At 67.6% G+C, this 56,695-nt stretch carries 48 protein-coding genes, 1 tRNA gene and 1 pseudogene (1 of these 50 cut by a window edge); 18 read left to right on the top strand and 32 right to left on the bottom strand.

The window, feature by feature from the left end; translation table 11 throughout:
• The 3 genes from tagH to ACOJTB_RS02895 form a co-directional block, all read left to right on the top strand.
• Window positions 1–1,614, top strand: the 3' portion of a protein-coding gene (gene tagH, locus ACOJTB_RS02905) for a type VI secretion system-associated FHA domain protein TagH (protein WP_420101014.1). 33 nt of this gene lie to the left of the window's left edge; 1,614 of the gene's 1,647 nt are visible here — the last part of the coding sequence; the start codon falls outside the window, past its left edge; the stop codon is at window positions 1,612–1,614.
• 95 nt (window positions 1,615–1,709) lie between these two features.
• Complete coding sequence (locus ACOJTB_RS02900) at window positions 1,710–3,185, top strand: M23 family metallopeptidase (RefSeq protein ID WP_420101013.1); 1,476 nt, start codon at window positions 1,710–1,712, stop codon at window positions 3,183–3,185.
• Window positions 3,172–4,527 (top strand): tetratricopeptide repeat protein, encoded by a 1,356-nt coding sequence (locus ACOJTB_RS02895; RefSeq protein WP_420101012.1) that lies wholly within the window; start codon window positions 3,172–3,174, stop codon window positions 4,525–4,527. The genes ACOJTB_RS02900 and ACOJTB_RS02895 overlap by 14 nt, the downstream gene beginning before the upstream one ends.
• A 24-nt stretch (window positions 4,528–4,551) precedes the next feature.
• Here the strand turns inward: ACOJTB_RS02895 and ACOJTB_RS02890 are convergent, their stop codons facing one another.
• The 6 genes from ACOJTB_RS02890 to tssK form a co-directional block, all read right to left on the bottom strand.
• Window positions 4,552–6,282: a serine/threonine-protein kinase gene (locus tag ACOJTB_RS02890; RefSeq protein ID WP_420101011.1), complete on the bottom strand. Its 1,731-nt coding sequence runs from the start codon at window positions 6,280–6,282 to the stop codon at window positions 4,552–4,554.
• A gap of 229 nt (window positions 6,283–6,511) precedes the next feature.
• Complete coding sequence (locus ACOJTB_RS02885) at window positions 6,512–7,288, bottom strand: PP2C family protein-serine/threonine phosphatase (protein WP_420101010.1); 777 nt, start codon at window positions 7,286–7,288, stop codon at window positions 6,512–6,514.
• A gap of 10 nt (window positions 7,289–7,298) precedes the next feature.
• Window positions 7,299–7,991 carry a type VI secretion system-associated protein TagF gene (gene tagF, locus ACOJTB_RS02880; protein ID WP_420101009.1) on the bottom strand — a complete coding sequence of 231 codons (693 nt, stop codon included), beginning with the start codon at window positions 7,989–7,991 and terminating at the stop codon, window positions 7,299–7,301.
• A gap of 151 nt (window positions 7,992–8,142) precedes the next feature.
• The gene (tssM, locus tag ACOJTB_RS02875; RefSeq protein ID WP_420101008.1) at window positions 8,143–11,763 is read right to left on the bottom strand and encodes a type VI secretion system membrane subunit TssM; all 3,621 of its coding nucleotides are present in this window, start codon (window positions 11,761–11,763) and stop codon (window positions 8,143–8,145) included.
• A gap of 22 nt (window positions 11,764–11,785) precedes the next feature.
• Window positions 11,786–13,336: a type VI secretion system protein TssL, long form gene (gene tssL / locus ACOJTB_RS02870; RefSeq protein ID WP_420101007.1), complete on the bottom strand. Its 1,551-nt coding sequence runs from the start codon at window positions 13,334–13,336 to the stop codon at window positions 11,786–11,788.
• Window positions 13,333–14,670 carry a type VI secretion system baseplate subunit TssK gene (gene tssK / locus ACOJTB_RS02865; protein ID WP_420101006.1) on the bottom strand — a complete coding sequence of 446 codons (1,338 nt, stop codon included), beginning with the start codon at window positions 14,668–14,670 and terminating at the stop codon, window positions 13,333–13,335. Before tssK ends, tssL begins: the two co-directional genes overlap by 4 nt.
• 437 nt (window positions 14,671–15,107) lie before the next feature.
• On the opposite strand from tssK, the gene ACOJTB_RS02860 reads away from it, so the two are divergent.
• Both ACOJTB_RS02860 and ACOJTB_RS02855 read left to right on the top strand, forming a co-directional pair.
• Window positions 15,108–15,668 (top strand): invasion associated locus B family protein, encoded by a 561-nt coding sequence (locus ACOJTB_RS02860; RefSeq protein WP_420101005.1) that lies wholly within the window; start codon window positions 15,108–15,110, stop codon window positions 15,666–15,668.
• Window positions 15,669–15,849: 181 nt separating this feature from the next.
• On the top strand, window positions 15,850–16,398 hold the full coding sequence (locus ACOJTB_RS02855) for an HdeA/HdeB family chaperone (RefSeq protein ID WP_420101004.1): 549 nt from the start codon (window positions 15,850–15,852) through the stop codon (window positions 16,396–16,398).
• A gap of 81 nt (window positions 16,399–16,479) precedes the next feature.
• On the opposite strand, the gene ACOJTB_RS02850 is transcribed toward ACOJTB_RS02855, so the two are convergent.
• Window positions 16,480–18,816, bottom strand: a complete 2,337-nt coding sequence (locus tag ACOJTB_RS02850) for a tetratricopeptide repeat protein (protein WP_420101003.1) — start codon at window positions 18,814–18,816, stop codon at window positions 16,480–16,482.
• A gap of 136 nt (window positions 18,817–18,952) precedes the next feature.
• Between ACOJTB_RS02850 and ACOJTB_RS02845 the strand changes: the two genes are divergently transcribed.
• The 5 genes from ACOJTB_RS02845 to ACOJTB_RS02825 all read left to right on the top strand — a co-directional run bounded on the left by ACOJTB_RS02845 (window position 18,953) and on the right by ACOJTB_RS02825 (window position 23,290).
• On the top strand, window positions 18,953–19,333 hold the full coding sequence (locus ACOJTB_RS02845) for a hypothetical protein (RefSeq protein ID WP_420101002.1): 381 nt from the start codon (window positions 18,953–18,955) through the stop codon (window positions 19,331–19,333).
• 29 nt (window positions 19,334–19,362) lie between these two features.
• Window positions 19,363–20,163 carry a hypothetical protein gene (locus tag ACOJTB_RS02840; protein WP_420101001.1) on the top strand — a complete coding sequence of 267 codons (801 nt, stop codon included), beginning with the start codon at window positions 19,363–19,365 and terminating at the stop codon, window positions 20,161–20,163.
• 23 nt (window positions 20,164–20,186) lie between these two features.
• A complete protein-coding gene (locus ACOJTB_RS02835) occupies window positions 20,187–21,611 on the top strand; it encodes an arylsulfatase B (RefSeq protein ID WP_420101000.1) in 1,425 nt (474 codons plus the stop codon).
• 142 nt (window positions 21,612–21,753) lie between these two features.
• Window positions 21,754–22,779: an AraC family transcriptional regulator ligand-binding domain-containing protein gene (locus ACOJTB_RS02830; protein ID WP_420100999.1), complete on the top strand. Its 1,026-nt coding sequence runs from the start codon at window positions 21,754–21,756 to the stop codon at window positions 22,777–22,779.
• Window positions 22,780–22,816: 37 nt separating this feature from the next.
• Window positions 22,817–23,290 (top strand): response regulator, encoded by a 474-nt coding sequence (locus ACOJTB_RS02825; protein ID WP_420100998.1) that lies wholly within the window; start codon window positions 22,817–22,819, stop codon window positions 23,288–23,290.
• Here the strand turns inward: ACOJTB_RS02825 and ACOJTB_RS02820 are convergent.
• From ACOJTB_RS02820 to ppk2, 3 genes are all read right to left on the bottom strand, one after another.
• Window positions 23,270–24,391, bottom strand: a complete 1,122-nt coding sequence (locus ACOJTB_RS02820; RefSeq protein ID WP_420100997.1) for a sensor histidine kinase — start codon at window positions 24,389–24,391, stop codon at window positions 23,270–23,272. The two genes, ACOJTB_RS02825 and ACOJTB_RS02820, sit on opposite strands and share 21 nt — an antisense overlap.
• 249 nt (window positions 24,392–24,640) lie before the next feature.
• Entirely contained in the window at window positions 24,641–24,940 is a 300-nt protein-coding gene (locus ACOJTB_RS02815) for a DUF982 domain-containing protein (RefSeq protein ID WP_420100996.1), read from the bottom strand.
• Between the two features lie 112 nt (window positions 24,941–25,052).
• Complete coding sequence (gene ppk2, locus ACOJTB_RS02810) at window positions 25,053–25,949, bottom strand: polyphosphate kinase 2 (protein WP_420100995.1); 897 nt, start codon at window positions 25,947–25,949, stop codon at window positions 25,053–25,055.
• 231 nt (window positions 25,950–26,180) lie between these two features.
• On the opposite strand from ppk2, the gene ACOJTB_RS02805 reads away from it, so the two are divergent.
• Window positions 26,181–28,538 carry a xanthine dehydrogenase family protein molybdopterin-binding subunit gene (locus tag ACOJTB_RS02805; RefSeq protein ID WP_420100994.1) on the top strand — a complete coding sequence of 786 codons (2,358 nt, stop codon included), beginning with the start codon at window positions 26,181–26,183 and terminating at the stop codon, window positions 28,536–28,538.
• On the opposite strand, the gene ACOJTB_RS02800 is transcribed toward ACOJTB_RS02805, so the two are convergent.
• The 4 genes from ACOJTB_RS02800 to ACOJTB_RS02785 form a co-directional block, all read right to left on the bottom strand.
• Window positions 28,539–29,825, bottom strand: a complete 1,287-nt coding sequence (locus tag ACOJTB_RS02800; RefSeq protein ID WP_420100993.1) for an NAD(P)/FAD-dependent oxidoreductase — start codon at window positions 29,823–29,825, stop codon at window positions 28,539–28,541.
• Window positions 29,826–29,827: 2 nt separating this feature from the next.
• A complete protein-coding gene (locus tag ACOJTB_RS02795; RefSeq protein WP_420100992.1) occupies window positions 29,828–30,142 on the bottom strand; it encodes a DUF2934 domain-containing protein in 315 nt (104 codons plus the stop codon).
• Between the two features lie 43 nt (window positions 30,143–30,185).
• The gene (locus tag ACOJTB_RS02790) at window positions 30,186–31,064 is read right to left on the bottom strand and encodes a manganese catalase family protein (RefSeq protein ID WP_420100991.1); all 879 of its coding nucleotides are present in this window, start codon (window positions 31,062–31,064) and stop codon (window positions 30,186–30,188) included.
• A 147-nt stretch (window positions 31,065–31,211) separates the two neighbouring features.
• The gene (locus ACOJTB_RS02785) at window positions 31,212–32,117 is read right to left on the bottom strand and encodes a LysR substrate-binding domain-containing protein (RefSeq protein ID WP_420100990.1); all 906 of its coding nucleotides are present in this window, start codon (window positions 32,115–32,117) and stop codon (window positions 31,212–31,214) included.
• A gap of 100 nt (window positions 32,118–32,217) precedes the next feature.
• Between ACOJTB_RS02785 and ACOJTB_RS02780 the strand changes: the two genes are divergently transcribed.
• Complete coding sequence (locus ACOJTB_RS02780) at window positions 32,218–33,231, top strand: YeiH family protein (RefSeq protein WP_420100989.1); 1,014 nt, start codon at window positions 32,218–32,220, stop codon at window positions 33,229–33,231.
• 11 nt (window positions 33,232–33,242) lie between these two features.
• On the opposite strand, the gene ACOJTB_RS02775 is transcribed toward ACOJTB_RS02780, so the two are convergent.
• Window positions 33,243–33,692, bottom strand: a complete 450-nt coding sequence (locus ACOJTB_RS02775) for a helix-turn-helix domain-containing protein (protein ID WP_420100988.1) — start codon at window positions 33,690–33,692, stop codon at window positions 33,243–33,245.
• Window positions 33,693–33,761: 69 nt separating this feature from the next.
• On the opposite strand from ACOJTB_RS02775, the gene ACOJTB_RS02770 reads away from it, so the two are divergent.
• Window positions 33,762–34,994, top strand: coding sequence for an MFS transporter (locus ACOJTB_RS02770; protein ID WP_420100987.1), 1,233 nt, complete (start codon window positions 33,762–33,764; stop codon window positions 34,992–34,994).
• 80 nt (window positions 34,995–35,074) lie between these two features.
• Here the strand turns inward: ACOJTB_RS02770 and ACOJTB_RS02765 are convergent, their stop codons facing one another.
• The 4 genes from ACOJTB_RS02765 to ACOJTB_RS02750 form a co-directional block, all read right to left on the bottom strand.
• Window positions 35,075–36,319 carry a L,D-transpeptidase family protein gene (locus ACOJTB_RS02765; RefSeq protein ID WP_420100986.1) on the bottom strand — a complete coding sequence of 415 codons (1,245 nt, stop codon included), beginning with the start codon at window positions 36,317–36,319 and terminating at the stop codon, window positions 35,075–35,077.
• Window positions 36,320–36,588: 269 nt separating this feature from the next.
• A complete protein-coding gene (gene ldtR, locus ACOJTB_RS02760) occupies window positions 36,589–37,101 on the bottom strand; it encodes a transcriptional regulator LdtR (protein WP_420100985.1) in 513 nt (170 codons plus the stop codon).
• A gap of 282 nt (window positions 37,102–37,383) precedes the next feature.
• Complete coding sequence (locus ACOJTB_RS02755) at window positions 37,384–37,839, bottom strand: DUF6163 family protein (protein ID WP_420100984.1); 456 nt, start codon at window positions 37,837–37,839, stop codon at window positions 37,384–37,386.
• Window positions 37,836–38,891, bottom strand: coding sequence for an enoyl-CoA hydratase/isomerase family protein (locus ACOJTB_RS02750; protein WP_420100983.1), 1,056 nt, complete (start codon window positions 38,889–38,891; stop codon window positions 37,836–37,838). The genes ACOJTB_RS02755 and ACOJTB_RS02750 overlap by 4 nt, the downstream gene beginning before the upstream one ends.
• 215 nt (window positions 38,892–39,106) lie before the next feature.
• On the opposite strand from ACOJTB_RS02750, the gene hemB reads away from it, so the two are divergent.
• Window positions 39,107–40,162 carry a porphobilinogen synthase gene (gene hemB, locus ACOJTB_RS02745; RefSeq protein ID WP_420100982.1) on the top strand — a complete coding sequence of 352 codons (1,056 nt, stop codon included), beginning with the start codon at window positions 39,107–39,109 and terminating at the stop codon, window positions 40,160–40,162.
• A 9-nt stretch (window positions 40,163–40,171) separates the two neighbouring features.
• Here hemB and ACOJTB_RS02740 read toward each other — a convergent pair whose 3' ends face one another.
• From ACOJTB_RS02740 to ACOJTB_RS02730, 3 genes are read right to left on the bottom strand one after another with little or no spacing between them, the layout of a single operon-like run.
• The gene (locus tag ACOJTB_RS02740; protein ID WP_420100981.1) at window positions 40,172–41,515 is read right to left on the bottom strand and encodes an amidase; all 1,344 of its coding nucleotides are present in this window, start codon (window positions 41,513–41,515) and stop codon (window positions 40,172–40,174) included.
• A 50-nt stretch (window positions 41,516–41,565) separates the two neighbouring features.
• The gene (locus ACOJTB_RS02735) at window positions 41,566–44,700 is read right to left on the bottom strand and encodes an efflux RND transporter permease subunit (protein ID WP_420101051.1); all 3,135 of its coding nucleotides are present in this window, start codon (window positions 44,698–44,700) and stop codon (window positions 41,566–41,568) included.
• A gap of 7 nt (window positions 44,701–44,707) precedes the next feature.
• The gene (locus ACOJTB_RS02730; protein ID WP_420100980.1) at window positions 44,708–45,925 is read right to left on the bottom strand and encodes an efflux RND transporter periplasmic adaptor subunit; all 1,218 of its coding nucleotides are present in this window, start codon (window positions 45,923–45,925) and stop codon (window positions 44,708–44,710) included.
• Between the two features lie 77 nt (window positions 45,926–46,002).
• On the opposite strand from ACOJTB_RS02730, the gene ACOJTB_RS02725 reads away from it, so the two are divergent.
• Entirely contained in the window at window positions 46,003–46,656 is a 654-nt protein-coding gene (locus ACOJTB_RS02725; protein ID WP_420100979.1) for a TetR/AcrR family transcriptional regulator, read from the top strand.
• 87 nt (window positions 46,657–46,743) lie between these two features.
• Here the strand turns inward: ACOJTB_RS02725 and ACOJTB_RS02720 are convergent.
• The 6 genes from ACOJTB_RS02720 to ACOJTB_RS02695 form a co-directional block, all read right to left on the bottom strand.
• A tRNA-Phe gene (locus ACOJTB_RS02720) sits at window positions 46,744–46,819 on the bottom strand.
• 129 nt (window positions 46,820–46,948) lie between these two features.
• Complete coding sequence (locus ACOJTB_RS02715) at window positions 46,949–47,215, bottom strand: hypothetical protein (protein WP_420100978.1); 267 nt, start codon at window positions 47,213–47,215, stop codon at window positions 46,949–46,951.
• Between the two features lie 65 nt (window positions 47,216–47,280).
• Window positions 47,281–47,544, bottom strand: a complete 264-nt coding sequence (locus tag ACOJTB_RS02710; protein ID WP_420100977.1) for a DksA/TraR family C4-type zinc finger protein — start codon at window positions 47,542–47,544, stop codon at window positions 47,281–47,283.
• Window positions 47,545–47,615: 71 nt separating this feature from the next.
• Window positions 47,616–47,828 (bottom strand): DNA gyrase inhibitor YacG, encoded by a 213-nt coding sequence (gene yacG, locus ACOJTB_RS02705; protein ID WP_420100976.1) that lies wholly within the window; start codon window positions 47,826–47,828, stop codon window positions 47,616–47,618.
• Window positions 47,821–48,642 carry an SDR family NAD(P)-dependent oxidoreductase gene (locus ACOJTB_RS02700; RefSeq protein ID WP_420100975.1) on the bottom strand — a complete coding sequence of 274 codons (822 nt, stop codon included), beginning with the start codon at window positions 48,640–48,642 and terminating at the stop codon, window positions 47,821–47,823. Before ACOJTB_RS02700 ends, yacG begins: the two co-directional genes overlap by 8 nt.
• A 107-nt stretch (window positions 48,643–48,749) precedes the next feature.
• A complete protein-coding gene (locus tag ACOJTB_RS02695; RefSeq protein ID WP_420101050.1) occupies window positions 48,750–49,358 on the bottom strand; it encodes a Maf-like protein in 609 nt (202 codons plus the stop codon).
• A 300-nt stretch (window positions 49,359–49,658) separates the two neighbouring features.
• Between ACOJTB_RS02695 and ACOJTB_RS02690 the strand changes: the two genes are divergently transcribed.
• Window positions 49,659–50,042, top strand: a complete 384-nt coding sequence (locus tag ACOJTB_RS02690; RefSeq protein ID WP_420100974.1) for a hypothetical protein — start codon at window positions 49,659–49,661, stop codon at window positions 50,040–50,042.
• Between the two features lie 9 nt (window positions 50,043–50,051).
• Here the strand turns inward: ACOJTB_RS02690 and ACOJTB_RS02685 are convergent, their stop codons facing one another.
• A complete protein-coding gene (locus ACOJTB_RS02685) occupies window positions 50,052–50,882 on the bottom strand; it encodes a CDP-alcohol phosphatidyltransferase family protein (RefSeq protein ID WP_420100973.1) in 831 nt (276 codons plus the stop codon).
• A gap of 60 nt (window positions 50,883–50,942) precedes the next feature.
• A pseudogene (locus ACOJTB_RS02680) lies at window positions 50,943–51,665 on the bottom strand (phosphatidylserine decarboxylase); the annotation flags it as partial.
• A gap of 197 nt (window positions 51,666–51,862) precedes the next feature.
• Here ACOJTB_RS02680 and ACOJTB_RS02675 point away from each other — a divergent pair.
• Window positions 51,863–53,209 (top strand): cytochrome P450, encoded by a 1,347-nt coding sequence (locus ACOJTB_RS02675; protein WP_420101049.1) that lies wholly within the window; start codon window positions 51,863–51,865, stop codon window positions 53,207–53,209.
• Here the strand turns inward: ACOJTB_RS02675 and ACOJTB_RS02670 are convergent, their stop codons facing one another.
• Together ACOJTB_RS02670 and ACOJTB_RS02665 are read right to left on the bottom strand one after the other, a co-directional pair.
• The gene (locus tag ACOJTB_RS02670) at window positions 53,210–53,701 is read right to left on the bottom strand and encodes a hypothetical protein (RefSeq protein ID WP_420100972.1); all 492 of its coding nucleotides are present in this window, start codon (window positions 53,699–53,701) and stop codon (window positions 53,210–53,212) included.
• Window positions 53,702–53,768: 67 nt separating this feature from the next.
• The gene (locus ACOJTB_RS02665) at window positions 53,769–55,682 is read right to left on the bottom strand and encodes an ABCB family ABC transporter ATP-binding protein/permease (protein ID WP_420101048.1); all 1,914 of its coding nucleotides are present in this window, start codon (window positions 55,680–55,682) and stop codon (window positions 53,769–53,771) included.
• A gap of 163 nt (window positions 55,683–55,845) precedes the next feature.
• Here ACOJTB_RS02665 and ACOJTB_RS02660 point away from each other — a divergent pair.
• Window positions 55,846–56,695, top strand: an 850-nt coding sequence (locus ACOJTB_RS02660; RefSeq protein WP_420100971.1) for a methyl-accepting chemotaxis protein, incomplete at its 3' end; no start/stop codon positions are given.

The following is a 56,695-nucleotide window of genomic DNA, read 5'->3' as shown; positions in this document are numbered from 1 at the left end:
TCGCTGCCCGATGGCGGCCCCGTCTCGATCAGCGTCAATACGCGGCGGGGCATCGATATCGGGCGGGACCAGTATCTCGATTGGGTGCTGCCGGACCCGACACGGTTCATCTCGGGCAAACATTGCGAGGTTCGCTACCGCGACGGGCATTACTGGCTGCAGGACGTCTCCACCAACGGGACTTATATCAACGGCAGCGAGTACCGGCCCGACGGGCCGCATCCGCTGCGCTCGGGCGACCGGCTGGAAATCGGCCGCTACCTCATCGCCGTCGTTGTCGAACCCGACGCCGAGGAGATGGCGCAGCCTGGGCGCATGGAGGGCGTGCAGCAGCCGGCCGGAGGCCTGTGGGATCTCGACGGCCCCGCCGCGCCGGCCATCAATCCGCAGGAGTTGCGGGTCTCCAGCATCTCGCGGGGCCTGTCGGGGCCCGATCCGCTGGATTGGGTGAGCGACGTGCCCACGCCGCCGACCTTGCCGGATAGCGGCTGGGACTGGACGCCCCCGCCCCCGGCGCGCAACACCGTGCCACCGGCGGAACCTCCTGCCGCGCCGTTCTCACCGGCCCCGCTGACCTTCGCCGACACCTCGGGCGCACAACTGCCAGGCTCGCCGGGCGCCCCGATCGACGAACGCGCCCTGCCCCAGGCCACCCTGCCCCCGCTGGGAGCGCCCATGGTTCCGGCGCCGCAGCCCGCGGGCTTGCCGCCCGCTCAGGCGGCGCCCTTGCCGGAGGCGCCCTTCCCCGAGGCGCCGCTCGCCACCACCGCCTTCGCTCCCCAGCCGCAACAGCCCCCGGCCGCGCCGTTCGCCATGGCTCAGGCGCCTGTCGCCGCGCCCTTTGCCCCGGCCGCTATGCAGCCCGCCATGGAGGCGATGCCGGCTGGTGTCTCACCTGCCAGCGCCGCGCCGATGGCTGCGGCGCCCGTGCCCGTTACGCCCCCCGTCGCCATGCCTGCGCCCGCAGCGGGACCCGTGCCAACGCCGGTCATGCCGCCCGCGCCCTACCCGGCCATGCCGGCGCAGGAGGCCGGGGCTGCCGCCGAACGCTTCCGGCACGCCTTCGCGCGCGGTGCGGGGATCGACCCGAGCGCGATCGCCTCCCACAGCGACGAGGCTCTGGCGGAGATGGTGGGTCTCTTCGTGAGGCTCACAGCCGATAATCTGCGGCAGCTGCACATCGCCCGCGCCCAGTCCAAGGGCGCGATGCGCAGCTCGAACATGACGATGATCCAGGCCATCGACAACAATCCGCTGCGCTTCTCTCCGACGACGGAAGATGCGCTGCGGATCCTGCTCGGCCCGCCGACGACGAGCTATCTCGGGGCCAACAAGGCGCTGGAGAGCAGCTTCGGCGATCTGAAGCGGCACCAGGTCGCGGTTTTCGCAGCCATGCAGCAGGCGCTGAACGAGCTCACGGCCGATCTCGACCCCGACCACATCGAAGCCTCGATGGAGGACGGCAAGGGCGTCGGCTCCTTGCTGCGCTCGCGCCAGGCGCGCCATTGGGAGCATTACCGCACCGTGTGGAAGGCCAAGGTCGGCAAGTCCGAGCACGGCATGCTCGACGTCTTCATGCGGCTGTTCTCGTCCGCCTACGACAAGAGCGGCTGAGCGCGAAACCGCGCATGCGCGATTGACTTTCCCTTGGGAAGACAGAGAGTCGCGCACGGCGGGGAATGAGCGGTTCGGGTCCGAAGCGGAAAGCGATGTCGCGCAGACAGCGAAACAAGCCGGCGGATGCCGCGCCTGCGCCGCCGCCAGAAAGCCGCCGGCGCGCCCGGCTCGTCGCGCAGACGCCGCCCCCCGCCACCATCCGCCAGCCGCGCACCCTCGCGGTCGGCCTCGGTTCCATCGTCAGCGTGCTCGTCTTGCTCGGCCTTCTCGCCGCCTGGAGCATCGGCATGACGTTGATCCTGCTGTTCGGCGATCGGATGTCGGACAAGCTGATCACCCAATCCAGCGAAATGCAGGATTCCTACGAGCAGCGCCTGCAAGGTTACCGGGCGGAGATCGCGCGGCTGGCGCTGGAGATCGAGCAGTCGCGCTTCGACCAGACCTCCGTGGAGGGTCGTGTGGTCGAGATGGGGCGACGCCAGCGCCTGATTGAAGCCCGGCTGCAGGCCTTGAAGCGCCTGTCGGACCTCGTCGGCACGGCTCCGGGCGGGCCGCCGACCCTGACGCCGGGCGGAGCGGCACCCGCCGGCCCGGCTCCTGCGCCGGCCGCTCCGCAGCCGCCGGCGAAGCGGACTTCGTTCGGCGAGGACAGCCCGGCTCCCGAGGCCCCGGTCTGGACCGCGCCGCTGGACGAGGGCACCGCGAGCGCGCTGATCCACAAGGCGCAGCTCGGCGCCCCCCCGGCGGTCGAGCAGGCTCCCACGCCGATCTCCGACGAGATGGAGCAGTTCCTCCAGCGCATGGACCGGGCGCTGACCAATGCCGAGCAGACCGAAACGCAGATCCTGCAGGGGTTCAACCGATCCTTCGAAGGAAGGGTGGAGCGCACGCGCGGGGCGATGTCGCTGCTGGGCCTGACGCCCGAGGCGGTATTGCACTGGCGGGGCCGCAGCGACATCGTGCTGCCCAACATCATCCTGCCGCTTTCCGACCAGCAGACGCCCTTCGGGCTCGCCGTCGCGCGGGTGCGCCAGAATTACGGCATTCTCTACGGCTTCAAGCCGGTCATCGACCAGATGCCGGTGACACGGCCGACGGCCACCGATGTCCGCTATTCGAGCGGTTTCGGCTATCGCAAGCATCCTCTGCTGGGCACGCAACGCCTCCATGCCGGAATCGACATGGCCGCGCCGATCGGGACCGTGGTGCGCGCGGCGGGCTCCGGCACCGTGATCAGCGCAGGCTGGGGCGGCGGCTACGGCAATCTGGTCCAGATCGACCATGGCAACGGGCTGATCACGCGCTATGCCCATCTCTCGCGCATCGACGTGTCCCCGCAGCAGCCGATCGGGCGCGGTCAGGTCGTCGGATTGATGGGGACCACGGGGCAGTCGACGGGCTCGCATCTGCATTTCGAAACGCGGATCCAGGGCAACCCGGTCAATCCGGCGTGCTTCATGCTGGCGGGAGACCGTATCCTCGGCGCGCAGCCGATCCCCTATGGCTGTGAAGATCCGCCGCGCTGGAGCAGCCGGAAATCCTCCGAGGACGAAGATGACGACAGCTGAGCCGGCGCCGGACACCCTTTCGGACGAGGAACCGATCGAGCATGTCGCGCTCTCGCTGGAGGAGGCGGTCGATCTCGCGATCCAGTTCCTGCGCGCCGGAAACGTCGCCACCGCCTTGCCGATCCTCGCGGAAGCCGAACGGACCAAGCCGGACGACGCCGTGATCCAGCATTTCCACGGCATCGCGCTCAGCCAGAGCGGCCAGGCCGAGGAAGCACTGGCCAAGATGGAGTCATCGCTCCGGATCGAGCCCGCCATCGCGGGCTGGTGGAACAATTACGGCAATGTGCTGCGCGGCTGCGAGCGGCTCGACGCGGCGATCGACGCCTATAAGCAGGCGCTGGAGCTCGATCCGGAGTTCCCGGAGCCCTACAACAATCTCGGCATCGTCCAGCGCGCACGGCGCAACCTCTCGATCGCTGAGGCCTGCTTCGCCAAGGCGATCGCGCTCAACCCGGACTATGCCGATGCCTACGCCAATCTCGGCAACCTGCTGGTGGCGCGCGGCGAGGGGCTGCAGGGCGTGAAGATGCTGTTCCGCGCGGTGACGCTGTGCCCGCATGACGGCACCTCGAAGCGGGCCCTCGCCTATGCCTATGGCGAGCTGGGCGAGGTCGACAAGGCGCGCGACATCTATCGGGAATGGGTGAAGGACGAGCCGGACAATCCCATCCCCCGCCACCATCTGGCGGCCGTCGAGGGCGCGGCGCCGGGTCGGGCGAGCGACGACTACGTGCGCAGGGTCTTCGACAGTTTCGCACCCAATTTCGACACCAAGCTCGATCAGCTCGGCTACCGCGCGCCGGAGCTCGCGAACGCCCTTCTGCGCGAATGGGCGCCGGAGCGCGCCTCCGGACTGTCGATCGCCGATCTGGGTTGCGGCACCGGCCTTTGCGGACCGGACCTGCGCGCGCGCGCGCGCCAGCTCGTCGGTGTCGATCTCTCCGGCGGAATGCTCGAGAGGGCGCGTGAGCGGGGCTGCTATGACGAGTTGATCGAACAGGAGCTGACGGCCTTCCTGAACGAACGGCCGGCGGCCTTCGATGCTCTGATCTGCGCGGACACATTCTGCTATTTCGGCGAACTCGGTGCGGCGCTCGCGGCGAGCGCCCGGAGCCTCAAGCCGGGCGGCGCCATCGTCTTCACCGTCGAATCGCTCGCCGATGGCGACGATGGCATCCGCCTGGCTCACCACGGGCGCTATGCCCATGGCCGGCCTTATGTGGAAAAGACATTGCGCGAGGCAGGCCTTGTCCCCAGCCGGATGCTGCACGAGATCCTGCGGTCGGAATCGGGCCACGACGTCTTCGGCTACGTCCTGCTGGCCGAGAAACCGGCCTGATCGGGCCGAGATGCCTCGCCACACTCAGTCGTAGGTGACCACCTGCGCGGTCACGCTGACCCCATCCGACGATGCCGGCAGAATTCTCATCAGGTCGGCCAGCGGCGCACCGGTCGTGGCCGAGCCGAGGCTGAACAGGGGCAGCGGCTGCGACGCGGCGATGGCGATCAGCAGCTTACGGGCCGGCTTTCCGCGCGCGGGATCGTCCAGCCGCAGATCGAGTTGCATGCCGTCGCCGCCCGGCCGCAATTGCGAGGTCAGATTGCGGACGCTGCCGTCCTCGTCCACCACCAGCAGGCCGAGGCTGCGCCAGCCGCCGCCGGCAATCGTTGCGACCGCCCTGTCTCCGGGCTTGAGCGCGGCTTTGGGCAGGCGCAGGTCGAACCCAGGCTCGAAGCGCCCATCCAGCTGCTGCAGGACCGGCACGGCCGGGCACTGCGCCGGCAGGATGGTGCCGGCCGTCACGCTGGCCTCGAAACCGTTGACCTGGGCGAAATCGGCCTGGAAGGCGCGCACCGCATCGGGGCTCGCCGACAGGGTCGCAACGGAGGCCGACCGGGGCGTGACGTCGAGCGGGCGCGCGAAAAGGCAGGGATCGGCATCGTAATAACGGATGTAATTGACGATCCGCTCGGCCTGGCTGAGCGGCGCGGCAGGCGGCGTCATGACGGCGGGCGGCGCGTTCAGAGCGGCCGTCTCGGGCGGCGGCAGGCTCGGGAGCGAGGCCGTCTCCTGCGATGACTGAGGGCGGCCGGCCGGCTCGCGCAGCATGAAGTAGCCGCCTGCACCCGCTGCCGCGAGGGCGATCGCCGCTCCGGCCATGAGGGCGACGCCGGATTTGGTGCGGGCGCCCGCCTCGGCACCCTCAGCAGCCTTTCGGCCGCGCGGCTTGACGGCCGGTGGCGTCCAGACCCATTCGGCGACCTCGACCATCGATTCCGGCCGGTCCTTGGGGTCCGGCGCCAGCATCCGCGCGATCAGCGGCTGCAGCCGGTCGTCGATCTCGCTGAGATCGGGCACCACGCGCCGTTTTTCGATGACGTCGGCCTGGCTACCGCTCATATCGATCGGCTTGCCGCGCAGGCATTCGGCGAGCACCAAGCCGAGGCTGTAGATGTCGGAGCGCGGCGTCACCTCGCCGCCGAACATGCCGAGCTGCTCGGGAGAGACGTAATTGTATTTGCCGGCGAAACCATCGCCGATGACGGTCGCCTGGCCGAGCTTGGTCGAACGCGCAATGCCGAAATCGATGATCTTGGCCTTGCGGACGTTCTCCTCCGGCAGAATGACGTTGTCCGGCGAGATGTCGCGGTGAATGATGCCCTTGTCATGGGCCGCCTGCAGGCCGGCCGCGAGGCGCTGGCGCAGCTCCGTGGTTTCCTGCACCGTCAGCGAGCGGCGCGTCAGCAGATCCGACAGCGAGCTGCCTTCCACGAACTCCATGGCCAGATAGGCCCGGTTGATCGTGCGGTCGATGCCGAAGATGTAGTAGCGGACGATGCTGTCGTGATGGAGGTGGTGCAGCGCCGAGGCTTCCTTGCGGAACAGCGCCAGCACCGACTCGTTATCGGCGAATTCCGGCTTGATCATCTTGATCGCGACCGGATCGCCGGTCTCGACCAGCCGGCCGCGATAGATCTCGCCCATGCCGCCGGCGGCGATCTGGAGCTCGACCTCGTAGATGTCGTTGAGGCGCGTGCCGGGCTGAACGCCGGTGCGGGAAGGGCCTCGGAACTGGACGACGGTCTTGTTCACGGCGCGCCCGCCCGCTGCCGGTGGTCCCGCGCAAAGGCGAGCGCAGGCTTGCGCGTCGATGCGCGCCCTCCGCCTTCCCGCCCCTGCCTCGCGACCGGCCTCACCCGCTGCGTCCCTCGTCTCCGCGCGCGTGCGCGCCCGCAGCCCCATACCCTCGCGCGCCCGAAGGGGCGCGGCCGGCATGCTCCACCATCGCGCTGGAGTCTTCGATGGCCGGATACCCTAGCACTCAGGCCGCCGAGCCCGGAATGAAATGCGTCGCCTCGACACGGTGGCACCGGATGATGATGATCGAGACATTGTCCCGCGCACCACGCGCCAGCGTTTCGGCGATCAATGTATCACAGGCATCCTGCGACCGCCGCCCTGCCAGCCGCGCGGCAATCTCGGCATCGTCGAGATGTCCGGTCAGCCCGTCGCTGCAGATGAGGAAGGTGTCCCCCGGCTCGATCTCGCCCTGGCGCAGTTCGAGCCCCGGATCGTCGAAAATGCCGATGGCCCGGGTGATGACGTTGCCGCGCGGGTAGGTCCGGGCCTGCTCGCGCGTCAGCACGCCATTGTCGATCAGCTCCTGCACCTCGCTGTGGTCGCGCGAGATCTGCTCGAGCTGCCCCGCGCGCAGGCGGTAGACCCGGCTGTCGCCGGACCAGAGGCAGGCGAAGCTGCGCTCGAAGATCAGCAGGGCGGCGACCGTCGAGCCCATCATGGCCCCGCCGCGCTCCTCCGACAGGGTGTGGATGCCGAAATTGGCGTGGTTGATGCGATCCTGAAACCGCGCGACGAGATCGCCCGCCGAAACCGCCGGGCCGATCGATTCCAGCGCCTGGGTGACCGTGCTGCTGGCGAGCTGCCCCGCCTCGTAGCCGCCGACGCCGTCGGCCACGGCCCAGACGCCGATATCGGGCGAAGCCAGGATGCTGTCTTCATTGGCCTGACGGACGAGGCCCTTATGGGTCGCGGCCCCGGTCTCGAACTTGATCGCGATGTCGCGCGGCTTGTTCTGCATGGCGCGCTCCTCAGGCCGATGCGGGAGCCGGCACGGCGGCCCCGGCCAGCAGCGTGGACATGATGTTCGGGTCAGGCAGGCGCGAGGCCGTCGCCACCGTCGGCGGATAATCGACGCCACCGATCGTCCAGAACCAGCTGCGCAGGGCGGCATCCTCCCGTTCCCGCCCGGCATCGAGCGCCGCCATGCAGGCGGCCAGATCGAGCGGCTCGGCTCCCGGGAGGATCGCGGCGCCGAAGCGGGTGACGATCGGGCTGCTTTGCTCCAGATCCTGCGCCTCACCATCCGGCAGCGCCGCGAGGCGCGCCAGCACGGCGTCGTAATCGGCGCCATCGTCGATGGTGGAGAGCAGGAAATCCTCGGCGGCCTCGAACCAGGCGGTGTCATCGCCGGCGCCCGGCCGGGCAAAGCGCTGGCCGGGCGGCGCGCAGGTAAAGACGGAGAGCGGGAAATGCCGGCCGACCCCATCCATGGACGACATGAAGACGCCCCGCACCGCAACGCCGCAGATCGCCTCGCCGAGGCTGAAGCGCCAGAGCGGCGCGTGCAGATAGGCCGGCAGCCATTCGCCCTCCAGCGCGATCTTGCTGGCCTGCACGCCGCCCTGAAGCCAGGCCTCCCAGAGCAGGAGGAACTCCTTGGGCGTGTTGACCGAGATGAAATCGCGTTTGGCCGCGAGCTTGCCGAAGAGTCCACAAGGCATCGTTGCAACCTGACGTCTTTCCCGCTCCGATGGAAGCCGGGCGTGTCTAAAAGTCATTTGCGCGCGGTGGCGCAGGCTTGCATTGGCCCTGCGCCACCGAGGCCGGGAAGCGGGCTTCGGCCCCGGCGCGGTGGCGCTCACGGGGCGACGCTCAGCGCGCCACGGGGCAGCTGAAGCTGCGCAGCGCCGCCAGGGTGAAGGGGTTCGGCAAGGTCACGGGGTTGATGCGATATTGCACCTCGCGCCCGCCGACGCTCATTCGCGCCGTCATTTCCGAGCCCTGCGTGGTCACGTTGACGGCGTCGAGCAGGCGGAAGATGCCCCAAGGCCCCGGCCTCTGCAGCACGTTGGAACGGCCCTGCTGTTCCGGCAGCACGGTGAGAGAGGCTCCGCCCAGATTGACCGGGCCGGGCCACTGGAAGGTCACGACCGGGGCCTTTTGCGGCGGCGGCGTCGGCGCGGGCGAGGAGCCGAAGATCGAGAAGGACGGCGCCGGTGCCTTGGGGCGCTCCGTCACCAGTTGGTTGCTGTTGATCTCCAGCCGCGCCACATCGACATCGTCGGCGAGGCGCAGATTGGTGACGGCGAAGGAGAAACCCGGGGCGCCGCCCGGGAAGAACGCCGCCTTGATCTCGCTCGCCTGCTGGAAGCTCTGCAGCATCGCCGGCGAGAGCCGGCGCGCCACCGGGCTCGCCTGGTTCCAGACCCAGCTGCGGCCCGATGTATTGGCATATTGCGCGAGATTGGCCTGGAAGAAACGGTCGATACTGCCATTGGGCCCGAACAGCTTCTGGAAATCGTCCAGAGAGATCTCGCGGTTACTCGTGCGCACGAAGGGATAGGTGCCGTTGACGATCTGCTGGCAGGCCGCCGTGACCTGCTCGCTGACGCCCGCATTCAGCCGCGCGATGGTGGTGCCGGCTGCGTCGCTGTCGAAAGAGGCGGCCGCGGTTTGGAGCATCGCCTTGAACGGCTCGGGGAACCGGGTCGCCGTCACTTCCAGCGTCCGCAGGCTTTCGCCGAAGCGCTGGCGCCCTTCGGCGGAGCGGACCGGGTCGTTCAGCATGGTCAGCGAGCTGTAGACGTCGTTCAGCACCTTGATCAGTTCGTCGACCGGTCGACGGCTGCGGTCGCCCTCGACGATCAGGGCATAGGCGCGGAAGGCCTGCTCGACCTGGGCGCCGGGCGCCTCGCCACCGGGCAGGATGATCCGTGCCGGGGCGGCGGCCGGCGCTGCCGGCTGGCCCTGACCCTGTGCCTGGCCCTGCGGCGCCGGTTGCTCGCGGGTGAGCGCGGTTTCGGCCCGGATCGACTCGATCAGCTGAGTGATGGGAGACGTCGGCGAGGCGGCGGCCTGCAAGGCGAGATAGCGCGGCTTGTCCGCCGTCAGCGGCTTGATGCGCAGCTTGCGCAGCTCCGTCTGCCAGGCGGCGACGAATTCGCGCGAATAGCGCTCCAGCAGCGCCTGCGGCAGGTTCTCGACCTGAGCGACCACCGCGGCCTGATTGCCGACATCGCCGAGGACGCGCCGCTCCTGCCTGACCTGCTCGCCGACGCGGCCGATCTTGGCGAGGAAAGCCTCGTGGAAGCCGGCATAAGTATAGAAGAACGGCACGCGGACCCCGTCGAGGCCGGCGCTGTTCGCCGTTTCGAACACGAGCGAAACGTCCTGCCCGCCCTTGCGCAGGGCGATCCAATCCCGCGGAGAGTCGCTGCGGGCGGCGGCGCGCAGCAGTTCGAAGGCGCGGTCGGCCACCGTCATGCGGCCGATGGCGCTCTGCGCCTCCTGTACCACGGCATTGTCGATGTCGATCGCGCCAGGCCCCTGCAAGGTGTCGAGTTCGACCAGATGCGAGACATGCTCCATCAGCGCCTGGCGCCCGCCGGCATTGCCGGCGCCGGGGAAGAGCGTCTCGAAATCCTGCCGCATCCAGTCCAGCACGAAAGGCCGGTCCATCGGCTCGCGGCCGGCGATCATCAGATAGACCTTGAGCGGATCGCCGAGATAGCCCGGATTGGTGATGTTGGCCCGCATCAGGTCTTCCAGCCGGAACATGAGCCGCGGGCGCAGCAGGCGCTGGAGACCCTGATCATAGGCCGATTCCGTCGCGGCATTGAGGCGCGGGCGCTGGTCGAGGCCCATCTGGCCGGTCATCGGCGAGCGCTCGTTGCGCTGGGCATAGCCGGTCGGCATGTTGCGCAGATGGTGCAGGGCCGGCAGCACCCGGGCATAATCGTGATCGGCGATCATGGTCTCGTCGCGCAGGGGGCCGGCGACGGTCTTGTACTGCGTCACCGCCGCGAAGGCGTTCGTAACCAGATTGGTATTGTAGGCGTAGCTCAGCCACATCAGCGTGCCGATGCCGGCCGAGACGAGAAGCAGGGCGGCATAGCCGGCGAGCTTGAACAGCGAGGCACGGCGCACGGCGCGCAGATTGGTCGAGACCCAGCCCGCCTCCTCGAACACGACCTTCTTCAGCAGATCGGTGAGGAAGAAGCTCTTGCCGAGCCCGGAATACTGAACGGCGCCGACATTCTGCGTGCCGAAGCTGCGCGAGAGCGCGCCGACCAGCTGGTCGATCGGCGTGCCTTCCTGCGTGCCCGAGGTGAAGTAGAAGCCGCGCAGCGTCGCATTGGCATGATAGCGCGTGGGCTCGAAGACCCGGTAGAGGAAGTCGAAGACGGGCTTCTTCAGTGCCGCCATCTGGCTCGGGAAGCCGAAGATCTGCACCTTGCCCTGCGGCGGCACCTCGTCCTGGATGCGATCGACGACATCCTGGTTGAGCCGCTCGATCAGCAGGTCGAACTCGTCCGGCACGCTGGAGACCAGATTGGCGGTCTTGTCGTTGGTCTGGAAGGTGCAGCCCCAGACGACGCGGCGCTCCTCCTCGGTCAACGGGCCGAAGAACTCCATGAATCCGGCGATGAGATCGGCCTTGGTGAACAGCGCATAGACCGGGAAATCGATCTTCAGCCGCTCATGCAGCTCGGCGAGGCGGGCGCGAACCGCATCGGCATGCAGGCGAAGCTCGGCCTCCGGCAGCTTCAGCAGATCCTCGATGCTGATGCAGACGAACACGCCGTTGATCGGCTGCTTCGGCCGATTCTTGCGCAAGAGGTCGAGGAAGGAAAACCAGCTGCTCTGGTCGGCGCGGGCGTCGGAGTCCTGCGTGGTGTAGCGGCCGGCCGTGTCGATCAGCACGGCGTCGTCGGTGAACCACCAGTCGCAATAGCGCGTGCCGCCCTCGCCCGCGATGGCGCTGGGCGTCGCGCCGCCGCGCGCCAGCGGGAAATTGAGGCCGGAATTGACCAGCGCGGTCGTCTTCCCCGAGCCGGGCGGGCCGATGATGACGTACCAGGGCAGATCGTAGAGATAGTCGCCCTTGGCGCTGCTGGTCTTCTTCAGCGTCAGGATCGCATCCGACATGCGCCCCTTGAGCGTATCGCTGTCGTCTGCCGGAGCCTGGGGATCGCCGGCGCCCGCCGCGCCGGCGCCGCCGCCACCGAGCGAGAACCCGCCCGCCCCCGGGATCTGCTGGCCGAGGCCGGCGGCGAGCGCCGCCGTGGAGCGCGTGCGATAGACCACGTCGACGACGAGATAGACCACCGCCGAGGCACCCGCGAGCAGCGCCAGGATGCCGCGGGTGGCGACATTGTCGAGCGGGTTGGAGCCGCCGATCGAGATCAGCGGCCCGGCGAACCAGATCAATGCGATGATCGCCGCGACGCCGAGCGCGATGCTGACGATCTTCAACCAGCTCAACTTGCCCATGGTCAGCGCGTCCGGCCCATCTTCATTGTATCGACGCCTTCAAGGTTTCCTCGCGCGGAATGGAAATCTCGACGCGCCGGTTACGGGCCCGCCCCTCGGCGGTCGAATTGGAGGCCAGCGGCATCGAATCGCCCTTGCCTTCGGTCTTCAGCCGGTCCGGCTGCGACAGGCGGGGCTTCAGCGCGGCGGCGACCGCCTTGGCGCGCTCGACCGACAATTCGTAATTGGAGGCGAAGCGCGCCGTCGCAATGCCGACATTGTCGGTGTGGCCGACGACGCGGATCTCGCCGGGCTCGCGCTCCAGTGCCTCGGCGATCTTCTGGGCGATCGGCTCGAAATCCTTGCGGATCGTGGCCTGACCGGAATCGAACAGGGCGAACGAGCCGACGCGGACGATGATCGACTGGCCGCTCTCGACCGGATCGACCTTGTTCTGGGCGATATCGTCCTTCAGCCGCTCGCGGATGCGCTCGAGCTGGGAAGAAACCTTGATCGGCACCGGCGGGGCCGGCACCGCCACGGCCGCGCGCTCGATGCCGAGATCGGTATCGGGGAACATGCGCGACATCTCGGCCGTGACCGTCTCGGTGGTGCCGGACAGGAGGATCCGCAGCGTAACGAAGACACCGAAAAGCGCGGCGGCCGCGACGGCGGCGAGCGCCCAGAGCGGAATGCGGAAGGTCGCCCCCGATTGCGGCAGCGCTTGGCCGCGCCAATGGGGGGAAAGGTCCTCCCGGGAGCGGTTGCGGGTCCGGCGCAGCAGCTCATAAGTGCTGCGCGTGATCTGCTGGAGCGCCGCCTGGCCGCCCTGTTGGGTGCGGTGGATGCCCTGGAAGCCCATGGCGAGGCAGGTGTAGATCAGCTCGAGGAGGTCGTAATTGGCGACCGGATCCTGCTTGGCCTTGTCGAGCTTCTCGAAGAAACGCACGCCACCGACACGCTCCTGAAAGAAGCGGCTGAGCATGCTGTACTGCACCCAGACATGGCGCTCTTCGCTGGGGATGTTCTGGACGATGTCGTCGCAGGTGGCGCAAAGAACGTATTTGGCGTCGTCGGCCGTCGCCGGCGCCACGCTCTCGAGGCGCATGGTCTTGTCGAATTCCTCGATCGCGTCCGCGACCTGCTCCATCAGATTCGCGAAATTCGCGGTCATCAGCGAGGTGCGCAGCCGCCCCAGCAGCAGCAGCAGCGGCCCGGCCGCCTCCAGCAGGAGATTGGCATTGGGCGCGACCGGCACGTCGCGCTTGAGGATCAGGGCGCGCCCCCCCTCCACATGCACGGGGGCGGGCGGCGGAGGCGGCTTGAACCAGGCATCCTGCTGGCCACCCCCGCCCGTCGCGGGAGGAGGGGCATAGCCGCCGGAGCTGTAGGGGCCGGGGCGCGCCGAATAGCTCGATGGCGCGGGCGCCGCATAGGGCTGGGGCTGCTGCGGAGTGGCCCAGCTCGGCGGCGGCTGCTGGGGCGGCGGCGCGGGCGGCGCAGGCTGAGAGGGCGGAGCGGGGCGACGGCCGCCGGGGTTCAACCGCAGCACCGTCTTGTTGGCCTTGTCGAAGGGATCGCCCTGATCGCTCATCGGCGGTCTCCCATCACCGCCCAGAGGTCGAGGCCGAGATCGGGCCAGTCATCGGAGAAGTGCATGCCGATCGCGGCGGCCGTGCTGAATTCCGGCCAGAGCGGCGAGTTGCGATCGAGCAGGAAATAGACATGGTCCGCGATCGCCCGGATCTGCGGCGGCGGCGTCGGCAGGTGAACGAGGCCGATGCCCGGCAGATGGGCATGGACGATCTCGTTCATCTTGGTGTTGGGGCCGATCTTGAACAGATTGGGGAATTGCAGCTGGATTTCGGTCAGTGGGCGGCGGGCCGAGACTTCGAGCACCAGATTGGCGGTGCGGAACAGCGAGCGGTCCTTGATCGTCGAGACATAGGCGTTCGGCGCGCGCTGGATGAGTTCCAGCCGGATGGCGCGGCGCCCGAAGCTGACGGACAGGAACATCTGGATGTCGCGCAGCACAGGCGCGAAGGTCTCCTCCAGATTGTCGTGATCATAGGGCGGATATTCGTTAGCGCGCCGCTCCGGTGAAGCGAAGGTCGCCAGCTCGCCGACGAATTTCAGCAGCTCGACATAGAGCCGCTCGGGATGGAGATAGCGCGAGCGGCGGAAATGTTTCAGCGGCTGGGTGTAGCGGTTGAGCAGTTGCAGGACGAAATAGTCCACGCTCTGGAGGCCGCTGCCGGCGGAGGGGTCTGCGGCATAGCGTGCGAGCTCGCCGACCTTATTGTCGATCCAGCCGATGACCCGGTCCATCCAGCCGTCGACGACCGCATGGGCCGAGCAGAGCAGCACCGGCGGCGCGTATTGATCGTCAAGAATCAGGGATTTGTCGCGGATTTCGAGGATCCGCGCGATGCCGATACAGACGAAGCCCGGCTTCGGGGTCTTGCGCAGCTCCAGTGTCAGCCGCGGGAAGGCGATGTCGATCTCCTCCTCGATCCGCAAGGCGGCGGTCGAATCGATGAAGGTCTCGACGGTTCCGACATAGCGGGTGGCGCCCTCCTCGCCGGGCTCGGCGATCTCGCGCGAATTGGGCGTCGCCATGGGCATGCACAGCCAGGCCATCAGCTTGGCGGCGTTGTCAGGCACCTCGATCGGCGCAGGCAGCGGCCCGTCGACCGGAAGGTCGAAGGGCGTGCCATCCGGCAGGAGACCGCTGGCACGGCGCAGGCCGAACTTGCCTTGCGCCGCGAGGTCGCGGTCGATCTCAAGCGCCGAGAAGCCCCATGGATAGGGCGTCACCGCACGGGTCCGCGCCTCCACGAGCCGCTCGTGATACCGGTCGCTCTGCTGGAGATGGTGAGGCCTGAGGAACAGCCCCTCCTTCCAAAATACTTTATTGTGCCAAGGCATTGGATTGGAGACTGCCCGTTGACCCGCGCTCGCGCCCATCATGCCGGAAAGCACGTCGGCGGCAAGCGGTAAGCCTTACCCATGGGAGAGACCGGAGTCATGCCCCTTTCCCGAGGAGGCTGCCGCCGCGCTCCCGCACCCGCCTTCGTCGACCAGGGCGTTCCGCCTCGCCATAATCCGGAATTGTGACAGCTCTTGCCGGTGACGGCTCCCGCCCTCCCGCGCCATGCGGCGGCAATGGCGTCTCCCGCCTGCCGCCGGAACGCTCCGGGCGACGGGCAGGCTTCGGCTTTTTCGAGAAGCGGACTCCACTTTTCGGTTCGATGCGTTAGGAGAGGCCTGCCCGACGGGTCGCTTCGCGAGAGGCTCCCCATCGGGCGCAGCACCCTTCGGGCATCGCCGCATCCCGCGCGGCGACAGGAGTAAGGTCAAGCGCGATGCGTTTCAATCTGGCAGCCATCCTGCTCGTTTCGGCGCTCGGCGTGTCCGACGCGGGGGCACAGTCGACCCGCCAACTCGCACAAACCGCTCCGGCTCAACCGAACACGCCCGAGCGGACGGCCGCGACCTATGGCGACTGGGTGCTGCGCTGCGACCAGGCCGCTGCCGGGCGGGTCTGCGAGATCAGCCAGACGATCCAGGCCCAGCTCCCGAACGGGCAGACGGCGGCGGTCGCCCAAATCGCCATGGGCCGCCTGCAGAAGAGCGAGCCCCTGCGGGTGACCGTGGTGATTCCGCCGAACGTCACGCTGACGGCACCGGTGAAGTTCTCGCCCGAGGACAAGGATGGCGCGCCGACGATCGACCTCAGCTGGCAGCGCTGCCTGGCGCAGGGCTGCTTCGCCAGCGCGACCCTCAACGAAGACATGCTGAAGCGCTTGCGCGCCCGCACCGAGCCCGGCCGCCTGCAGGTCAAGGACGGCCAGAATCGGGACGTCAACCTCGCCTTCTCGACGCGCGGCTTCGCGGCGGCGCTGGCAGCCCTGCCGAACGACTGAGCAGAACGACTGGCAAAGACGGCACCTGCGGGACCGATCACGGCGTCGCGGGCCGGCCGAAGGCGATTGTCCTCGCCGCGATGGCGCCAGGCGGAGCGGCTGGCACGAAATGGCAAGCGCAGCGGATGATGGTGCCGCTACGCGGTTCGGGTGGCGACATTTGTCGAAGGACACCCTCCATATGACCTTGAAGTTCTTTAGCGGCGCCGCGGCGCTGGCGACCGCGATTCTGCTCTCCTCGGCAGCCCCCGCGCAGGTGCGCTACGATATGAGCAAGGCGACCTGCTCGGATTACGAAGCGATGCCCCCCGGCGGCCGGCGCGATTTCGCAGCGTGGATGAGCGGCTGGTACAGCGGCAAAGCGGGCCGGACCGAGATCAACCTGCAAGTTTACCACGCCAATATCAGCACCATGCAGAAATGGTGCGCCTCGAATCGCTCGGCGTCGGTGATGTCGCTGATCGAGGCCGCCTCCCGCAATGGCAAGCCGACGGCCGGCGGGCCGGCTTCGATCGACGTGGCGGCGATCTCCTGCGGCGATTTCCTCGGCACGGACCCGGAAGCGCAGCTCATCGTCAGCGCCTGGGGCGCGGGCTATGCGGCGGCCGGCAAGGACCTCACCGTGATCGACGCCAAGGGCTTCGCGCGCCAGGAAAAGGCGGTGCTTGCCGCCTGCGCCAAGAACAAGAAGGCGACCCTGCTCGACACCATCGGCAAGAGCTGGAAGTAGCATCGCGGTCGCCGCGCGCCCTGACGCGGCGCGCGGCGATGATTCGGCGGCGGGGCCGGGCTCAGGCCTTCCGGCCCCGGCTCAGGGCGTGAGGCGCCCTGCCAGATCGCGGAAGCGCTGATCGTCCGGGCGAAGCGCTACCAGCCGGCGGACCCATTCGGCCGCCCCCGCCCTGTCGCGGCGCTGCATCGCCTCCTGAAGCTGCACGGTCGCCAGATCGACATCCGCGGGGTGTCGCAGGGCGGCCTCTCTCAGGATGCGGGACGCCTCCTCCGGCTGGCCGAGCGAGCGCAGCGCGACCCCGTAGACGAAGGCGAAGCGGGCATTGCCGGGCTCGGCCCGAGCCGCCCGCGCCAGTGCCTCCAGCGCCTCCTGCGGCCGCTTCTGCCGGATGAGCGAGAGGCCCAGCGCATGCTGCGCGGCGCTGGAGGCCGGATCGCACGCGACTGCGGCGCGCAAAACCTGTTCCGCATCGCCTTCCCGTCCGGATCGGCGATAGAGATCGGCGAGCTGGGCCGCGATGGCGCCGGCAGCGGGATCGAGCGCCAGCGCGGCACGATATTCGGTTTCCGCCTCGGAGCCGCGCCCCTGTTTCAGGCGCAGCAGGGCCCGATTGGCGCGGGTCTCCGGCCGGTCGAGATCGATGGCGAAAGCCGCTTCCTGCTCGGCCAGCGCGCCCAGGCGTGCCTCGGCCTGCGCCGGGGTGAGGTCGTCCGCCGGCCAGTCCGCGAGCAGGAAGGCGGCCGCGATGCGCACGAGGCGGACCGGATCGCTCAGAAGCGGCAGCGCCGCCCGGCGCCGTGCGCGATCCGAGCCCTCAAGCGCGCGCAAGGCGGCGGCGCGCACGAGCGGGTCGGTATCGGAAAGTCCGGCATCGGTCGCAGCGATGCTCGCCGCAGCGGGCCAGGCAGCGAGCTCGTCGATCGCCGTGGCCCGCGCCAACGCCGGCGCCGCGCCATCGACCGCCAGGCGCTGCAGGGACGCGCGGGCGGCCGGATCGCCGCCGCGCGAGCGGTGAAAGGCTTCGGCGTAGGTCTGGAAGCCCTTTCGCACCGGCCCGTGCCAGCGCTCCACGGCCTCGGCCGCCCAGGTCGCCGGCTTGTCGGCATGGCAGGCGCCGCATGTGTTCGGCACGCCGAAAGCGGCGGTGAGATCGGGGCGCGGAATGCGGAAGGAATGGTCGTGGCGCCGGTCGATCTGCATATAGGTCCGGGCCGGCATATGGCAGCCGATGCAATCCGGGGCATCCGGGCCGGGCGCGTGCCCGGTATGGGCGACGGCGGCGAAGCGCTCGGGCTGATGGCACTGGCCGCAGACCGCCGATCCGTCCGCCCTCAGCTTGCCCGAATGCGGCTGGTGACAATCGCTGCAGACCACGCCTTTGGCGTACATCAGGCTCTGCTTGAAGGCGTGGTCGTTGAAGACCTCGTCCTTCATCTGGCCGTCATCCTCGAACAGGCCGGCCGCCAGCGGCACCGGGCTATGGGTGTCGGCGATCGGGCGGCCGGGGCGCCAGTCCGAGCCGATCTGGCCGCGCCGCGAATGGCAGCGCGCGCAGGTCTCGACCTCGTCGCCGGCGGGGCGGGCGACGCCCGCGGCCGGACTGCCCGTGCGCGGATCCGGCGTCCAGTCGGCAGCGGGCCGGGAGGCCGCGACCGAGGCGAAGCCCTTCAGGGGCGCGGCGCGATCGGCGCCCGACTTCGCCCAGGCGAGATGGCTGCCGGCGGGGCCGTGGCACGCCTCGCAGCCGACGCCAAGCTCCGACCAGCGTGTGCGGAAGCTGTCGGAAGCGGGCTGATAGCCCTTGCTCAGATCGGTGGTGTGGCACTCGGCGCACATATGGTTCCAGTTCTGCTGGAGCCGCGTCCAGTACCGGCTGTCCGATGGCGCGATCGGCTCCTCGCCATAGACCAGGAACCAGCGCTGCCCGCCCTCGGCAGCGGGCCGCGTATCCCAGGCGAAGGGCAGGGTCTGGATGCGCCCGTCCGGGAAGGTCACGAGATATTGCTGCAGCGGCTCCCAGCCGAGGCTGTAGTCGATCGTGAAGGCGGCGAGCCCGCCGTCGGCGCCGGGCAACTCGACCCGGTAAGCCTCTCCCTCCCGGAATAACCTCGCCGTCATGCCGGCCTGCTCGACCGATCGGCCGGAGAAATCGCCGCGCATGGTCGCTGGCCTGGCATGGTCCATGGCGTGGGCGTGATGAGAGCCGGCCCAGTCGGCCGTTTGAGCGGCATGGCAACCAGCGCAGGACGCCGAGCCGACAAAGGCCGGGGACTCCGCGCCATGAGCCGGAACGGGACCGGCACCGCCCGATTTCAGCCAGGCGGTCGCGACGAAGACGCAGGCGACGAATCCGATCCAGCCGGACCAGAATCGCCATTCCCGCCATGAGCCGATCTGCGTCATCGCTCTGGCCATAGCATCGCGCCGGCCTGGCGTCGCCTTGCGTCACCGCCGATGCGCGCGACCGGTTTTGGCGCGAAATGGCAAGTGCGCCGGACCCGCACTCGTTAAGCATCACGTCTCTCGACTGCCCCAGAGCACAGCCCGATCCATGACGTTCCTTTTCCGACCCCGGCCCAGCCACGCCGCCCTGCTCGCCGCCGCGACCTTTCTGAGTTTCGGCGCGGGCGCCCTCGATGCGGCGCAGGCGGCCACGCGCGTCTATCCGCAACACCGGGCGGTGCGCCACGCGCCGCATCGAAGCGTCCACCATCACCGCACCGTTGTCGTCGCTCCGGTGCGGCCGGTGCCGGCGGTGCGTCCCTGGTATTGGGGGCGGGTCGTCGCCGGCGTGACGATCGGCACCGTCATTGCCGTCACGGCGGTCAACAGCGTGCCCAAGGCGCCTTCGCCGGAGCTGTGCTGGTTCTGGTCCGATTCCAGCAAGACGCGGGGCTACTGGAACTATTGCGTCGCCCCCAAGCAGCCCTGATGCGCCCCCTTTCGACAAGGTTTGCCCTTATGCACCCTTTCTCCAAGCGCCTGCGCGCCGCCGCCCTCGCGCTGTCCGCACTGCTGCCGGCCGCTTTCGCCCACGCGTCGGATCTGCCGTCCAACAAGCGGGAGCCCGCCCCGCCGTTGCCGGCCCTGCCGAGCCTCACCTTCAGAGCCTCGGCCTATCTCTGGGCGACCGGCCTCGAAGGGCGGCTGCGGACGCTGCCGCCGCTGCCGGCTGCCAAGGTCTCGATCGGCTTCGACGAGGTGATGAAGCACTTCGACGGCGGCATCATGGGCGCCGGCGAGCTGAAATATGATCGTTGGCTCGTGTTCTTCGATGTCCTGGCCTCGAAGATCTCGCCCAACAAGACGATCTTCCCGGCCGGCTATCCCGCCGGGGTAAAGGTCGACAGCGGCTCCTTCGTCGGGCTGGCGGCCGGCGGCTACCGGCTGATCGACGATCCGGCCTACAGCCTCGACGCCTTCGCCGGCGTGCGCGGCTTCGCGATGAAGAACACCCTGCGCGTGCAGCTGATGCCGGCCACCCTCAAGCTGGCCGAGAGCGAGCAATGGGCGGACGGCGTCGTCGGCGCCCGGCTGAAGGTCAACCTGACCAAGTCCCTCTACGCCACCACGATCGGCTTCGTCGGCAAGGGCGGCTCCCGCTACGAATGGGATGTGTTCGGCGGCCTCGGCTACGCCTTCACCGACAAGATCTCCGCCTTCGCCGGCTACCGCGCCATGAAGGTCGACTATCGCAGCGGCAACTTCATCTACAACGCGCTGCAGCAGGGCCCCGTGCTCGGCGTCAACGCCAGCTTCTGACCACATCGACAGGACAAGCCCCGATGTTCAGCACCCTTCGTTCAGCCTGCGTCGCGCTGGCGCTGCTCGCTCCGGCGGCGGCGATGGCCCAGTCGGCTCAGAAGCCCAACATTCTCTACATCGTCGCCGACGATCTCGGCTGGAACGATGTCGGCTTCCGCAGCAAGGATCTTTCCACGCCGACCATCGACCAGCTGGCCAATGACGGCGCGGTGCTCGACCAATTCTACGTCCAGCCGATGTGCACCCCCACCCGCGCGGCGCTGATGACCGGGCGCTATCCGATGCGCTACGGGCTGCAAAGCTTCGTCATCCTGCCCGAGCAGACCTATGGCATCCCGCTCGACGAGAAGCTGCTGCCGCAGGTCCTCAAGGAGGCGGGCTACGACACCGCGATCATCGGCAAATGGCATCTTGGCCATGCCGATACCAAGCTCTGGCCCCGTCAGCGGGGCTTCGATTACCAGTATGGCGCCCTGATCGGCGAGATCGACTACTTCACGCACAAGGTTCACGGCACCACCGACTGGTACCGCAACAACAAAAAGCTCGACGAGCCGGGCTATGTCACGACGCTGCTCGGCAAGGACGCGGTGCGCTACATCGAAAAGCACGACGCGAAGAAGCCGATGTTCATGTATCTGGCCTTCACCGCGCCGCACACGCCGTTCCAGGCGCCGAAGGAGTATATCGACCGCTTCAAGTCGATCCCGGATGCGAACCGCCGGACCTATGCCGCGATGATCGCCGCCATGGACGATCAGATCGCGGCCGTGCTCAAGGCCCTCGACAAGAAGGGCATGCGCAACAACACCATCATCGTCTTCCACAGCGACAATGGCGGCGTGAAATCGGCCACCTTCGCCGGCCAGATCGCGACCAGTGGCGATTTTCCCGCCAATAACGGGGTCTATCGCGAGGGCAAGGGCTCGCTCTACGAAGGCGGCACCCGTGCCGCGGCGCTGGTGAACTGGCCCGGCCGGATCAAGCCGGGCAAGGTCGATCAGCCGATGCATGTCGTCGACATGATGCCGACGCTGGTGAAGCAGGCCGGCGCGAGCCTTTCGGGCACCAAGCCGCTCGACGGCATGGATGTTTGGCCGACCCTGAGCCAGGGCGCCCCTTCGCCGCGCAAAGAGATCGTCTACAATATCGAGATGTTCCGCGGTGCGGTTCGCCAAGGTGACTGGAAGCTGTTCTGGCGCACCACCCTGCCTGCCAAGGTCGAGCTCTACGATCTCGCCAAGGATCCGGGCGAGACGAAGAACCTCGCTGCCGAGAACCAGCCAGTGGTCGCCGAGCTGCAGAAGCGCATCGACGATCTCGCCAAGCAGATGGCGCCGTCGCTCTTCTTCCAGGCGACGTTCAAATCCTATATGGGCCGCCACGTCCCGGGCCCCGTCTTCCCCAGCCCCAACGACGACGCCTTCTTCTCTCAAGGAGATTGAGGCGCGCCCGAGCGCCGGGCACAGGTTTCGGCCAGCCGAAACTCGTTGCGTCCGGCGGCGAAATCATCAATCTAACGGCCTGCCCCTTCGTCATGCGAAGCGGCAGGCTTTTTTTTGCGACGGCATGGGCGGGGGGAGCCATATGTCACGCGCTGCGGCACGGGCGACTCTCCTGCATATGCTGCCGGGCTATCTGGCCGGCGCGGGCGTCGAGCCGGAGACGATCCTGCGACAAGCGGGCCTGTCTGTCGACGACGTCGAGAGGGGCACCGTCGTCAGGCGGTCCCAGATCCATCACGCTTTGGAATTATCGGCGCGCTGCGTCGGCAGTGCCGAGCTGGGCCTGGCACTTGGCGCCACCGCGCAGCCGGATCTGCTGGGCGCGATCGGATCCGCCATGACGGCGGGCGCGACGGCTGAGGCCTGCCTCCAGACCCAGATTGCTCTCATGCCGGCGATGCAGTCCCATGCCGTGATCACCTTGAAGAAACAGGGCGACGAGGCGATCTGGACCCACCGGCTGCACGGGGACGACGAGCGCGCTTGGCTGCTCTATGAGGGAGCGGCGTCCTTCAACGTCCATATGCTGCGGCATCTGCTTGGCCCGGACTGGGCGCCCGTGCGGGTGATCTTCCCGCACCGGTGCAGAAGTCTCGTCAACCGTTATGAAGACCATTTTCAGGCGCCGGTCTACTTCGGCGACTGTGACGAGGCCCGCATTCATATCAAGCGGCACGAATTGTCGCTGCCACTGCGCCACTACGCCGCCAGGGCGGTGCAGCCGCTGCGCGCCCATGCCGGCGAGATCGCGGAACTGCGGCAGGAGGACGGGTCGATCGAGCTTGCGATCTCCCGGATGATCGAGGCCAGCCTGCCGCTGCGACCGATCACGCTCGCCATGTCGGCCCGTGTGCTCGGCCTCTCGGCGCGGACTGTGCAGAGGCGCCTGGAAGATCGCGGAACCGCCTTCGAAATGCTCCTCGACGAGCAGCGCCACCGGCTGGCGACTGCGTGGCTCGGCTCGCGCGAGGAGGCCAATGTCACCGATTTGGCGATGGCACTGGGCTATTCCGACACGGCCCATTTCAACCGCGCCTTCCGCCGCTGGGAAGGCCAGTCCCCGTCGAGCTTCCGGCGGCGTCGGCTCGGCCAGACCGCGAACGATTGACCAGCCCGGCCAGTGGGCTGCGCGCGATCGGGCGAGGATGGAACAAGATGCCGTTTCGGCCGTTGAGCCGGACGAAGTCTGGATATCCAATCGCATGATGACGGCCCGTGTTCTGATCGTCGAAGACGAGATGCTTGTTGCGATGGATATGGAAGCCTTGATCGAGGATCTCGGTTTCGAACCCATCGGCATCGCTGCGGATCGGCGTGACGCCATGCGCCTTGCGGGGCTCGCCCCCGATGTCGCCCTCGTCGACCTGAACCTGCGCGACGGATTGACCGGGCCCGGGATCGGCCGCGATCTCGCTGCACGAGGCGTGCAGGTGGTGTTCGTGACGGCCAATCCCCGCGAGCTGAAGGGCGGCATCAACGGCACGCTCGGTGTCTGCGAAAAGCCCATCGACGACGGCACGATCGCATCCGTGCTCGGCTTTGCGATCGCACGGCGTGAAGGGCGCAACCTGCCGCCGCCTCCCGGTTTCTCGCCGTTCTCAGGCGTTCCCGCGCACTAGATTCGCCAGGGGCACACTCACCGTCACCCGCAAGCCATCCGGCTCCCAGGCGCGCGACAGCTGGCCTGCCAGCTGGTTGCGCACGCTCACTTCGGCGAGGCGGGTGCCGAAGCCGGTATGGGACGGCTCCTTCGTCACCGGCGGTCCACCCTTTTCCTTCCACTCCACGATCGCGTCGGGACCTTCGACCGCCATCGTCACGGCGACCTCGCCCCCTTCCTGGGAGAGAGAGCCGTATTTCGCCGCGTTGGTCGCCAGTTCGTGGAACAGCAGCGCGAAGGCCGTCGCGCCCTTGTCGTCAATCGGGATCTCGGGGCCGGAAATCCGAATGCGGCCCTCGTCCATCGCGGGATAGGGCTTGAACAGATCGTAGGCCATGCCTGCGAGGGTCGTGCGGCCCACTGTGGGGCGCGATTGCTCGCTGTGTGGCCTGACGAACTCATGCGCGCGGCCGAGCGCGGCGATGCGCTCGCGCAGCGCCGCGGCGAAGGCCTTCGCTTCCGGCGCCTGCCGCGCCGACAGGCCGATCAGACCCGCGATAACCGCGAAGATGTTCTTGATGCGGTGGGCGAGCTCGCGGCTCAGCAGTTCGTTCTGCTCGGCGGCGCGCTTGGCGTCATCGATGTCGGTGCAGGTTCCGATCCAGCGCGTGATGCGCCCGGCCTCGTCGCGCACCGGCAGGGCGCGGCCCAGCGTCCAGCGATAGGTGCCGTTGTGATGGCGCAAACGATATTCGATCTCGTAGGGTTCACCGGTCTCGAGGCTGTGACGCCAGCGCGCCCAAGCCGCCTCCTGGTCCTCGGGATGGAACATGTTGTTCCAGCCCTCGCCATCGGTGGAGCCCGCCGGCACGCCGGTGAACTCGTACCAGCGCGCGTTATAGTAGTCGTGAAATCCGTCCGGCCGTGTCGACCAGACCATTTGCGGCATGGCATCGGTCAGGACGCGCAGCAAATGCGGATTGTCATCGAAGATTTGGTGGGAGATCGGCAACGGCACTCGTTCCAGACAAGAGGTTCGCAGCGCCAAAAACGGGTCGGACGCAGATGATTCGACAAGGTCGTCCCGGCCCACCATAGCGGGACGACGTTTTTGCTCCATGTTAAAAGACACGGTTCGCTCTTAGAGCGTGCTGATTTCGCGTGGAACCACGACGTCATCCCGGACAAGCCGCTACAGCGGCGCCGATCCGGGATCCATCGTCAAGCTCCGAAGCCTTTCGATGGATCCCGGGGCAAGCCCGGGATGACGGCGGGGTTCCGCGAAAACTCAGCAGGCTCTAGGGGCGCTCAGCGCGCAAACCGTCGCCCGCCCCGCTTTCGGGCCGGCGCTTCAGCGCTGTGTCGGTGCTCAGGCGCGCCCGTGTGAACCGGCCTGCCGAGCCGCAAAGGCAGCGATGTCGGGTGCCAGCAGATCGTGCCGCTCGGCCCAAGACGCGAACAGGCCTCTGGCGGTTTCGGTTTCGATATCGCCCCGCACGGCCCCCAAGCAGGCGCGGGCGGTGAAGGCGTGTGCCGCGTCGCGGCGATCCTGCGGCCAGTCGGCGAGGAACATATACGCCTCCATCGCCGAGGACACCGCAGTGGGATGACCCAGGCCCGTCAGGATGACGACGGGACGCTCGAATTCATCGGAAGGGATCGGTGCCATAGCCATATCCTCTCGAAGCACATGGATCCGGATTCGGCGGCGCCATGCCGCGCCAGACCGATTTTGGTGGCCGGGCGCGATTTTCAAGGGGGCGGAGGGGCGTGAGGGACGCTCAGTAGCGCTCCGGCACATACATCTCCGGCGGAACCGGATGACGCAGATAATCCGGATTGCGCACGCGCGCCGGCAGGACGATCTCCTGCTTGGGCACGTCCTCATAGGGGATCTGCTCAAGCAGATGCGCGATCATGTTCAGCCGCGCGCGCTTCTTGTCCACGGCCTGGACGACCCACCAGGGCGCGAACTCCTTATGGGTCCGCTCGATCATTTCTTCCTTGGCGCGGGTGTAATCCTCCCAGTGGACGCGGCTTTCCAGGTCCATCGGCGAGAGCTTCCACTGCTTGAGCGGATCCTCGATCCGCAACCGGACGCGGAACTCCAGCTCCTCGTCGGTGATCGAGAACCAGTATTTCAGCAGGATGATGCCGGAGCGGACGAGCATATGCTCGAAATCCGGCACCGAGCGAAAGAATTCCTCCAGCTCCTCGTCATTGCAGAAGCCCATCACGCGCTCGACGCCGGCGCGGTTGTACCAGGAGCGGTCGAAGAGAACCATTTCACCGGCGCTGGGCAGATGCTGCACATAGCGCTGGAAATACCATTGATGGCGCTCGCGCTCGGTCGGCGCCGGAAGGGCGACGACGCGGCAGACGCGCGGATTGAGCCGCTGGGTGACGCGCTTGATCGCGCCGCCCTTGCCAGCCGAATCGCGCCCCTCGAACAGGACGACGACCTTCAGCTTCTTGTGCTGCACCCAGTCCTGCAGCCGCACCAGTTCGTGCTGGAGGCGGAACAGCTCGCGGAAATAGATGCGCCGGTCGATCCGCGGTCCGCCCGGAGCGGGCCCCTCTCCCGCCAGTTCGTCGACGCGCTCCTCCTCCAACTGGAGCTCCAGCTCCTCGTCGAAGGAATCGCTGATCTCTTCCTTGATCCGCTCGAGATCGTTCATCGCAGGGTCCGTCCTCATCTGAGCCCCGCGCCTGACGTTGCGCGAGGGCGCGGCACCATGACGAGGCGCCATGACGGAACGATGAACCGCCGCCTCCCAACGTCAAGATCGGCCGCATCTATCCCCTGTTCCTCCCCGCTCCCCGCCGCGGAGAAGGCTGCGATGCGCCGAGCGCACAGCGCGGGCGCGCAAGTTGGGCCATGCTGCGCCGCTCACGACCAGTGGTGACCCATGACCAGGCCCCTCTCCCCTTCCCAGACCCGCGCCACGCCGATCGGCATCGGCCAGAGCCTGCCGCGGCGGGAGGACGCCACGCTCGTCAGAGGCGCCGGCAGCTACACGGATGATCTGGCGCTGGAGGGCCAGCTTCACGCCGCCTTCGTCCGGAGCCCCCATGCGCATGGTCATCTGCGCGGCGTGGACCTCTCGGCGGCGCGGGCGATGAAGGGCGTCGTCGCCGCCTATACCGCGGAGGATCTCGCGGGAGAGGGCTATGGCTCGCTGAAATGCATCGTCGATCTGCCGAATGCCGACGGCACGCCGATGAAGCGGCCGGCTCGTCATGCGCTGACCTCCGGCAAGGTGCGCTATGTCGGCGACCCGGTCGCGATGGTGGTCGCCCGCAGCGCCGTGCAGGCGCGCGACGCGGCCGAGGCGGTGATGCTGGACATCGAAACGCTGCCGGCCGTCACCTCCGCCGAGGACGCGCTGGAGCCGGGCGCGCCGCAGCTTTTCGACGATGTGCCCGGAAATCTGATCCTCGATTTCCATTCCGGCGATGCGCAGAAAGTGGCGGCGGCGTTCGCGGGGGCCGCGCATGTCACGCGGCTGCGCATCGTCAACAACCGCATCGTCGTCAATCCGATCGAGCCGCGCGCGGCGATCGGAGCCTACGACGCCAAATCCCGGCGCTATACACTGCATGCGCCGAGCCAGGGCGCCTTCGGACTGCGCAACAGCCTGGCGGCGGCCATGGGCGTCGGGCCGGAGCGGATGCGGCTGCTGACCGGCCATGTCGGCGGCTCCTTCGGGATGAAATCGGCGGTCTTTCCCGAATATGTCGTGCTGCTGCACGCCGCCCGCCTGCTGAGGCGACCGGTCCGATGGACCGACCAGCGCTCGGAGAGCTTCGTCTCCGATCATCACGGACGGGACATGGTGTTCGAGGCGGAGCTGGCGCTCGACAAGCGCGGCCGTTTCCTCGCCACGCGCTTCACCGGCTTCGGCAATATGGGCGCCTATCTTTCGCCGGTGGGGCCGATGATGGCGACCACCAATATCGGCAAGAACAGCGTCGGCATGTATCGCACGCCGCTGGTCGAGGTGCGCACCCGCTGCGTCGTCACCAACACCACGCCCATCGCGGCCTATCGCGGCGCCGGGCGCCCGGAAGGCAATTATTTCATGGAAAGGCTGATCGACGCGGCCGCCCTGGAGATGGGAATCGACAGGGTCGAGCTCAGACGCCGCAATCTCGTGAAGCCAGCCGAACTGCCGTGGAAGACACCGGTCGGCACCGTCTACGACAGCGGCGATTTCCCCGGCCTGCTCACCAAGGCGCTCGAGGCCGCCGACTGGAAGGGCTATCCGGCGCGGCAGCGCCAGAGCGCCAAAGCCGGCAAGCTGCGCGGGCGCGGCATCGGCTGCTATCTCGAGGTCACGGCGCCGCCGAGCAACGAAATGGGCGGCATCCATTTCGAGGCCGATGGCGGCGTCACCCTCGTCACGGGCACGCTGGATTACGGACAGGGCCACTGGACGCCTTTTGCGCAGATCCTCACCAGCCAGCTCGGCGTGCCCTTCGACAAGATCCGCCTCGTGCAGGGCGACAGCGACCGCCTGATCGCAGGTGGCGGCACGGGCGGCTCCAAATCCGTGATGGCGAGCGGCTCGGCGATCATCGAGGCCAGCGAGCTGGTGATCGAAAAGGGAAGGCTGGCCGCAGCGCATCTGCTGGAGGCGAGCCCGGACGACATCGAATTCGCCGCCGGGCGTTTCGCCATCGCCGGCACCGACCGCGGCATCGACATCATGGAGCTGGCCGCGCGGCTGCGCGGTGGCGCGGCGCTGCCCGAGGGCGTTCCCGCCAGCCTCGATATCGACCATGTCTTCAAGGCCGCGCCCTCGGCCTATCCCAATGGCTGCCATATCGCGGAGGTCGAAATCGATCCGCAGACAGGCGCGGTGGAGATTGTCCGCTATGTCAACGTCAACGACTTCGGGCAGTTGGTGAACCCGATGCTGGTCGAGGGCCAGCTCCATGGCGGCATCGTGCAGGGCATCGGCCAGGCGCTGGGCGAGCAGACGCGCTATGACGAGGCGGGCCAGCCCATGACCGGCTCCTTCATGGATTATGCGCTGCCGCGCGCCGCCGACGTGCCGTTCTTCTCCTTCGTCAGCCACAGCGTGCCGACTGCGACCAACCGCGTCGGGGCCAAGGGCTGCGGCGAGGCCGGCTGCGCCGGATCGCTGCCCTCCGTGATGAATGCCGTGGTCGATGCGCTGTCGCCGCTGGGCGTGCGCCATGTCGATATGCCGGCCACAGCGCAGACGATCTGGAGGCTGCTGCAGGACCGGAACGCCGCCTGATCAGCCGCCGGGGGGCGGCTCGTCGCGCTCCCGCGTGATCAGCCGCGCCCCGCGCTGACCGGTGAGATAGCGCGCGAGCCATTGGGTCGCGACCAGGAGGCGCCGCTCGAATCCTGCCAGAAGATAGATATGGACGAAGGCCCAGAGCAGCCAGGCGAGCCTGCCCTTCATCCGCCGGCCGCGACCGAAGTCGAAGATCGCAGCGTTGCGGCCGATGATGGCGGTGTTGCCGCGGTTGCGGAAAGCGAAGGCGGGCACCGCGCCCTGACCGGAGAGTTCGTGGGCGAGCGCCCGGCCAAGGAACTCGCCCTGCTGCTTGGCCACCTGCGCGAGCGCCGGCAGCGGCAGGCCGTCCCGCCCCTCCAGCAGAGCGATATCGCCGATCGCGAAGATGCTGCGCCCGAAGCCCGGCACCGCGAGATCCGCCTCGACGGGGATGCGCCCGCCCCGTCCGGCGGCGACGCCCGGGAGCCAGACCGCCGCTTCCGCCGCCCGGGTCCCCGCGCCCCAGATCACCGTCCGCGCCGGCAATCGCTCGCCTGCCACGACGACCCCCTCGGCATCGATGCGCTCGACGGCGGTCTTCAACCTGACATCGATGCCGAGCCGCGCCAGTCGCTCTCCGGCATAGCGCGTCAGCGGCTCGGGAAAGGTGGACAGCAAGCGCTCGCCCGCCTCGATCAGTATGATGCGGCTCAGCCGCGTGTCGATGGCGCGGAAGTCTCGTCGTAGCGAGTGGCGGACGAGTTCGGCCAGCGCGCCGGCCATCTCGACGCCCGTCGGACCGCCGCCGACGACCACGAAGGTCATCAGCGCGCTGCGTCGCTGCGGCTCGGTCACGGTTTCCGCTTCCTCGAGCGCGCCGAGCACCCGGGCGCGAATGGCGGTGGCATCCGGCAGATCCCTCGGACAGGGCGCATGAGCTGCCCATTCGGCATGGCCGAAATAGTTGCAGACGGATCCTGTCGCCAGGACCAGGCGGCCGTAGCGGACCCGCCGCCCATCCGCGAGGACGACCTCATGGGCGACCGTATCGAGCGTCTCGACCGCGCCGAGTTCGACGCGCACGCTGGGATAGCGTCGGAGAAGCCGACGGATCGGCTGGGCGATGTCGGCCGGCGAAAGCGCGGCGGTCGCGACCTGATAGAGCAGCGGCACGAAGAGATGGTAGTTGTGCCGGTCGATCAACACGGTCTCGACCCCCGCCGCGCCCAGCGCCTTCGCGCAGGCGAGGCCAGCGAACCCGCCGCCGATGATCACGACGGGGCCGGGCTTCGACCCCGCCATCGTCATTGCCGGCGCGCCGGGCGGCGGGGCGCCTGCGTGGCCCCCTCCTGGTCGCCGAGGGCGGTCGGGATCGACTGGTTCTCGATGGCCAGTGCCGGCTCGCCATCCGGCACGGGAGCGAGGGCCGGCTCGTCCGGGGCGCCCGCAGGCGCCGGCTGTCGGCCGGGCGCTGCGCCGTCAGGGTCGGGTCTCGCGGCCCAGATCTCCTGGGCTGCGGCCCAGTGGCGCGTCTCCTGCCCCTCGGGCCGACCCTCCTGCTCCCAAAGGGAGTAGGCGATATCGCGGATCCCCGTTTCACGGTCGTCGGGCGAAGCCATGCTTACCTCCTGCGGTCGAGCGGCGAGGATTGGAAGGGGCGCATCAAAGATTTCTCTCGATCGCGCCTTCGATGGTGCCAAGCACGCCGGTTCGGCCGGAGCGCGCACTCTGGATGGACTGGCCCCCACCGTCGGGACGCGCCGGAGCCAGCATCGGCTCCTCGCCCAGCGGCTCGGAGATGCGGGCGCCGAATTCGCCCTTGCCGTCCATGCTGGGCCCGTTCGTCCAGCGACCCTCCGGGATCGCGCCGTCCCGCCTGTGGCCGAAATAGGCATAGGAAAACTCGGTCTTCTCCTGCTCCTGCGGGAAGCTGTCGGGGATCGGGAGATTAGCCGCGCCGCCCATATCCTCGATCGCAGCGAGCCATTGCTGCTGATGCATGGTGTCGCGCGCGATCAGGAAGGCCAGCATGTCCTTCATGCCGGGATCCTGCGTCATTTTGTGCAGTCGAACGGCGAGCACCCGGCCGGAGCTCTCCGCCGCGACATTGGCATACATGTCGGCTGCAAGATTGCCGCTGGCATAGACATGCGAGGTATCGAAGGGCACCCCATTGGCATCGGCCGGCAGCGCGGCGAGGCCGGTGGACAGCAGATGGCGGAAATCCATGCCGTTCATCACCGAGCCGGCGACCGCGTCGGCCGCCGCATCCTCCTGCATCGACAGCGGCGCGCCTTCGAGGTTCAGCGCGACGGCCGTCGCCAGCATCTCGATATGCCCCAGCTCCTCTGTCGCGGTGTTGAGCAGCATGTCGCGGTATTTGGCCGGGCCGCGGGCTCCAAACGCCTGGAACATGTATTGGAGGCAGACGCGGATCTCGCCCTCGACACCCCCGATCGCCTGCTGGAGGGCACGGGCGAACACCGGGTCGGGCGTCTCGACGCGGACGGGGTATTGCAGGCGGCCATCGGTGTAGAACATCGGATCTGTCCTCGCAGTGAGGTGACGCCGGGCGCGATCGACACGCCGGCGGATGCAAGGCCAACCGAAGGGCGACTCCATCCGTTCCCCGTGAGGGGGCAAGGTACGCTGGCGTGCTGTCTCAGCGTGGCCGCCTGCGCCAGCCGCTCAAGCCCGAGCGCCGGGCTCGTCGCGGCAGATGGCAGAAAACGCGCGTGCGAGACCCGACAAGGGCCGCTGTGCATGGTGCAGCAGCACGAAATCGCGCGGCGGCAGCGGCACGTCCAGCAAGGCGAGATCGCCGCGCGCGAGGAAAGGGGCGACCACTGTCTCCGACAGCGCCGTGGCGCAATTCGCCCCGGTGCGGACGGCGGTGAGCACCGCCTCGTTCGACGGCAGGGTCAGCGCCACGCGCAGGCGCGACGGATCGATGCCGAGCGCGCGCAGCCCGTCCTCAAACATCGCGCGCGTGCCGGAGCCCGATTCCCGCAGGATCCAGTCCAGCGCCGGCAGCACCTCCTGCCAGGCGCGGGACTGCGGATCGTGGGCGGCCTCGACCGTCTTGGGCATCACCACGACCAGCCTGTCGCGGGCAATGGGCATGGCCGTCAGGTGCGGCTCCTCGATCGCCCCCTCGACGAAGCCGAGCTCGGCCGATCCCTCCCCGACCGCGCGGGCCACGGTCGCGCTGTTGCCGACGCGCAGATCGATGTCCACCCGCGCAAAGCGGCGCCGGAATGCTGCCAGCCGGGCCGGAAGCCAGTAATTGGCGATGGTCTGGCTGGCATGGACCACGAGGTCACCGCGATCGAGCGTGCCGAGTTCACCCAGGGCCGCTTCGGCAAGGCGCGCCTGGGCAAGCGTGGCGCGGGCGATCGGCAGGAAATGCTGCCCTGCCGCCGACAAGGCGATGCCGCGCCCCATGCGGTGGAAGAGCTGCACCTGATAGCGCGCCTCCAGGGTGCGTACCGCCGTGCTGACCGCCGAGGGCGACAGATGCAGCGCCTGCGCCGCCCGGGTGAGATGGGCACGCTCGGCGACGGCAATGAAGGCGGCGAGCTGTTCCAGCGTCACAGGACCGTTTCCTTAAGCCACATGGATCATGCCATTTTATGCGATGGATTGAAACGATGAAGGAGATTATTCTCTATTCGACTCCTGAAAGAGACCAACCATGTCATCCTTTGCCGCCTTGCGAACGATCGTGCCCGGCCTTGCGGCCGCGATCGGCGTGACCTTGCTGGCCTTCGCCGTCGAGCGGCTGGAAGCTGTGCTTTTCGGTTATCCATGGGTTGATGCGCTGGTGCTGGCTATCCTCATCGGCGTGGCGGGAAATTCTTTGTTTGGAATGCCGAAAGCGGCCGTAGCCGGCGTCAAATTCGCGTCGAAGACGCTGCTCGAATGGGCCATCGTGCTGCTCGGCGCCTCGATCAGCTTCGCGACGATCGCGCATTCCGGCCTGTTCATGGTGGCCAGCGTGGTGGCGATCGTCGTGCTATCGCTGCTGTTCAGCTATGGCATCGCGCGGCTGCTGGGTTTGCCGAGCCAGCTGGCGGTGCTGGTCGCCTGCGGCAACTCGATCTGCGGCAACTCGGCCATCGTCGCCACCGCGCCCGCCATCGGCGCTCGGGCGGACGACGTCGCGGCGGCGATCTCCTTTACAGCGGCACTCGGCATCATGGTCGTGCTGCTGCTGCCCTCGCTGGTGCCTCTGCTCGGCCTCAGCGACTGGCAATACGGCGTGCTCGCGGGCATGACCGTCTATGCGGTGCCGCAGGTCTTGGCCGCGACGGTGCCGGTCAGCGCCGCGAGCACGCAGATCGGCACCATCGTGAAGCTGTTGCGGGTGCTGATGCTCGGGCCCGTGGTGCTGGCACTCGGGTTGATCCACGGCCGTCAGGGCGGCGCCAAGCCGAAGCTTTCCAGCCTCGTGCCCTGGTTCATCCTGGGCTTCCTCGGCATGATGGTGCTGCGCTCGCTGGGGCTCATCCCGGCCGAAGCGCTGAAGCCGATCGCCACCGCCACTTCGCTCCTGACCATCGTCTCGATGGCGGCGCTCGGCCTCTCGGTCAATCTGCGCACGGTGCTCGCTGCCGGCGGCCGGGTGCTGGCCGCGGGCGCGCTGTCGATCGCGGTGCTCGGCGCGTTGGCTGCGATCGTGCTGGTTCTGTCGCCCGCGATGCCATGAGGCCGGCTTCGTCACGTCTCTGGCGGCGCCCGACGCGCCATCGGCTGACGCCGGGACTGTCCGGCTGAGTCGCGCGGGACCGCCTCGTCAAGAAGTCGGCGAAAGGTCGGACACTCGAGATGCGACGGTGCAGGGCATTCCGCGACGTGCCTCAAAGTATCGCGCAACGCCGCCAATTCGGCGATCTGCCGATCGATCGCGTCTGCCTTCTGACGAAACAATGGCCGTGGCAGCGCGGGCGCGCCCTCGGGGCCGAACATGGCGGCGATTTCGTCGAGGGAAAACCCGGCCATCCGCCCCAGCGAGATCAGCTTCAGCTGCAGCAGCACATGCGGCTCGAACTGCCTGCGCAAGCCACGGCGGGATGTCGAGGCGATCAGGCCGATTTCCTCATAATAGCGCAGAGCCGACGGCTTGATCCCGGTCGCGGCCGAAACCTCCCCAATATCCAGCCATTTCATGCTTGACCTCAAGCCGACTTGAATTCGTAGCCTGCTCCCGAACCGTCATTTCGGCAAGAGGACAGGCTGATGAAAGTCATTCCCCCACCCCGCATCACCGTCGAGACGGGCTGTGTCGCAGCCTCTCTGGCCGTCTCGATGCTTCTGGCCTCTCTTGGCACCAGCATCGCCAACATCGCTCTGCCAGCCTTGGCCCGGGGCCTGTCGGGATCGCTTTCGGAAGTGCGTTGGGTCATCGTGGCCTATCTCGCTGGCTTGACGGTCTCGACGCTCGCTGCCGGTCAGTTGGGCGACCGCTACGGGCTGCGACGCATTCTGGTGGCCGGCCTGATGCTGTTCGCAGCGGCCTCGCTGGCCAGCGGTCTTGCCAGCGATCTTCCGAGCCTCGTCGGCGCGCGAATGGTGCAAGGCATCGGAGCGGCCGCGATGGTGACACTTCCATTGGCTTTGACGCGGGAGATGGCAGGGGAAGCCCGGCTCGGCCGCGCCATGGGTCTGCTGGGCGCGGTTTCAGCCATCGGCACGGCTTTAGGCCCGCCGCTCGGCGGGGCCATCGTCGCGATCAGCGGCTGGCGCGGCGTGTTCCTGGTGCTGGTCCCGGTCGCGGCCGCAGCATCGCTGCTCGCCATCGCGTCGCTCCCGGCAGACGGCCCGCGAACGCGAGGGACGTCTTGCTGTTCCGTGATCAAGGTCGACGCCCCGATCATGACGAACCTTGTCGTTAACCTGATGGTCGCGACCGTCATGATGACGACGCTGGTCGTGGGACCGTTTCATCTCGCATCGGGCCTCGGCCTGACGGAGCCTCAGGCAGGCCTCGTGATGGCGGTGGGACCGCTGATTTCGATCGCCGCCGGCGTTCCAGCCGGAAAGCTCGTCGATGCCCGGGGAACGAAATCGACCCTGCGATGGGGCCTCACCGGGCTCGCGGCCGGTGCTTTTCTGATGGCGCTGGCTGCTATCGCCGGTCATGTGGCAGCTTATCTTTGCGCCGTCGCCGTTCTGACACCGGGATATCAGCTCTTCCAAGCCGCCAACAACATGTCGACGCTGGCTGGCGTCGCCCAGGAACGCCGAGGCACCGTCTCCGGACTTCTCGGCTTGTCGCGGAATCTCGGTCTGATCGCAGGTGCTTCGGTCATGGCCAGCTTGTTTGCCTTCAGCTCCGGTGCGAGCCATGCAGCCGAGGTGGCACCGGAGGCGGTCCGCTGGGGCGCGGCAGCGACCTTTGCATTAGCCGGAGGGCTGATGGCGGTCGCGTTGATGATCGTCATGGCCGCCAGACCAGAGCCCGGGCGCTGACACAGCCTTCGTTGGCTCCCTCGCAACAACAAAAAGCCCGCCGAGTGGCGGGCTTCCTTGAGCGCCTCGATGTGAGCACATCAGATGTCGTTCTGACCTTCGAGCGCCGCCACCGGCGCGGGGCCGAGGCCGTCCTTGTTGTAGATGTCGTCGCGGAACTGGACGCCGCCGTCCGGGGTCGCCCAGGCGGTGACGTAGACCCAGTAGCACGGCACAGGATCGGCGATGCGGGCGTTGATGCGCTGGCCGGAGGCGATGACCTCGTCGATCTTGGCGCGATCCCAGCCAGGGGTGTTCTTCAGCAGCCAGGCGACATAGTCGCGCACATTCTGGACGCGCATGCAGCCGGACGAGACGAACCGGTAATCATCGCCGAAAATGCCCTTCGACGGGGTGTCGTGCATGTAGACGCCATGCGGACTGGGGATGTTGATCCGCACGAAGCCAAGCGACTTGAACTCGCCGCCCGGATCCTGCCGGAAGGTGTAATGGGTCGCCTCGTCCGAGTTCCAGTTCACCTGCGAGGGCGGGATCTCGGTGCCCGCGCCGTTGATGATGCGGATCTTGTTCTCGGTGAGATAGCTTGGCTCCTTGCGCATCTTCGGGATCAGGTCCTTGCGGATGATCGAAGCGGGAACCGTCCAGGTCGGGTTGAAATTGACTTCCGGAATTTTGGTCTGCAGCAGCGGCGACTGGCGGTCGATCTTGCCGACACCGGCGGCGTGGCGCGTCGCGACATGGCCGTTCTCGACCGTCTCGACCATCGCGGCGGGAATGTTGGCGACGACATAGCGCGGCCCGAGATTGCCCGACCAGGTGCGCAGGCGCACGAGGTTGGTTTCGAGCTGGCGGATGCGGCGGTCGATCGGCACATTGAGCGCAATGATCGTGGCGCGGTTGATCGAGCCGGTGGTCGAGAGACCCACGCGCGCCTGGAACTGGCGCACGGCCGCCTCGACATAGGAATCGTATACATTGCTCTCGCCGGCGGTCTGCTGGAGATCGCCGGTGACGGCGAGGCGCTGGCGCAGCGCGACGACGGCCTGGCCGCGGGAGCCGAGGCCCAGACGGTCGGGCAGTTGCACCGGCTGCCAGCCGCCGCGGGCCGCGAGGTCGCGATAGGCGGCGATGGCCTGTTCGGTGGCCTGCAGAGCCTCGGGCGAGAGCATCGGGGTGTGGGAACGCAGCACGGCGTTGCGCGGGCCGGCGTCGTAATTCTGGCGCCACTCGGCCTGCTGCGCCAGGGCCGGGGCCGCGGCGGCCGTCGCGGCGCCCGACAGCAGGGCCAGCACGGTTTCGCGACGGGTCAGGCTCGGTTGCGACATCTCTTCCCTCTTCGGCATTTCAGGCATGCGGTCCGGCACGAAAAAACCGCCGGCGAAGCGGCGGCGCTTCGGACAGCGGGCCCCATGCCGGAGACGGTGTCCTATGCACGGTTAATGGGACGTATCAGCACGGCAATTTTAGGGCATGCCGGGGTTTTGCCGCAAGCATGGCAAGAGCGCCACAGTGCCCTGGACCCCGCCCATAGCGACACGGCCGGGATTGGGCCCGGCCGTGCAAGGGAAAAATCTGGTCTCGAAACCGGAGGCGTTCAGAGCTTGTAGCGGATCTGGTCGGTCCAGAAGCGCTCCAGCCGCAGCAGGGCGTTGTTCATCCGCTCGAAATCATCGGCCGCGATGCCGCCGATCTGCTCGACCGTGCGGACATGCTTGTCATAGACCGCCTTCACGATGTCGTGGACCTCGGTGCCCTTCTCGGTGAGGCTGATGCGGACCGAGCGGCGGTCGATGCGCGAGCGGGCATGATGGAGATAGCCGAGCTCGACCAGCTTCTTGACGTTGTAGGAGACGTTCGAGCCGAGATAGTAGCCGCGGGTGCGCAGCTCGCTGGCGGAGAGCTCCGAGTCGCCGATGTTGTAGAGCAGCAGCGCCTGGACGCTGTTGACGTCGTCGCGGCCACGACGCTCGAACTCGTCCTTGATGACGTCGAGCAGGCGGCGGTGCAGCCGCTCCACCAGCGTGAGAGACTCGAGATAAAGAGGCTTCACGCTCAGTTCGGCCTCGTTGTTCTTAGCAACTTCCGAAGTCTTGACGCTCGCTTTCATCGTTGATCCTGCCTGTTTGACGCCTGTTTGCCATCGGCCAGGATTGTTCTCCCGGTCCGCTTCTGAAACAGACCATAGGCGTGACCGGATGAAAACGAGTTTAAATATCAGGATGAATCAGGGATTTACCCCTTTGGGTGAATCGTCGATGAAGCTGGAAAGGCTTAAGCTAAAGCGAGTCTTACCAAGACTCTGCGGCGCCTGCCTCACGCGGCGGGCGTTCGAGCATCGGGCCAGCCCGGTATAGGCATCGCGACCGCGCGCCTTCGGGCGCGCGATGGCCTAAGCGGCATCGGTCTCGGTTTCGGCCGCCCAGGTCAAAAGGAAGTAGAGCACGATCAGCGCGACGAAGAGCGCCCCCAGCAGAGGCGTCATCGGCACGAAGCGCGGGAAGAAGAAGCTGAGCAACAACTGGCTCAGCGCCGCGAGCAGCCAGAGAACGCCGCCCCAGGTCGAGGTGAGCCACAGGCCGACAGCCGCCACCAGATCGAGCACCGCGAAGTAGACGATAATCGCCTGGAAGCTCAGGAGCCGGGCCTCGAAAGGCGGCTGAGACTGGGCGCCCAGGCCGAAGATCACCGCCCAGGCAAGCAGGCCCTTGGCCAGCCAGAAGGCCGAGAGCAACCGCAGGAACCAGACCAGGGCCGAGCGCCACCGGGCCGAAGCGGCGACCTCCCCGGTCTGGCCTGCGGTCTCGCCGCGCAGCGCCTCGCCATCTCCCCCCAGTCCCAAGCTCATGCCCCCAGTATCAGTTCATCGGCCCCGAGCGGTGCGAAATAGGCCTCGATCGCGGCGGGATCGAGTTCGGCGAGGCTCGCCGGCTTCCAGCGCGGCGCCTGATCCTTGTCGACCACCACTGCCCGCACGCCCTCATAGAAATCATGGCCATGCGCGATGCGGGAGACGATGCGGAATTCCGTGCGCATCGCCTCGGTGAAATCCAGCGCGGCGCCGCGGCGCATCTGCTCGAAGGCGATGGCGACGCTGGTCGGCGACTTCGTCGCGATGGTCTGAAGAGTCCGCGCCGCGAAGGCATCGCCCTTCGCTGAAGCGGCCTCCAGCCGCGCCATCATCTCGCCAAGGGTGTCCGCCGAAAACCATTCCGCGATCGCCGGGCGCGCGGTGTCCAGCGGGCCTGGACCGCGCTGGATCGTGAAGCCGGAGAGGATGTCGTCGATGGCGCTGCGACCCGTCAATGCATCTGCGAGCTCCGCCATCCGGTCGCTCGCCACGCCATGAGTGACGAGGCCGACGGTCTGGGCATCGGCGGGGCCGATGCGCTCGCCCGTGACGGCCAGATAGCTGCCGAAGGCGCCCGGCAGGCGCGGCAGCGCATAGGTCGCACCGACATCCGGGAAGAAGCCGATGCCGACCTCCGGCATGGCGAAGAGATAGCGATCGCCGGCGATGCGGTGGCTACCATGGATGGAGAGCCCGACCCCGCCGCCCATGACGATGCCGTCGATCAGCGACAGATAGGGCTTGGGATAGGTCGCGATGCGGTGGTTGAGGACGTATTCCTCGCCCCAGAAGGCGAGCATGTCGCCATGGGCGCCCACTTTGCCGCGATCATGCAGCCAGCGGATGTCGCCGCCGGCGCAGAAGGCCTTCTCGCTGGAACTGATGACGACGATGCGCGTCACCTGGGGATCGTTTTCCCAGGCATCGAGCGCCTTGGCCATTTCCCGGACCATCGGCAGGTTGAGTGCGTTCAGCGCGCGGGGGCGGTTCAGCACCGCCACTCCGGCCGCGCCGCGGATCTCGCAGAGGATCTCAGGCTGCTCGCTCATGGATTCTGCTCCGCCGCGCCTCGGGGCTGCGGTTCTGGAAGGCGGGCCGGCGCTTGTCAACGCGAGCGCGGGCTCCTTCCCGATGCGGGGGACCGCACCGCGCGGTTGCGACCAACTGCCGTGTTTTGGAATTGTTCCGATGTGATATGAGGGAATTGCCGACTTCGCCCGCATGACGAAAGCCGCGCAAGACGAACTGAACGAAGGCGATCATCATGGATTCCGGGGTCGTGCGGCCTTTCCCGCTTTTTCCCTCGCGCCAGGAGGGCGTGCAGGCTCCATCGCTCGGCCTGACCCGGCGCATGCGCCGCAACCGCAAGGCGGAGTGGTCGCGCCGGCTGGTGCGCGAGACGCGGCTGACGACGGACGATCTGATCTGGCCGATGTTCCTGATGGATTCCCAGAAGGCGCGGACCCCCGTGGAGTGGATGCCGGGCGTCGACCGGCTGAACATCGACGAGGCGGTGCGGCAGGCGGCGGACGCGGCCGCGCTCGGCATCCCGGCGATCGCGCCCTTCCCCTATGTCGAGAAGGGCCTGCGCGATCCGACGGGCTCGGAAGCGCTGAACGCCGAGAACCTGATGTGCCGCGCCGTGCGCGCCATCAAGCGAGAGGTTCCGCAGATCGGCATCATCTGCGATGCGGCGCTTGATCCCTATACCTCGCACGGCCATGACGGCGTGATGGAGGGCGAGCGCATCCTGAACGATGCGTCCGTCGCGATCCTGGTGCGCCAAGCGCTCGCGCTCGCCGAGGCCGGGGCGGATGTCATCGCGCCCTCCGACATGATGGATGGGCGCGTCGGCGCGATCCGCGAGGCGCTGGACGCCGGCGGCCACGACGAGGTGCAGATCATGGCCTATGCCGCGAAATACGCCTCGGCCTTCTACGGCCCGTTCCGCGACGCCATCGGCACCAATGCCACGCTGGTCGGCGACAAGCGCACCTACCAGATGGATCCTTCCAATACGGACGAGGCCATCGCGGAGGTCGCGCTCGATCTGGAGGAAGGCGCGGATATGGTCATGATCAAGCCCGGCCTGCCCTATCTCGACGTGGTGGCGCGGGTGAAGGACCAGTTCCGGGTCCCGACCTTCGCCTATCAGGTCTCCGGCGAATACGCGATGCTGGTCGCCGCCGTGCAGAATGGCTGGCTCGACGGCGATCGGGCCATGCTGGAAAGCCTGCTCGCCTTCAAGCGGGCCGGCGCCGACGGCGTGCTGACCTATTTCGCGCCGCAGGCGGCGCGAAAGCTCAAGGCGATGGGCTGAAGCAGCGCCTCAGGCCCCGGCCAGCGCCGCTTCCACGGCGAGGCCGATTGAGAGGATACGGCGATCCTGCCCCGCCGTGCCGGCGATCATCAGCCCGACCGGCGCGGTACCCTGCGCATGGCAAGGCAGCGACAACGCGCAGCCGTCCAGGAAGTTGATCAGCGTCGGGTTGCGCAGGATCAGGAGATTGGCCGCGCCATAGCGCGCATCGTCGGCCAGTTCGGCGATCGTCGGAGCGATGACCGGTACGGTCGGCATCAGCAGGGCGTCGAAGCCGGCGATGCGCCGCTCGACAGCCGCGATCCAGGCCCGGCGCGCAGCGAGCACATCGAGATAATCGGCCGCCGACATCTCGGCACCGCGGCGAATGCGCCCGACCACGCGCGGATCGTAGCGGTCGGCGGCCTTCTCGATCAGGCCGCGATGCCAATGCCAAGCTTCGGAGGCGGTGAAGCCGCCCTTGGCGTTGATCTCGGCCAAGCGAGCGAATTCCGGGACCGCGATCTCCTCGATCCGCGCGCCGGCTCGAGCCAGCCGCTCGCGCGCGGCCTCGAAGGCGGCACCGACCGTTTCGTCCAGCCCGTCGAGCGCCAGCGTCGTCGGCACGGCGAAGCGCAGGCCGGCCAGGCTTGCCGGCTGCGGCAGATCGACCGGCTCGCCCGCGAGGATCGCGTCGAGGACAGCGCAGCAGGCGACGCTCGCCGCCAGCGGGCCGATCGAATCGAGCGTGGTCGAAAGCGGCAGCGCGCCCTCGCGCGGCACACGGCATGCCGTGGGCTTGAAGCCGGTGAGGCCGCAGAGCGCCGCCGGAATGCGGACGGAGCCGCCGGTGTCGCTGCCGATCGCGGCCGCCGCCATGCCGTCCGTCACCGAGACGGCCGCGCCCGAGGAGGAGCCGCCCGGGATGCGCCCGGTGGCGCGGTCGAAAGGGTTGAGCGGCGTGCCGTAATGCGGATTGAGCCCGAGTCCCGAATAGGCGAATTCGGTCATGTTGGTGCGGCCGACGAGGACCGCCCCGGCCGCGATCAGCCGGTCGACGACGGGCGCGGAGCAGGCGGCGGGCGGCGCGTCGTCGAGCGCGACGCTGCCGGCGCGTGTCGTCTCGCCGGCGACATCGAACAGGTCCTTGATCGAGACCGGTATCCCTTCCAGCGGCGAGCGGACGATGCCGGAGGCCCGCAGCGCGTCGGAGGCGGCGGCCATGGCGCGGGCGCGCTCGGCATAGAGCTTCGTGAAGACCCGAGCCCCCTCCCCGCCCGGCGCCTGCGCCTTGGAGAGGGCCGCTTCCGCCAGCGCGGCGGCGGTGGTCTCGCCCCGCATGAGGGCGTTCTGCAAGTCGGCGAGCGTGGTCATGGTCTGCTGTCCGATGGTGGGGCAGGCCCGGTCTGACCCGGGCCTGCCCGTCAGGTGGCAGCAACCTGCTTAGGCTCTCGGGGCTTGCCGCGCCAGCGGCGCACCAGCCTGACCACGCCGACATAAAGCAGCGGGACGAAGAAGACGCCGAGCACGGTCGCCGCGATCATGCCGCCCATCACGCCGATGCCGATGGCGTTCTGGCTGCCCGAGCCTGCGCCGGTGGCAATCGCGAGCGGCGTGACGCCGAGCACGAAGGCCAGCGAGGTCATCAGGATCGGGCGCAGGCGCTGGCGGGCGGCTTCGAGCGTCGCCTCGACCAGGCCCTTGCCGTGCGCCTCCTGCTCGATCGCGAATTCGACGATTAGGATGGCGTTCTTGGCCGCCAGGCCGATGGTGGTGAGCAGGCCGACCTTGAAATAGACGTCGTTGCTCTGCCCGAACAGCGTCGCCGCCAGCAGCGCCCCGAAAATGCCGATCGGTACCGACAGCATCACGGCGAAGGGGATGGACCAGCTCTCATAGAGCGCCGCAAGGCACAGGAAGACCACGAGCATCGACAGCGCATAGAGCGCAGCGGCCTGGCTGCCCGACAGCCGCTCCTGATAGGACAGCCCGGTCCATTCATGCGAGAAGCCGGGCGGCAGCTGCGTCATCAGCCGGTCGATCTCGTCCATCGCCGCGCCGGAACTGACGCCGGCTGTGGCACCGCCCTGGATCTCGACGGCGGACTGGCCGTTGTACCGCTCCAGCCGGGGCGAGCCATAGGTCCAGCGCCCGCTGGAGAAGGCCGAGAAGGGCACCATCTCGCCGCTCGCATTGCGGACATGCCAGCGGCCTACATCCTCCGGCTGCATGCGGAACGGCGCATCGGCCTGGACATAGACCGATTTGACGCGGCCCCTGTCGATGAAGTCGTTGACATAGGCCGAGCCCCAGGCGGTCGACAGCGTGTCGTTGACGCTGCCGAGCGACAATGTCAGCGCACTCGCCTTCTCCTGGTCGATCTCGACGGCATATTGCGGCGTGTCCTCCTGCCCGTTCGGGCGGGTTCCGGTCAAAAGCTTGCTGCCACCGGCGAGACCGAGAAGCTGGTTGCGGACCTCCATCAGCCTCGCATGGCCTGCGCCGCCGACATCCTGAAGATAGAAATCGAAGCCCGCCGTGTTGCCGAAACCCTGGATCGCGGGCGGGGCCAGCGCGAAGACCGTGCCGTCCTTGATCGCCCGGAAAGCCCCCATCGCCCGCCCCGCGATCGCCTGCGCCGTGGTCTCGCGGCCCGAGCGCGCTTCGAACGGCTTCAGGCGCACGAAAGCGAGGCCGACATTCTGGCCCTGCCCGCCGAAGCCGAAGCCGGCGACGGTGAGGACGCCGTCGACCAGATCCTTTTCCTTCTCGAGATAATGCTTCTGCACCTGGTCGAGGACCGCCAGCGTGCGATCCTGCGTCGCGCCCACCGGCAGCTGCACGCTGGTCAGCAGGATGCCCTGATCCTCATCGGGCAGGAAGGAGCTCGGCAGCCGCGCGAAGAGATAGGCCATGCCGCCGGTGACGAGCAGGAAGACGAGGAAGAAGCGCAGCGGGCGCGCGATCATGCCGGACACGCCAGAGCGGTAGCCATGCGTGGTGCGCTCGAAATTGCGGTTGAACCAGCCGAAGAAGCCCTTCCGCTCGCCATGATCCTTCACCGGCTTGAGGATGGTGGCGCACAATGCCGGGGTCAGCACCAGCGCCACCACCACCGACAGGATCATCGCGGTCACGATGGTGATGGAGAACTGGCGATAGATGACGCCGACCGAACCGCCGAAGAAGGCCATGGGCACAAACACGGCCGAGAGCACCGTGGTGATGCCGATCAGCGCGCCGGTGATCTCGCCCATCGACTTGATCGTCGCTTCCTTGGGGCCGAGCTTGTCCTCCTGCATCACGCGCTCGACATTCTCGACCACGACGATGGCGTCGTCGACGAGCAGGCCGATGGCGAGCACCATCGCGAACATGGTCAGCGTGTTGATCGAATAGCCCGCCACAGCCAGCACGCCGAAGGTGCCGAGCAGCACGACCGGAACCGCGATCATCGGGATGAAGGTGGCCCGCAGATTCTGCAGGAACACGAACATCACGATGAAGACGAGAACGATCGCCTCGAACAACGTATGGACCACCTTCTCGATCGAGAGGGTGACGAAAGGCGTCGTGTCGTAGGGATAGGTCACCTCGACGCCTTCCGGCAGGGTCTGCTTCATTCGGTCGATGGTGGACTGCACCGCCTTGGCGGTGTCGATGGCGTTGGCGCCGGTCGCCAGGCTGATGGCGAGGCCCGTGGTCGGCTGGCCGTTATAGCGCGAGACCGTGTCGTAGCTCTTGGCGCCGAGCTCCACCCGCGCGACGTCGTTCAGCCGCACGATGGAGCCGGAGGAGCCGCTTTTCAGGATGATGTTCTCGAATTGGGAGGGGGTCTGTAGGCGCGAGGCCGCCGTCACCGTGGCGTTGAGCTGCTGCCCCTTGATTTGCGGCAGGCCGCCGAGCTGGCCGGCCGAGACCTGCGTGTTCTGCGCCTGGATCGCTGCGGCGACATCGCTCGGCATCAGCGCGTATTTGCGCAGCGAATCCGGGTTCAGCCAGATGCGCATGGCATAGCCGGCGCCGAAGAGCTGCGTCGTGCCGACGCCTTCGACGCGCTTCAGCGTATCGTTCAGCGTGGAATCGACATAGTCGGCGAGGTCGGTGGTCGACATCCGCCCGTCCTTGGAGACGAAGGCGACGACCATCAGGAAGCCGGTGGAAGCCTTCGCGACCGAGATGCCCGTGCTCTGCACCACGCTCGGCAATTGCCGGGTGACGAGTTGCAGCTTGTTCTGCACCTGCATCTGCGCGACGTCCGGGTCGGCCGCGCTGGTGAAGGTCAGCGTGATCGAGGCGTTGCCGGTCGAAGTCGAATTTGCGGTCATGTATTGCAGGTTGTCGAGGCCGGTCATGCCCTGCTCGATGACCTTCGTCACCGAATTCTCGACGGTCTGCGCATCTGCGCCAGGATAGGTCGCGCTGATCTGCACCGTCGTAGGCGCGATCTGCGGATATTGCGAGATCGGCAGCGTGCGCAGGGCCAGCAGGCCCGCCAGCATGATCACGATGGCGACGACCCAGGCGAAGATCGGCCGCTCGATGAAGAAGCGCGAGATCATGGCGTCAGTTCTTCGTCGCGGCGGGGATCTGAGCGCGGCGATCGGCCGATTTCAGCTCGCCGGTCGCCTCGTCCACGCTCACTTCCGTCGGATTGACGGCCTGGCCGGCGCGCACCAGCTGGGCCCCTTCCACGATCAGTCTGTCGCCGTCCTTCACCCCGGCATTGACCAGCCAGTTGTTGCCGATGCTGCGCTGGGTCGAGAGCACCCGCTCTTCGACCTTGCCGTCTGCAGCGACGAACTTGCCCGTCGGCTCGCCCTTGGTGTTGCGGCCGACGCCCCGCTGCGGCAGCAGGAAGCTGTTCTCGGCGACGCCTTCCTGAATGACGGCGCGCACGAACATGCCGGGCAGCAGCAGGCGCTGAGGATTGGGGAATTCGGCCCGCACGGTGAAGGTGCCGGTGGTCTCGTCGATATTCGCCTCGGCGAATTCGAGCTTGCCCGACTGGTCGTATTCGGCCCCGGTATCGAGCTTCAGCTTCACGGCAACGTTGGGTCCCGTCACTTTCAGCCGCCCCGCGGCAACCGACTCGCGGAACTTCAGCAGGTTGGTGCTGGATTGGGTGACATCGACATTGATGGGATCGAGCTTGCGGATCGTGGTCAGCGCCGTAGCCTGATTGGCCGTCACCAGAGCGCCCGGCGTCAGCGCGGATTTGTCTACCCGCCCGTCGATCGGCGCCGTGACCTTCGTATAGGCGAGGTTGATGCGCGCGGTTTCGACGCTGGCCTTGGTGGAGGCGACATCGGCCTGCGCCTGGGCGAAGGTGGCGTTGGCGTCGTCCGCATCCTGCCGGCTGCCGGCATTGCGCTGGAGCAGCTCCCCGTAGCGATCCGCCCGGATCTTGGCGTTGACGGCGGCCGCCTCGGCCTTCTGCTGCGCGGCGAGCGCACTGTCCAGTGCGGCCTGATAGGGCGCGGGATCGATCTCGTAGAGCAGATCGCCCGCCTTGACCTCGCTGCCCTCCTTGAAGACCCGGGACTTGATGATGCCGTTCACCTGCGGGCGCACCTCGGCGATCAGGCTGGCGGAGACCCGGCCGGGCAATTCGGCGGTGATCGCGACAGGCTGAGGGCGAAGCACCACGACGCTGACCTGCGCCTGTGGCTGCTGGGGCGGAGCGCCCGCTTTCTGCTCGTTGCACCCCGCCAGGGCCATGGCGAGCAGAACCGCGCCCCCGAGCAGGGGGCGGGAGGCGGACGAGGCGCGCGCGGCCGGCATCGGAGGCTCCTGGTTAGGAAACTGCTGAGTTTCTTAATCCTTGCTTTCGGGCCGTGTCAAACCGATACTCCGGCGCGATGACCCGAGAGGCGCAGCACAGTCAGACCGGCGCCGCCCGCAAGCGCGCACCAGGGCGGCCGAAGAGCCGCCCCGACGCAACGGAACGCGAGCGCATAACCGCACAGGCCCGGGCCTTGTTCCTGACGGCCGGCTATGACGGCACGACCATGGATGCGGTGGCCGGACGCTGCGGCATCTCGAAGCGCACACTCTACCGGCTGTTCCCGGGGAAGGCGGAACTCTTCCACGAGATGGTGGCCGAGCACCGACGCCAGGCGCTGGCGCTGCCGCGCAACCCGCGCGAAGAGACGCTGGACGCTGCGCTGGCCGCGATCTTCAGGCTCGACGACGCGACCGGGGCCGATGAAGACCGCATCGCCTTCCTGCTGCTGGCGATCGCCGAAGCGGAGCGTTTCCCGGATATCGGCCGCGCCTTGCGGCTTGAAGGCGTCGATCCCTCGCGGCGCCTGCTCGCCGAATGGATCGGCGCGCAGCAGGAGGCCGGGCGACTGCGCTCCTTCCCGCCGGAGGCGGCGGCCCGGATGCTGCTCGACATGATCTTCGGCGGACAGGCAAGGCGGTTTCTCGGCGACCATGAATGGAGCCGCGAACAGCGTGTGGCCCACGCGAAGCTCTGCATCGAGCTCTTTCTCGCGGGCATGGCGCGCTGAGAGAAACACAGCTTTCTCTCAGCGGCAGCGCACCCGCTCTCAAAAGCCGAAGACGGCGTCCAAATATCTGCAATATCAGAGGAAAAATGGTGCCCAGGGGCGGAATCGAACCACCGACACTGCGATTTTCAGTCGCATGCTCTACCAACTGAGCTACCTGGGCGCCCCGGCGGCGCGGGCGCCGTCCGTGTTGGTGGGGGGCGGTATAGAGGCAGATGGCGGGCCTGTCCAGTCACTTCAGCCGGCTTTGTGATGCCCGCGGTGGATGGAGCGAGAACGGGGCCGGGCGCCCTCAATGAACGGTCGCGATATCATCCTCGTCGGGGTCGATCAGCCGGGCAAGGCCGAGCTGGCGCACGCCGTCCATGAATTCGGCGAAGGCCTCCGCATCGGTCGCGAAGCTGTCCTGCCACACGGTCGAGCCGCCTTCCTCGTCGATCAGTTCGAGCGTCCAGCCATCGGTGCCGTCGATCCGGTAGATCTCGACCTGCACCGTAATGCCGTCATGGGTGACCGTCTGCGAGAGCGGCGAGCGGATGATGCCGGGGAAATCTGACATGCCTGCAGTCTACAGCATCGAACCGAAAAGTGGATTCCCGTTTTCGGCGCATGGGCGCGGACGGCTCATCTGAGCTGGCTGTCCTTGCTGCCGCGGCGGTTATATCCGCTGGCCGCCGCCGGCCGGTCGAGCCCGGATTGACATTCGACACAGGTGCGCGCGCCCGGAAGGGCGAGGCGCCGCGCCAGCGGGATCATCTCCCCGCATTCCCGGCAATGGATATCGCCCGGCCCGGCGGGCAAACGCGAGCGGGCCAGGCGCACCGCATCGCCGATCGTATCGTCGATCTGATCCTGAACCGCTCCGTCAGGAGCCCAACCGCTGGCCATCCGACACTCTCCCTCCACTCAGATTTGGGGAGCGAATCGGCCAGCGCAACCGTCGCGTCGGCTGTCGACGCTCAGTGGTCGCGCCCGCTTTCGCGCGGGTTCGGTGGCACGTCATCGGCCTCGTCCAGCGGCTCGCCGGGAATGACGTAGCTGCCCTTCAGCCAGCGCCCCAGATCGATATCGGCGCAGCGCGCCGAGCAGAAGGGACGGAATTTCGCCAGAGCGGGCTTGCCGCAGATCGGGCAGGCCCGCGCCGGAGGCGCCTTGTCTTCGATCTCAGCCATATTTGAGCGTAATGCCTCCATCGACGACCAGTTCGATGCCGGTGACATAGCGCGCCTCGTCACTGGCGAGAAAGAGCGCGGCATGGGCCACGTCCCAGGCCTCGCCCATATGGCCCATCGGCACCTGCGCGGCGCGCGCAGCCCACATCGCCTCGACATCGCCGGCCCCATAGGCCTGGGCGAGGCCGGCCGAATGCTCGACCATCGGGGTCTTCATCAGGCCGGGCAGGATCGCGTTCACGCGAATCTTCTCAGGCGCATACTGGGCCGCCGTCGTGCGGGTCAGCTGGTTCAACGCCGCCTTGGTGGCCGAATAGCTCGCATAGGGCACGCCGGTATGGCGGATCGAGGCGATCGAGGAGATGTTGATGATCGACCCGCCCTCTCCGGTCTCCGTGAACTGGCGCTGCATCACCGGAATGACGTGCTTCATGGCCAGGAAGGCGCCGGTGAGATTGACGCGGAAGACACGCTCCCACACCTCCTCCGCCAGTTCGACGACGCCGCCGACCTCGGCGATGCCGACATTGTTGTCGAGAATGTCGATCCGCCCATAGCGACCGAGCGTGCGGCCGACCAGGTCCGCGACCTCTTCGGCCTTGGTCACATCGGCCCGCACCGCGAAGGCCTGGCCGCCCTCGTTCTGGATGATGGCGGCCGTTTCCTCGGCCGCGTCGAGATTGATGTCGGCGCAGATCACGCGAGCGCCCTCGCGGGCGAAGGTGACCGCCGTCGCCTTGCCGTTGCCCCAGCCGGGGCCGATCGAGCCCGCTCCGGCCACGATCGCGACCTTGCCCCTCAGACGTGTGCTCATTCCCGCCCCTTTTCGACGACGCGCCTTGTCAGGCTGGCGCGCTTGAACCTGCGAGGATCGATGCAGCGGCGGCCGGATGCAAGCCGGCGCATCGGTCCGCCTTGCGGTCAGGCCGCGTTCATCCAGCCGAAGCGGACGGGGAAGCCCTCCCCGCCCAGGAGATTCACCGTCTCGTAGAGCGGGAGGCCGACGACGCCGGTATAGGAGCCGACGAGCTTGACCACGAAGGAGCCGGCGATGCCCTGCACGGCATAGCCGCCGGCCTTGCCGCGCCATTCGCCGGAAGCGAGATAGAGCTCGATCTCCTCGGTCGAAAGCCGCTTGAACCGCAGCCGCGTCTCGACGATCCGCTCGCGGATGGAACCCGAGGGGGTGACCAGCGCGACGCCGGTGAAGACCTTGTGCGCGCGGCCTGACAGCAGCCGCAGGCAGGACGCCGCCTCCTCTACCAGTTCGGCCTTGGGCAGGATGCGCCGGCCGACCGCCACCACCGTATCTGCGGCGACGATATAGGCGCCCTCCAGATCGGGCCTCGCGGCGATGCCGGCTTTCGCCGCCTCGGCCTTTTCACGGGCGAGGCGGCGGGCGAGATCGCGCGGGCGCTCGGCCTTGTTCGGGGTTTCGTCGAGATCGGCCGGCAGCAACGCATCGGGCTTGAGGCCGGCCTGCTCGAGCAAGGCGAGCCGCCGCGGCGAAGCGGAGGCGAGCACGAGCATGGGGCGCCAGCCGGGCGGCTTGGAAGAGGCGAACAGGGTCAAGGCACGACGCTCGATGTTGAGGCGGCGGAAGGGCCGCTCCTGGGATTTAGAGCATCGCGGGGCCGGGTGGGAACCATTTTCCCGCTGCTGCCCGGGCTGGAGCCGCCGCGCAAAAAGTGGCGCGGCGACGGGCGCGAATGTTCCATGTTTGCAGCGCATGGACGGAAAAGGCCCGCGCGCTGCATCTGCGATTGCAAACGAGCGATGGTCAAGTCACTGTCGGCTGCTTCCGCCTTCGCCCGGTGCCCGGAGCCCCGTATGCCCAAATCCACCAAGACGCCTCCTCTCGCCCCCGTCGTCGCGGGGGTCGAAGCACAGGCGCTCGCCGTGCGGATGATGACGATGCAGGCCGATGCGGGGCTGACGATCGCCATGCGCATGCCGATCCTGATGAAGGGAGCGATGGGGGACAGTTCCGGCCAGCGCGAGGCGACGAAGGCGGTCGTCGAGAAGGTCTCCGCGGTCATGGAGAGCGGCGTCGCCGCCAGTTGCGCCGCCGCGGCCTTCTGGTGGGGCCTGGCGCTCAATCCGCTCGCCCAGGTCGATATCGCCGAGGCTTCCGCCAAGGTGGTCAACCAGTCGCTGGAGCCCTTCTCCCGGCGCACCCGCGCCAATGCGGCCCGGCTCGGCCGGCGGCGCTGACGCGGCGGTTCAGCCCGCGGGCGTCTCGGCGACGGGAGCGGTGGCTGCGGCGTGCTCGCGTTCGAGCTTGCGATAGCGTGCGACGCTGACCGGAATCAGCGCGAGATAGGCCAGCACGACGAGGCTCAGCGTCTCGAAGGTATAGGCGAAAAGCAGCCCCGCCACGATGACCGCCGCTGCGAAGAGCGGCAGCACCATGTCCCGAGGCACGCGGGCACCGAGCGTCTTGCCCGCATAGCAAGGGATGCGGGAAATCGTCAGGAAGGCGATGAAGAGGATATAGAGCCCGACGAAAGGCGCTCCATATTCCTGCACCGGCACTCCGATCATCTGCAGGTAGACCGGGAGCAGCGCGGTGATGGCGCCGGCCGGCGCCGGCATGCCGACGAAGAAGTTCTTCTGCCACTCCGGCCGGTTGGGATCGTCGATCATCACGTTGAAGCGGGCGAGCCTCAGCGCCATGGTGCAGGCGAGCGTGAGCACGATGATCCAGCCGAAGGACTTCAGATCGTGCAGGACGAAGATCCAAAGCACATAGCCGGTCGCCACGCCAAAATTGACGAAATCGGACAGCGAATCGAGCTCGGCCCCGAAGCGTGAGGTGCCCTTCAGCATGCGCGCGAGGCGCCCGTCCACACCGTCGAGCGCAGCGGCGACCAGAATGCAAATGGTCGCCGTCTCGGTCCGGCCCTCGACGACGAGCCGCATGGCAGTCAGCCCGAGGCACAGCGCCAGCAAGGTCACGAGATTCGGCGCGATCAGCCGGAAGGGGATCGACTTGAAGCGCGCGCGCCTGGGCTCGACGCGCTCGGGCTCGAAAGGAGGAAAAAGGTCGCTCATGGCTGCCGGGAATACGCGGATTCTGCCCGCAACGCCAGCGGCAGCCGCGTTCCGTCCCCGTCAGATGGGCCGGAAGCTGCGGGCCACGAGTTCGTTGCCGGCCATGTCGGCCAGCACCGTCTCGCCGGCGATGGCGGTCTGGCCGGGGCCGACCAGAGGAACGACATGCGTCGGCAGGTAGACGTCGACGCGCGAGCCGAAGCGGATGAGGCCGAAGCGCTCGCCGGTGCCGAGCAGGTCACCTTCCTTGACGAAGGGCACGATGCGGCGCGCGACGAGGCCGGCGATCTGCACGACGCCGACCACGCCCGAGGTCGTCTCGATCGCCAGCGCGTTGCGCTCATTGTCGTCGCTGGCCTTGTCGAGCTCGGCGTTGAGGAAGAGGCCGGGCGTATAGGCCATCTTGACGATGCGGCCGGGCACCGGGGCGCGGTTCACATGGCAGTCGAAGACGTTCATGAAGATCGAGATGCGCGTCATCGGCTCGACCGGCAAGTCGAGTTCCGGCGGCGGCAGGGCCGTCGCGATCTGGCTGACATGGCCGTCGGCCGGGGAGATCACGAGCCCTTCCCGCTGCGGCGTGATGCGCACCGGATCGCGGAAGAAGTAGCAGATCCAGATGGTGATGATCGCGCCGATCCAGCCAAAGGGCGACCAGACATTGGCGAGCACGATCGTCGCCACGAGGCCGAGCGCGATGAAGACATAGCCCTCCTTGTGGATGGGCACGATCACCTTGCGGACGGAATCGACGAGGGACATGGGCTGTTCCGTTGTTGAAGCCGCGCATCGGCGCGGAAATGGGTTTGCCCGCCATCACGGGGCGCGGGCGCCGCGGTCATGTAGGCAATTCCGCAGCCAAGGGGAAGTCCGCTGCGGTCGCACCCTCTTTTATCGCCACATTTGGCGCATCACCTTGGACGTGACGATCATCCCGCATGGAGCGTCCGTCCTTGACCATCGCCTTCAATCCCGACCGGATCGCCGGTGACGGGCTCGTCGAGACCAAGCGTTCGCCGCTGGGGCTCTTCGCCGCGATCCTGCGCAATCCGCTGAGCGCTCTCCCGCCCGAGATCTTTCGCGAGCGCCTGGTTCTGGCCAGCGTCGCCGGCCGGCAGAGCCTATATGTCTGCGACCCACCGCTGATCCAGGAGGCGCTGGTCAAGAACGCCGCCCATCTCGGCAAGGGCGAGATCGCGCGCAAGGTGCTGGGGCCTGCGCTGGGCGATGGCTTGCTGACGGCGGAGGGCGCCCATTGGCGCTGGCAGAGGCAATCGGTCGCGTCGGGCTTCCAGCACGAGAAGCTCGTCGGCTTCCTGCCCGCGATGATCGGCGCCGCGCAGGAAACTCGCGCGCGCTGGGAGGATGCGACCTCCCCGCTCGATATCGGCCACGAGATGATGCGCACGACCTTCGCCATCATCGTGGAGACGATGCTCTCGGGGAGCGCCGATCTGGATGTCGGGCGGGTCGAGCGCTCGATCACGGATTATCTCGAGCCGACGAGCTATGTCTTCGCCTATTCCATGCTCGGACTGCCGGAATGGATGCCCTATCCGGGCCGAACCCGCGCTCGCGAGGCGACGCGCTATCTGCGCGAGAGCATCGGCGCGCTGATCGGCCTCCGCCGCGCCGGCGGTGCCCGCCGCGGCGATCTTCTCGACATGCTGCTCGACGCGCATGATCCGGAGACGGGCCGCGCGATGCAGGACGAAGAGATCGTCGACAACCTCCTGACCTTCATCACCGCTGGGCACGAAACCACCGCGCTCGGTCTGGCCTGGACGCTACACCTCCTCAGCGACCACCCGCAGATCGAGCAGAAGGTGCTGGAGGAAATCGCGACCGTCACCCAGGGCGGGCCGCTGCGGCCGGAGCATGTCGCGCGGCTGGATCTCACCCGGGCGGTCTTCCAGGAATCGATGCGGCTTTATCCGCCCGCGCCGGTCATCACCCGCCAGGTGGAAAAGCCTTTTTCGCTCGGCGGGCTCTCTCTCGGCGAAGGCACGGTTCTCTATGTGCCGATCCAGGCGGTGCATCGGCACGAGAAGCTCTGGGACGAGCCCGAGCGCTTCGATCCCGCCCGCTTCCTGCCGCAGGCCGGCCGCACGCGGCACCGCTACGCCTATCTGCCGTTCGGCGCGGGCCCGCGCATCTGCATCGGCAGCGCCTTCGCGACGATGGAGGCGGTGGCGATCCTCGCCGTGCTCCTGCCGGCGGCCAGGCTCGCGCGGGTCTCGCACGAAGCCCCCGAGCCTTCGCTGAAGATCACGCTGAGGCCCCGCAAGCCGCTGATGATGACGGCCAGACGGCGCGAGACGGCATGATCAAACCGCCGGTCGCGGCATCTGGACGAAGCGCCGCGCGGCCTGCCAGATCAGGATGACGAATGCCGCCAGCACGGCGAGCTGCGCCACGAGGAAGGCGGGCTCCGAGCCCGTCGGCGCCAGTGCGTGCAGCGCGGGGATCTTCAGGAACATCTGCGCGACCAGCACGAACATCAGCAGATAGAAGGCCAGCAAGGCCGAGACCGCATAAATGCGACGCCACGCCCCCTGCAACAGGCGCCCATAGAGCGCGAATGCGGCAAGCGCGACGAGGACCAATGAGATCGCGCCCACGATATGCGAGGGCAGGACGCCGCTGACGGGGAAGCCGAATCCCGTCGCGCTCGTGGCGAAGGCGGTCGACAGGAAAATCCCCGTCCAGCGCGGCCGCGTATGGCCCCGCAACAGCCCGGCAGCGACCGGGAAGCCCGCCACGATGGCGATCAGGCTAAGCCAGGTGTGAAAGCCGACGAAGGTCGCGGGATTGAACATGGCCGCCTCTCCCCAATGCCCTACTCGATGGCCGCATCATGCAGGAAACGGGCTGGTCCTGCGAGCGTCACTTGGTGAGGCTGACCCTCACGCTCGGCTCTTCCTGAGAGGTGGCCCGCTGGAGCGTGGCCTTCGCCTCGTCGACCTCACGCTGGCGATTCCACATCGCGGCGTAGACGCCGCCGGCCTCCAGCAATTCGCGGTGATGGCCGCGCTCGACGATGACGCCCTTGTCGAGCACGATGCTCTCGTCGGCATTGACGACGGTCGAGAGCCGGTGGGCGATGACGAGCGTGGTTCGGCCCTCGCTGACCCGGTCCAGAGCATCCTGGATCTCCTTCTCGGTGAAGGAATCGAGCGCCGAGGTCGCTTCGTCCAGCACCAGGATCGGCGGGCCCTTCAGGATGGTGCGGGCAATGGCAACGCGCTGCTTCTCGCCGCCCGAAAGCTTGAGGCCGCGTTCACCGACGGAGGTGGCATAGCCATCGGGCAAGGTCTTGATGAAGCGGTCGATCTGGGCGAGGCGCGCCGCCTCCTCGACCTCCTCGCGGGTCGCATCCGGGCGACCATAGAGGATGTTGTACTCGATCGTGTCGTTGAACAGCACGGGGTCCTGAGGAACCATGCCGATCGCCGCGCGCAAGCTGACCTGCTGGATGTCGGCGATCGGCTGCCCGTCGATCAGGATGCGGCCCTGCTGCGGCTCGTAGAAGCGGAAGAGCAGGCGCGAGATCGTCGACTTGCCGGCGCCGGAGGGGCCGACGATGGCGACCGTCTTGCCCGGAGGGACCGCGAAGGAGACGCCGCGCAGGATCTGCCGCTCCGGCACATAGGCGAAATGGACGTCGTCAAACACGACCTCGCCCGCCGGAACCTGCAAGGGCCTGGCGCCCGGCTTGTCCTGGATTTCCGGATCGCGCCCGATCAGCGAGAACATCTGGGCGATGTCGAGCGTCGCCTGCTTGATCTCGCGATAGACGGTGCCCATGAAATTTAGCGGGATATAGAGCTGGATCAACATCGAGTTGATGAGGATCAGGTCGCCAACCGTGTTGGTGCCGGACTGGAAGCCGCGCACCGCCATCACCATCGAGAGCGTCAGCCCCACGGCGAAAATCCCGGCCTGGCCGAAATTCAGCCAGGCGAGCGATGTATAGGCCTTGATCGAATTGCGCTCATAGCGCGCCATCGCAACATCGTAGCGGGCGGTCTCGCGCGCCTCGGCGCCGAAATACTTCACCGTCTCATAGTTGAGCAGCGAGTCGATCGCCTTGGCGTTGGCGTCGGTGTCGGACTCGTTCATCGCTGAGCGGATCGCAATCCGCCACTCGGTCGCCTTGATGGTGAAGGTCATATAGGCGGTCACCATCACCACCAGCACGACGACATAGCGCCAGTCGAACAGCGCCAGCAGCACGGCGATGATCAGCGCCACCTCGATGATCACCGGCACGAGCTGGTTGAGGCCGAGGCGCACCATCTCCTCGATGCCGTTGCGACCGCGCTCCAGCACGCGGGTCAGCCCGCCCGTCTTGCGCTCCAGATGGAAGCGCAGCGACAGGTGGTGCAGATGTCCGAAGGTCTGCAGCGCCAGGGTGCGGACCGCATGCATGAAGACCGGGGCGAAGATGGCGTCCCGCAATTGCACGAAGGCGGCCGAGCCGACGCGGGCGAGACCATAGAGCACGGTCAGCGCCAGCGGCGCGCCGACGAGCCAGGGCAGCCAGTTCTCGACGCCCGAGCGCGTGCCGGCCAGCGCATCCGTCACCCATTTGAAGGTGAAGGGCACGCCCATCAGAATCAGGCGGCCGCACAGCATCAGCGCGAAGGCAGCGACGACGCGGCCCCTGAGATCGGGGCGCTCGGCCGGCCACAGATACGGCCAAAGGGCCTTGAAGGTGGTGAAAAAGCCGGCCCCGGGCTGAATCACGGCAGAGCGGGACAAGCTCGGCGCCGGGGGCGACGGCTGGGCAGGCGGCATCGGCATCTGAATTTTTCCAAATCGAGGGGCCCATATAGCCCGATGCCTGCGGCAAAGGCAGGGTCCGACCACGAATTTTCCGTCGGCGCCGATGGCCATAAGCAGCCATTAACCATGCCTTCCCATAACCAAAGGTCAGCACCATAAGCACCAAGGGGGAACGATGCTGTTCGGGAAAAAGAAGGCGGAGCCGGTCGTGGATCTGGCGGAAGCCCAGGCCTATCGGGAACTGCGCGAGCGTTCGGAGCTCCTCGATCGCTATGCCGGCGTCGGCCTGTGGGAAGCGGTGCTCCACCAGGGCGATGCCATGCATGCCGCCAGCCGCTGGACGTGGTCCGCCGAACTGCGTCGTCTGCTGGGCTACACCTCCGAGACGGAATTCCCGAATGTCGTGCAGTCCTGGTCGGACAGGCTGCATCCGGACGATGTCGCCTCCACCTTCGCCGCGTTTGGCGGTCATCTGCAGGACAGAAGCGGCGGCACTCGGTATGACGTCATCTACCGCCTCAAGATGCGCGACGGCAGCTACCGCTGGTTCCGGGCCACGGGCGGATGCAAATACATGGAGGACGGCACGACGGTCCGCGCCTGCGGCTCCCTCACTGACGTCCATGATCAGAAGATGGCCGAACTCGCGACCCAGCAGTCGATGGAGGAGGACGGCATCGCCATCCACGCCATTCGCACGGCGCTCGCAGCCCTGGCGGACGGCGATGTCACCGCGCGGATCACGGAGGCGATGCCGGCCAAGGCCGAGGCGCTGAAACTGTCATTAAACGCGGCCGCCGAAAAGCTCGGCCGCGCGAGCGGCGCCGTCGGCCAGACCGTGGCGCTGACGCGCGCGACCGCAGCCGAGATCGCCGAAGGCTCGCGCGACCTGTCCGGCATGACCGAACAGCAGGCTTCGGCGCTGGAGGAAACGGCGGCGACCACCGAGCAGCTTGCTGCCTCTGTCAAGCAGACAGCAAACGCCGCCAAACAGGCGGCGGAAAGCGGTGGCGAAGCGATGAAGG

This window comes from Allobosea sp. (genome assembly GCF_048595345.1).
GTDB lineage: Bacteria > Pseudomonadota > Alphaproteobacteria > Rhizobiales > Beijerinckiaceae > Allobosea.
The sequence above is the reverse complement of the archived record's forward strand: the minus strand, read 5'-3'. Positions and strand labels throughout refer to the sequence as shown.

Coding starts and splice junctions, on each gene's coding strand:
- tssK (WP_420101006.1), bottom strand. CDS start 14,670: ATGCCTTGGCACAATAAAGTATTTTGGAAGGAGGGGCTGTTCCTCAGG.
- ACOJTB_RS02860 (WP_420101005.1), top strand. CDS start 15,108: ATGCGTTTCAATCTGGCAGCCATCCTGCTCGTTTCGGCGCTCGGCGTG.
- tssL (WP_420101007.1), bottom strand. CDS start 13,336: ATGAGCGATCAGGGCGATCCCTTCGACAAGGCCAACAAGACGGTGCTG.
- ACOJTB_RS02750 (WP_420100983.1), bottom strand. CDS start 38,891: ATGAGCGAGCAGCCTGAGATCCTCTGCGAGATCCGCGGCGCGGCCGGA.
- ppk2 (WP_420100995.1), bottom strand. CDS start 25,949: ATGAACGATCTCGAGCGGATCAAGGAAGAGATCAGCGATTCCTTCGAC.
- ACOJTB_RS02780 (WP_420100989.1), top strand. CDS start 32,218: ATGTCATCCTTTGCCGCCTTGCGAACGATCGTGCCCGGCCTTGCGGCC.
- ACOJTB_RS02715 (WP_420100978.1), bottom strand. CDS start 47,215: ATGTCAGATTTCCCCGGCATCATCCGCTCGCCGCTCTCGCAGACGGTC.
- ACOJTB_RS02755 (WP_420100984.1), bottom strand. CDS start 37,839: ATGAGCTTGGGACTGGGGGGAGATGGCGAGGCGCTGCGCGGCGAGACC.
- ACOJTB_RS02800 (WP_420100993.1), bottom strand. CDS start 29,825: ATGGCGGGGTCGAAGCCCGGCCCCGTCGTGATCATCGGCGGCGGGTTC.
- ACOJTB_RS02845 (WP_420101002.1), top strand. CDS start 18,953: ATGACGTTCCTTTTCCGACCCCGGCCCAGCCACGCCGCCCTGCTCGCC.
- ACOJTB_RS02900 (WP_420101013.1), top strand. CDS start 1,710: ATGTCGCGCAGACAGCGAAACAAGCCGGCGGATGCCGCGCCTGCGCCG.
- tagF (WP_420101009.1), bottom strand. CDS start 7,991: ATGCCTTGTGGACTCTTCGGCAAGCTCGCGGCCAAACGCGATTTCATC.
- ACOJTB_RS02790 (WP_420100991.1), bottom strand. CDS start 31,064: ATGTTCTACACCGATGGCCGCCTGCAATACCCCGTCCGCGTCGAGACG.
- ACOJTB_RS02690 (WP_420100974.1), top strand. CDS start 49,659: ATGCCCAAATCCACCAAGACGCCTCCTCTCGCCCCCGTCGTCGCGGGG.
- ACOJTB_RS02850 (WP_420101003.1), bottom strand. CDS start 18,816: ATGGCCAGAGCGATGACGCAGATCGGCTCATGGCGGGAATGGCGATTC.
- ACOJTB_RS02825 (WP_420100998.1), top strand. CDS start 22,817: ATGGAACAAGATGCCGTTTCGGCCGTTGAGCCGGACGAAGTCTGGATA.
- ACOJTB_RS02730 (WP_420100980.1), bottom strand. CDS start 45,925: ATGCCGGCCGCGCGCGCCTCGTCCGCCTCCCGCCCCCTGCTCGGGGGC.
- ldtR (WP_420100985.1), bottom strand. CDS start 37,101: ATGAAAGCGAGCGTCAAGACTTCGGAAGTTGCTAAGAACAACGAGGCC.
- ACOJTB_RS02840 (WP_420101001.1), top strand. CDS start 19,363: ATGCACCCTTTCTCCAAGCGCCTGCGCGCCGCCGCCCTCGCGCTGTCC.
- ACOJTB_RS02805 (WP_420100994.1), top strand. CDS start 26,181: ATGACCAGGCCCCTCTCCCCTTCCCAGACCCGCGCCACGCCGATCGGC.
- ACOJTB_RS02725 (WP_420100979.1), top strand. CDS start 46,003: ATGACCCGAGAGGCGCAGCACAGTCAGACCGGCGCCGCCCGCAAGCGC.
- tssM (WP_420101008.1), bottom strand. CDS start 11,763: ATGGGCAAGTTGAGCTGGTTGAAGATCGTCAGCATCGCGCTCGGCGTC.
- ACOJTB_RS02855 (WP_420101004.1), top strand. CDS start 15,850: ATGACCTTGAAGTTCTTTAGCGGCGCCGCGGCGCTGGCGACCGCGATT.
- ACOJTB_RS02815 (WP_420100996.1), bottom strand. CDS start 24,940: ATGGCACCGATCCCTTCCGATGAATTCGAGCGTCCCGTCGTCATCCTG.
- ACOJTB_RS02765 (WP_420100986.1), bottom strand. CDS start 36,319: ATGTCGCAACCGAGCCTGACCCGTCGCGAAACCGTGCTGGCCCTGCTG.
- ACOJTB_RS02830 (WP_420100999.1), top strand. CDS start 21,754: ATGTCACGCGCTGCGGCACGGGCGACTCTCCTGCATATGCTGCCGGGC.
- yacG (WP_420100976.1), bottom strand. CDS start 47,828: ATGGCTGAGATCGAAGACAAGGCGCCTCCGGCGCGGGCCTGCCCGATC.
- ACOJTB_RS02665 (WP_420101048.1), bottom strand. CDS start 55,682: ATGCCGCCTGCCCAGCCGTCGCCCCCGGCGCCGAGCTTGTCCCGCTCT.
- ACOJTB_RS02895 (WP_420101012.1), top strand. CDS start 3,172: ATGACGACAGCTGAGCCGGCGCCGGACACCCTTTCGGACGAGGAACCG.
- ACOJTB_RS02740 (WP_420100981.1), bottom strand. CDS start 41,515: ATGACCACGCTCGCCGACTTGCAGAACGCCCTCATGCGGGGCGAGACC.
- ACOJTB_RS02770 (WP_420100987.1), top strand. CDS start 33,762: ATGAAAGTCATTCCCCCACCCCGCATCACCGTCGAGACGGGCTGTGTC.
- ACOJTB_RS02885 (WP_420101010.1), bottom strand. CDS start 7,288: ATGCAGAACAAGCCGCGCGACATCGCGATCAAGTTCGAGACCGGGGCC.
- ACOJTB_RS02795 (WP_420100992.1), bottom strand. CDS start 30,142: ATGGCTTCGCCCGACGACCGTGAAACGGGGATCCGCGATATCGCCTAC.
- ACOJTB_RS02670 (WP_420100972.1), bottom strand. CDS start 53,701: ATGTTCAATCCCGCGACCTTCGTCGGCTTTCACACCTGGCTTAGCCTG.
- ACOJTB_RS02685 (WP_420100973.1), bottom strand. CDS start 50,882: ATGAGCGACCTTTTTCCTCCTTTCGAGCCCGAGCGCGTCGAGCCCAGG.
- ACOJTB_RS02820 (WP_420100997.1), bottom strand. CDS start 24,391: ATGGAGCAAAAACGTCGTCCCGCTATGGTGGGCCGGGACGACCTTGTC.
- ACOJTB_RS02775 (WP_420100988.1), bottom strand. CDS start 33,692: ATGAAATGGCTGGATATTGGGGAGGTTTCGGCCGCGACCGGGATCAAG.
- ACOJTB_RS02700 (WP_420100975.1), bottom strand. CDS start 48,642: ATGAGCACACGTCTGAGGGGCAAGGTCGCGATCGTGGCCGGAGCGGGC.
- ACOJTB_RS02710 (WP_420100977.1), bottom strand. CDS start 47,544: ATGGCCAGCGGTTGGGCTCCTGACGGAGCGGTTCAGGATCAGATCGAC.
- hemB (WP_420100982.1), top strand. CDS start 39,107: ATGGATTCCGGGGTCGTGCGGCCTTTCCCGCTTTTTCCCTCGCGCCAG.
- ACOJTB_RS02835 (WP_420101000.1), top strand. CDS start 20,187: ATGTTCAGCACCCTTCGTTCAGCCTGCGTCGCGCTGGCGCTGCTCGCT.
- ACOJTB_RS02695 (WP_420101050.1), bottom strand. CDS start 49,358: ATGCTCGTGCTCGCCTCCGCTTCGCCGCGGCGGCTCGCCTTGCTCGAG.